Here is a 57,671-nt window from a genome sequence, read left to right on the forward strand (position 1 = left end):
ACGCGGAGCGTCACGGGAGGCATGCCCACGCGGAGCGATGGGCACGATCAGTGTTTGACAGACTTGTGTATAACGATGAGTGCTCCGCGTGGGTATGCAGCTCGTGACGCTCTGCGTCACATTCCAGCGTGGCGGACGATCATGGACACGGCGATCAATTACTTCAGCGTTACGCTGCCTTTCATCATCGCGATGTGGCCAGGGAACGTGCAGAAGAATTCATAGCTTTCAGCAGGATCGAGCTTCGAGACATCGAAGGTCACCGAGTCCTTCTCACCCGCGCCGATGATTTTGGTGTGGGCGATTACGCGTGGGTCGCCTTGTTTTACGTAGTTCTCGTCGATTCCAACGCTCATGCCGTCAGTGGTCACGCCTTGAGCGTCGGCCTTCTTGCTCAACACCCAGTTATGCCCCATGACGTTCTTCGGCAGCTCGCCGGAGTGCGTAAGGTTGACCGTAAAGCTCTTGCAGCTCTTGTCGATCTCGATCGCTTTCTTGTCGTACATCATCTGATCGGTCGAGTCGATGGTGGTGGAACACTCGGCCGCCAGCAGTTGACCACTGGCCAGCGTCAACAGGGAAATCGCTACAAGCTTGCGGATCATTTGAATCTCCAGGGCAGGTACTTCAGATTTAAAAGCGACGATTGAAAACAGAGCGTCGAACGGCGGCGGGGTTCCAATGGCGAGCGAAAGGCGCACGAACTATCGGTGCCATCGAAACAATCAAACAGCCAGACACGGAGCGCCACTCTACCATCGGCACATCGACCTCCCCATGGAAAGACCTTCATGCAACTCAATAGTCTGTTTCGCAGTCTGCTCGCCGCTTACGCCTGTGGCGCAAGCGCCAGTTGTCCGCACGATGCGTACGACCGGGCCCGGCATAGCGTCTGAATGGGTCGATGCCGCCGAGTAATAAACGTTTGGCGGACACCGGGAATTAAGCGCGGCTCAGGCGACCGGCATGACCGTGACCCGCACTTCGGGGTCATGCGTGCCGCCACCCAGAATGACACCGCGCAATGGCGATACATCGGAGAAGTCGCGTCCCCACGCCAGACTGATGTGTTCCAGTGCGGGCTGCACGTTGTTGGTCGGGTCGAAATCGACCCAGCCCGACGCAGGACAGAACACCGACACCCAGGCATGCGAGGCGTCCGCACCGATCAGGCGAGGCTGTCCGGGGGGTGGCTGGGTCAGCAGATAGCCGCTGACATAACGCGCCGCCAGCCCACGGGAACGCAGACAGGCAAGCATCAGGTGCGCGAAGTCCTGACAGACGCCGCGCCTGCGTTCCAGCACTTCCACCAACGGCGTCGCCACCTGGGTAGCTTCGCTGTCGAAGGTGAACTCGTCGAATATCTTTTCCATCAGTGCCTGCACACCGAGCAGCAACGGCCGCCCCGGCGGAAAGCAATCCTGCGAGAACTCGACGAACGAGCGCTTCAAGTGCACGTAGGGCGATTCGAAGCGGTAGCGACAGGCTTCCAGCACATCAGCGCTCATCGGCTTGGCGCTGTAGGTCAGCGCGCTACGCGTGACTTCCCATTCCGGCGACAGGTTGAAGTCCAGATACGGCCGTTCCAGCACCTCGATCTGCAGACGTGCATTGACCTGCAATTCGTCGTGCGGACGTTCGAAGGCCAGCCGGGTCAGCGGATTGCCGAACACGTCCAGCTCATCGCGGCGCGTGGTAGGCGTCGGAAAGATCTCCAGGCTTTGCTCGGTGCAACGCTGCCAAGGACTGCTGCGCGGCCACAGGTGTGCCAGTTGCTGGGCCAGCGACACCGGGCTGTCGTACTTGTAATGCGTGTCATGGAAAATCTGGTAAAGGGCGCTCATCAGACGGATACCGTGCGTTGGCTGACGTCATCGACGTGGGCAAAGTGACGCAAGGCCAGACGATCAGAGGCTTGACCGGCGCTTTCGCCGATGCCTTGCAAGAGGTCCGCGAGACCGTCCAGCACCGCGTCGATGCTGCTCTGACCGAACAGCGGATTTTCCAGACTGCCGAGATCGAAAGCCGCCAGACGCTGTGCCATAACCGTGAGGCTGTTGTCACGCGGCGCGTCGAAGTTGTCGCTCAAGCGGCGCAACGAGCGCTGCACCAGCTTGAGCTGAAACAGTACGGCGTGGGGGTTCTGGTCGTCGAGCAACAACAGGTCCAGCACCGGAATCAAGTGCGGCACCGCCATGTAGCGCGAGCGATACGTGATGCTGCTGTTGCCTAGTTCCAGCAGCCATTCGAGGCCTGCCTGATCCGACACAGTGGTGCCACGCAGGAACGCCGCCAGGCTCATGCTGAGAAACTTCAGGCGCTCGATACGTCGCCCGATCATCAGAAAGCTCCAGCCCTCGTCGCGGGTCATGTCATCCAGCGCAAAACCGGACAGCGCGGCCAGCGACATCACCAAACGGTTGAGGAAATCCAGTAGTTCGCCGAAGTCGGGGTCTTCGGATTCCAGGCTCATGGCTTCGCGCTGCAACTCGACCAGTGCCTGCCAGTTCTCTCTGGACAACTTGCCGCGCACTTGCGAGGCCGCCCACTGCAGACGCTGCAGGTTGGCGCGCAGGCTGAACGGCCATTCATCGCCCAGCAACGCCGTCAGCAGACGATGTTGCAGCGTTTCGTCTTCTTCGGCCTCGGGCAGTACGCCAAGACTTTCGGCCAGCGTCACGGCAGCCTGCAAGGCTTGCGGATCATCATCGTCGACATAGCGGGTGAACATGATGCGCAGCAGACGCGCGCTGTCGTCGCAGCGCTCGCAGTAACGCCCGAACCAGAACAGGTTTTCCACAACCCGGGACGGCAGATAGGGATCACGCCGGATCAGGTCGTAGACGCCCAATGCACGCTGGCCTTTCAAAGGCTCGCCGGCATGCACGCCACTGTAGGAGCGCTCACCCAGCACCCAGGTGTCCTTGCTGGCACCGCCACGCTGCATCGAAACCACGTCCGCATCGGCATCGGCTGCCACGCGCGTCAGACCGCCCGGCAAAACACGATAACCATCAAGGCCCGCGACAGCGTACACCCGCATGCCGATAGCACGCGGCTGCAAGGCTTCGCCATCGGCCTGCAGAACGGGCGCGTGAGACAGCTGCGCCAGTTCCTGCGCGACGTAGGCATAAGGCCTGGCCTGCATGCGCGCGGCCAGCGCCTTGCGTTGTTCATCGTCCAGGTCGCGGCCGAATACGGGTACGAAATGCTGCGACGGAAACGCAGGTTTGATCAGGAGCTCAGGAAGCTTTTCGAGTGCCTGCGCCAGCACGGGCGGCTCGCCGCACCACCAGGTCGCCACGGACGGCAGGATCAGTTCCTCGCCGAACAGGTACTCGCAGATTTTCGGCAGAAAGCCCAGCAGCCCCGGCGATTCCAGCACACCACTGCCCAAGGCGTTGGCCACCAGCACATTGCCCTGACGCACGGCTTCCAGCAGCCCCGGCACGCCCAGTGCCGAGTCTGTACGCAGCTCCAGCGGATCGCAGAAGTCATCGTCCAGACGGCGCATGATGGCGTGCACCCGGCGCAGACCGCTAAGGGTTTTCAGAAACACCGTGGCGTCACGCACCGTCAGGTCGCCGCCCTCGACCAGCGGATAACCCAGCTGCCGCGCCAGATACAGATGTTCGAAATAGCTTTCGTTGAAACGCCCCGGCGTCAGCAACACGATCAGCGGCGCTTCATTGCTGGTAGGCGCCTGGCGCGCCAGCGTCTGCTGCAAGGCACCGAAGAAACCGGATAGATGCCGCACCTGCAGATCACGGTAGGTTTCCGGCAAGGCACGAGCGACGATCTGGCGGTTTTCCAACGCATAACCTGCACCGGAAGGCGCCTGGGTCCGGTCAGCCGTCACCCACCAGCGACCATCGGGCGTGCGCGCCAGGTCAACGGCGTACATGTGCAGGAACGTACCCTCGGGCGGCTTGACGCCCTGGCACGGCCACAGAAAGTTGTTATGCCCGAAGACCAGCTCGGCAGGCAGCAGCCCTTGGGCGATCAGGGTCTGCGGGCCATACAGATCGGCAAGCACCGCATTGAGCAGCCGTCCGCGCTGAGCGATACCGGCCGCCACATGCGCCCACTCGTCAGCCGGAATGATGTGCGGCAGCAGGTCCAGTTCCCACGGACGATCAGCGCCCTTGGGATCGGCATAGACGTTGTAAGTCACGCCGTTTTCCTGAATCTGCCGGGTCAGCAGTGCCTGACGCTGGGTCAGCTGCGCAGGCGAGCTGCGTCGCATGTGCTCGTAGAGACGCCGCCAATGAGGACGAACTGTCCCGTCGGCATCGAGCATCTCGTGGTAGGTACCCTCGGACAGCGGGTATCGGTCAAGCAAGTCGGGCATGGAAGGCTCGGCAGGGCAGCAAAAAGGACTTCAGATGAAGCGGTCAGGTGTCACGTCCGTGCGCACCCGACTCACTGTTGACGCAGACTCAGTGCAGGCGCATATCCAGCGTCATCGGCAGTTCGTCGTTAATGTTGAGCGACGGGACCTCCAATTTGCCCGGTGTATGGCCAATGCGGAAGAAACGCGACATGCGGCGGCTTTCCGCTTCGTTGGCGTTGACCGGCAGGGTTTCATAGTTGCGCCCGCCCGGATGGGCGACATGATACTCGCAGCCGCCCAGTGAGCGGTGCATCCAGGTGTCGAGCAGGTCGAAGACCAATGGCGCATGCACACCGATGGTCGGTTGCAGGCAGTTGGCCGGCTGCCAGGCGCGATAACGCACGCCCGCGACAAACTCGCCCGCCTGACCGGTTGGCTGCAGCGGCATGGGAATGCCATTACAGGTCAACATGTAGCGCTGCGGCGGCAGGCCGGTGAGATGCACTTGCAGGCGCTCCAGTGACGAATCCACGTAACGCACTGCACCACCGCCCGAACCCTCTTCACCCAGCACATGCCAAGGCTCCAGCGCCTGACGCAATTCAAGCTGGATACCATTGACGGCGTAATCACCGACTTTCGGGAAACGGAACTCCAGGTGCGCCGCGAACCAGTCGGCACGCACCGGATAACCGGCACTGTTGAGGTCGGCCACGACGTCAGCGAAATCCTGCTCGATGAAGTGCGGCAACATGAAGCGGTCATGCAATTGCGTGCCCCAGCGGGCCAGCTTGGCGGGCGCATAAGGCTCGCGCCAGAAGCGCGCCACCAAAGCGCGCAGCAGTAACTGCTGAGCCAGGCTCATGCGCGCATGCGGCGGCATCTCGAAAGCACGCAGCTCCAGCAAACCCAGACGCCCGGTTGCACCGTCAGGCGAGTACAGCTTGTCGATGCAGAACTCGGCACGGTGTGTGTTGCCGGTCACGTCAATCAGCAGGTTGCGCAGCAAACGGTCCACGACCCACGGCGCCACTTCTTCACCAGGCTCGGGCATTTGTGAGAAGGCGATTTCCATCTCGTACAGCGAGTCGTTACGCGCTTCGTCGATGCGTGGGGCCTGTGAGGTCGGCCCGATGAACAGACCGGAAAACAGGTACGACAGCGACGGGTGATTGTGCCAATAGCTGATCAGGCTGCGCAGCAGATCGGGACGGCGCAGGAACGGCGAGTCGGCAGGTGTTGCACCACCCATGACGAAGTGGTTGCCGCCGCCGGTGCCGGTGTGGCGCCCGTCGATCATGAATTTTTCGGTGGTCAGCCGCGTCAGGCGCGCCTGCTCGTAAAGAAACTCGGTGCGCTCCACAAGCTGATCCCAACTGGCGGACGGCTGCACGTTCACTTCGATCACGCCCGGATCCGGGGTAATGCGGAAGTTGCACAGACGCGGGTCGCTCGGCGGCTCGTAGCCTTCCAGCAACACCGGACACTTCAACTCTTCGGCCGTCGCTTCGATCACCGCGACCAGTTCGAGGTATTCCTCAAGCTTCTGCAGCGGCGGCATGAACAGGTACAGACGCCCGTCACGGGCTTCGGCACACAGGGCTGTGCGGGTCAGCCAGTCGGCAGACTCATCAAGCTTGGGCGCGCGCTCGGCATCGGTGTCGGAGGACTTGAGTTGTGCGATCAGCGAGTCGCTGTCATCCAGCTCCGGGAAGGCCTGGTTATGGTCAGTCGGATGGATGAACGGGTATTCCGCCGCCTTGACCCACGGCTGCGAAGCCAGCGGCAGACGATAGCCCAGCGCCGAATCGCCCGGCACCAGACGGCAATGATCGTCACGCAGGTACCAGCGTCCGCTCTGCCAACTGTCGCCATCAGCCGTGCGCGCCAGTGGCAGCACCTGACCGATGACCTTGTCCAGGCCCTGCGCGAAGACCTTGCGCAGACGGGCACGCTCCATCTCGTCGCCGAGCCTTGAATCCTCGGCAGTGACGTTCACCGGCAGCGCGCCTTCGCGCCACAGGTAGTAATAATTGTCTTCGTAGGCCGGAAACACGAAGCGGGTCGGCAGCTTCAGCCGCTCGGCGACGCTGGCCAGAAAGCGCCCTGCCAGTTCGCCCGTGACGCCGTAGTCTTCAGTCTCGCTGGCGATCAACGCGTCGTTGTGCCAGACCGGCTGGCCGTCCTTGCGCCAGAAGCAGTTCAGCGACCAGCGCGGCAGTTGCTCGCCCGGATACCACTTGCCCTGTCCGAAGTGCACGATGCCCAGCGGTGCGTAATGCGCCCGCATGCGCTGGAACAGCTCGGCTGACAGCTCACGTTTTTTCGGGCCGAGCGCGGCGGTGTTCCATTCCGCGCCGTCACGATCATCAATGGAGACGAAGGTCGGCTCACCGCCCATGGTCAGGCGCACGTCGTCGCGTTGCAGGTCAGCATCGATTTGATGACCCAGGGCCTGAATGTCCTGCCATTGCTCTTCCGTGTAAGGCTTGGTAACGCGTGGCGCTTCCCAGATCCGCTCGACCGACATTTCATGGCTGAACTGCGTTTCGCACGGTTCGACCAGCCCGCTGATCGGCGCGGCAGAAGACGGTTCCGGGCTGCACGCCAACGGAATATGCCCTTCGCCCGCAAACAGACCGGAGGTCGCGTCCAGACCGACCCAGCCAGCACCCCGCAGATAAACCTCGCACCAGGCGTGCAGGTCAGTGAAGTCGACGTCAGTGCCGGACGGACCGTCCAGTGCGGCGACGTCGGCCTTGAGCTGAATCAGATAACCCGACACAAAACGCGCCGCCATGCCCAAGTGGCGCAGCAACTGCACCAGCAACCACGCCGAGTCGCGGCAGGAGCCTGAGGCGTTTTCCAGCGTGTACTCGGGTGTTTGTACGCCCGGTTCCATGCGGATGAGGTATGCGACGTCCTGACTCAGGCGCTGGTTGAGCCCGACCAGAAAATCGATAGCCGGTATCGGTTCACGGCTGATGCTGTCCAGATACGCCTGGAACCTGGGCGTCAGCGGCAGTTTCTCCAGATACGGCGCCAGCTCACGCTGCTCTTCACTGGCGTACAGGAACGGGATGTTTTCGGCGTAGGGTTCGAGGAAGAAATCGAACGGATTGAAGACCGCCATCTCGGCGACCAGATCGACCTCGACACGAAACTCGTCGGTTTTCTCGGGGAAGACCAGGCGTGCCAGGTAGTTGCCCTGCGGGTCCTGCTGCCAGTTGATGAAGTGGTTTTCAGGCTGCACTTTCAGCGAGTAGGACAGCACACGCGTGCGGCTATGGGCCGCCGGGCGCAGGCGAACAATCTGCGGACCCAGTTCGACGGCGCGTTCGTAGCGGTAATGCGTGACGTGGTGCAAGGCAATATGAATCGACACGGCGTGCCTCCTGCGAGCCTGAACGGTAAATGATCCGCGCAAGACTTATGCCATCCGGCCAAAGTCCTGCGCCTGCGACGCTGGCAATACGCGCCTGAGCGGACAAGGCACCAAAATCGCGCCAGCCGACGCCGAGCGTGCAAGGGTCGCACGATAATGTGGCAGACAGTGTGGCAGAGGGATGAGACGGGAGGTGAAGTATCTGATTGACGCGAGGAAGCTGCGGGGAAAGCTGCCTGATCCGAGTAATCAGTGCCGGTGGGACGCGGAGCGTCCCGGAAGGCCCGGCGACACTGATCGTTCCCACGCTCCAGCGTGGTAACGCCTCTCAGGACGCTCTGCGTCCGGCCGTGATGTGACGCAGAACGTCACGGGATGCACGCCCATGCAGAGCATGGGCACGATCAGTGTCGAGGCAGGCCTGTGTATAAGCTCCGCATCCGCTTGTAGTGACCTAGCGCGGCACCACAGGCTTGCGGGGTGGCTTGCCGCCTTTGCCCTTCCCGCCCTTGGCCGCTTCCATACGTTCCTTGGCAGCCTGCTTGTTGCGAGCCATGGCGGCGGCCTTGGCTTCCTCGCGCTTGTCCCATGGCTTGCTGCCGTCACTGCCGCGTGGCGGCAGGCCGGTGTGCTGGGTCTGGATCAGCGTGGTCTTGGCCGCCTTGGCAACCTTGTGACTGCCGGCAGGTGTCGAGTTCTTGCGACGCGCACTCTGGTAGCTGTCGGTTGCAGGCTGATGCAGCGGAATCAGTTGATCCTTGCCCGAGCCGATCAGGTCGGAGCGGCCCATGCGTTCCAGTGCTTCACGCAGCATCGGCCAGCCTTTCGGATCGTGGTAGCGCAGGAACGCCTTGTGCAGACGACGCTGCGCCTCGCTCTTGACGATGGTGACCGCGTCGCTCTTGTACGTGACCTTGCGCAGCGGGTTCTTGCCCGAGTGGTACATGGCCGTGGCGGTGGCCATTGGCGACGGATAGAACGCCTGCACCTGGTCGGCACGGAAGCCGTTGCCCTTGAGCCACAGCGCCAGGTTCATCATGTCTTCATCGGTGGTGCCCGGGTGGGCCGCGATGAAGTAAGGAATCAGGTACTGCTCCTTGCCCGCTTCCTTGGTGTACTTCTCGAACATGCGCTTGAACTTGTCATAGCTGCCAATGCCCGGCTTCATCATCTGATTGAGCGGACCTTCCTCGGTGTGTTCCGGGGCGATCTTCAGGTAACCGCCGACGTGGTGCGTCACTAGCTCCTTGACATATTCCGGCGACTCGACAGCGAGGTCGTAACGCAGACCCGAAGCGATCAGGATCTTCTTCACGCCCGGCAAGGCACGCGCACTGCGATACAGCTGAATCAGCGAGGAGTGATCGGTGTTCAGATTCGGACAGATGCCAGGGAACACGCAGGACGGCTTGCGGCAAGCGGATTCGATTTCCGGGCTCTTGCAGGCGATGCGGTACATGTTCGCGGTCGGCCCGCCGAGGTCGGAGATGACGCCGGTGAAGCCAGGCACCTTGTCGCGGATCTCTTCGATTTCGCGAATGATCGACTCTTCGGAACGGTTCTGAATGATGCGGCCTTCGTGCTCGGTAATGGAGCAGAAGGTGCAGCCGCCGAAGCAGCCACGCATGATGTTCACCGAGAAGCGGATCATGTCGTAGGCCGGAATTTTTTCCTTACCGTACGCAGGATGCGGAACACGTGCGTAGGGCATGCCGAACACGTAGTCCATTTCTTCGGTGGTCATCGGAATGGGCGGCGGGTTGAACCAGACGTCTACATCGCCATGCTTCTGGACCAGCGCACGGGCGTTGCCCGGGTTGGTTTCCAGGTGCAGCACGCGGTTGGCGTGGGCATACAGAACGGCGTCGTTACGCACTTTCTCCACCGACGGCAGACGAATGACTGTCTTGTCACGGGTCATGCGCGGGCTGGCGAGAATCTGCACAACCTTCGGCTCGTTCGGGTCTTCAACCGGGCCTTTTTCCTGCTCGATGGCGCAGGCTTCAGTGTCCTGGGTGTTGACGTACGGGTTGATGATCTTGTCGACCTTGCCCGGACGGTCGATGCGCGTGGAGTCGACTTCGTACCAGCCTTGCGGCGTGTCACGACGAATGAACGCGGTGCCGCGCACGTCAGTGATGTCTTCAACCTTCTGACCATAGGACAGGCGCTGGGCGACTTCGACAATCGCACGCTCGGCGTTGCCGTACAGCAGAATGTCGGCGCAGGCGTCGATCAGGATCGAGTTGCGGACCTTGTCCTGCCAGTAGTCATAGTGCGCGATACGACGCAGCGAGGCTTCGATACCGCCGAGCACGATAGGCACGTGCTTGTAGGCTTCTTTGCAGCGCTGGCTGTAGACCAGGCTCGCGCGGTCCGGACGTTTGCCCGCCATGCCACCGGGGGTATAGGCGTCATCGGAGCGAATTTTCTTGTCCGCGGTGTAGCGGTTGATCATCGAGTCCATGTTGCCGGCAGCGACACCGAAGAACAGGTTCGGCTCGCCGAGCTTCATGAAGTCGTCTTTGGACTGCCAGTTGGGCTGGGCAATGATGCCCACGCGAAAGCCTTGGGACTCGAGCAGACGCCCGATGATCGCCATGCCGAACGACGGGTGATCCACGTACGCATCACCGGTCACGATGATGATGTCGCAGGAATCCCAGCCAAGCAGATCCATCTCTTCCCGACTCATGGGCAGGAAGGGTGCTGGTCCGAAACATTCGGCCCAGTACTTGGGATAGTCAAATAACGGCTTGGCTGCTTGCATGTTCAGGACCTACGTTCGCACGTTGGAAAAATCGCGGGCGCGGAATATAGCACATTTTTTGATCAAGTCCGACTGCGGCGGTCGGAATTGAATGGAGCGATGCAACTCCATGATGTTCGCGAATCGGGACGCGGAGCGCCTTCGACGGCATAACCACGCAGAGCGCTTAGCGTCTCTCAAAAATCTTGCGGCAGCCAACGGACTGTGGGAGGCGGCTTGCCGGCGATGCGCTCTTTGACGCGACACATCAGCGACTGAACTGACGCAATCGCGGGCAAGCGCGCTCCTACGGTCCGTGTTTGCTACGCGACAGCGCTACTTCGAAGACGTGGTGACGCCTCCCACAGGTTTCACATCCAGTCAGACACTCTCGGCCTGGCTACTTTTGCGCGTCTGAGCGCAGAACGCAGGACCGGTCGGGCAATCAATCGTCGTCGAAATTGTAACTGCCCGGCGCGAGGTTTTCGAAGCGGGTGTATTTACCGATGAACGCCAGGCGCGTGGTACCGATGGGACCATTACGCTGTTTACCGATGATGATCTCGGCAATGCCCTTGTGCTCGGTCTCCGGGTGATACACCTCGTCCCGGTACACGAACATGATGACGTCGGCGTCCTGCTCGATCGCTCCGGATTCCCGGAGGTCGGAGTTGATCGGGCGCTTGTTCGGGCGTTGTTCCAGAGATCGGTTGAGCTGCGACAGGGCGATGACCGGGCAGTTGAATTCCTTGGCCAGCGCTTTCAACGAGCGGGAAATCTCGGAAATCTCGTTGGTGCGGTTATCACCGCTCGATCCCGGAATCTGCATCAACTGCAGGTAGTCGATCATGATCATTGCCACGTCGCCATGCTCGCGCACTACACGACGGGTACGGGCGCGCATTTCCGAAGGGCTGATACCCGCCGTGTCATCGATGAACAGCTTACGGTCATTGAGCAGGTTGACGGCCGACGTCAGGCGCGGCCAGTCGTCGTCATCCAGTTGACCGGCACGCACCTTGGTCTGGTCGATACGACCCAGCGACGACAGCATACGCATGATCAGCGATTCGCCTGGCATCTCGAGGGAGTAGACCAGCACGACCTTGTCGCTGCGCAACACGGCGTTCTCGACGAGGTTCATCGCGAAGGTGGTCTTACCCATCGACGGACGACCGGCAACGATGATCAGGTCGGACGGCTGCAAGCCGCTGGTCTTTTCATCCAGATCGGTATAACCGGTGGACAGGCCGGTGATCGCGTTATCACTGTTGAACAGGGTATCGATACGGTCGATGGCCTTGGTCAGCAGGTCATTGACGCTGACCGGACCGCCGGTCTTGGGCCGCGCTTCGGCAATCTGGAAGATCTGCCGTTCGGCCTCGTCAAGAATCTCTTCGGCGGTGCGACCTTCGGGGTTGAACGCACTGTCGGCAATTTCGGTGCTGATGCCGATCAATTGCCGCAAGGTTGCCCGCGCACGAACTATTTGCGCATAGGCCTTGATGTTGGCAACCGACGGAGTGTTCTTCGCCAGCTCACTGAGGTAGCCAAGGCCGCCAACCTGTGAGGTCTGCCCTTCCTTGTCCAGCTGCTCGGCCAGCGTCACCACGTCGATCGGGCTGTTCTGGTCGGCCAGACGAGCGATAGCCCTGAAGATCAGGCGGTGGTCATGTCGATAGAAATCGCCATCCGAGACTTGATCGAGCACCCGCTCCCAGGCGTTGTTGTCCAGCATCAGACCACCGAGTACAGCCTGTTCGGCCTCGATGGAATGCGGCGGCACCTTGAGGGCAGCGGTTTGCAGATCGTATTGCTCAGGGCTGGAGATTTCGTTCATGGCCACTTGAATTCGAGGTTTACAGAATAGGGATGCCACAAAGACAAAGGGCACGACCTGTGAACAGGATCGTGCCCGATGTTAATCCTCTGACGGCGATGCCGCCAGACGATTACGTACTGCTTAAGCAGCCACTACGACAACGCGTACGGTCGCTTCTACGTCGCTGTGCAGGTGCACGGCTACGTCGAATTCGCCAACGTTGCGGATAGTGCCGTTCGGCAGACGAACTTCGCTTTTTGCAACTTCAACGCCAGAGGCGGTCAGTGCATCAGCGATGTCGTGGGTGCCGATCGAACCGAACAGCTTGCCTTCGTCACCAGCGGTGGCAGTGATAGTCACTTCCAGCTCAGCCAGTTGGGCAGCGCGAGTTTCGGCAGATGCTTTCTTGTCTGCAGCCAGTTTTTCCAGCTCGGCACGACGCTCTTCAAACGCAGCCAGGTTGGCAGCGGTTGCAGCGGTGGCTTTGCCGTAAGGCAGCAGGTAGTTACGACCGTAACCGGCCTTAACGTTTACTTTGTCGCCCAGGTTGCCCAGGTTGGCGACTTTTTCCAGAAGGATCAGTTGCATGTGGAAATCCTCTTAACTTTTAACCTTCACCGTTCGCAGGACCATTGCCGGAATCTTTCGATACCCGGCGACCGCGAAAATCAATCAGGCTGTCGACAATGGCAATTACCACGAGCAACGGATAGATCAGCTGCATGAACACCAGCAGCGTGATGTACATCCCTACCAGCCAGAACCTGGACAGGCGCTTTTCAGCGACCAGTCCGTGTATCAATGCCAGCCCTGCAAATACCAGCGGTACGCTGCAGAGCGGTGTAAGCATTGCCATCTGCGGACCGAAATTCGGTCCCACCAGCATGCACACCAACAGCACCAACGACGGTACCAGCGGGAGTCTCACGGCGCGAAATTCACGCCCGAAACCACCAGGGTTGTACAACAACGCTTGCCAGTAGCGCCCAAGAATCAGGCTCAGCACACTGACGATTTGCAGCAAGGCCGCTATCAGGCCAATCAGGACGGGGGCAATCAGTGCTCCCAGACGCGCGCGTTCTTCTACGTTCATTTGCTCGTAGAGCCCAGAGAGCATCGCCGGCAGGTGTTTCTGCAACTCCTGCGACATCGCTTCAATGGGTTCGCCAAAAACCGCACCCAGAACCACTGCATACACCACACCCAACGCTACGCTGACCAGCAGCACGCGGACCCAGGACTCGCTGGCACGCAACACCATTGCCAAGCTCAGCGAACCAGCCAGCACCATGGCTACACGTGGTTCGCCGAAATACCACCAGACCAAGGCCGGCAGCAGAGCCCAGGACAGGACACCAACGGCATCACTGAACCCGCGCCGCAGAAGCACAAGGCATCCTGCGGCAGCACTCAACCAGAAAAACAGCGGCAATGCCGCACATCCCGCCACTACGAGAGTGGCCTGCATACGGCCGCGCATGATGAATTCAGCCAGGGCACGCATGCTTTCTATCCCTTGTTACGTTTTGTCGACTACCTGGTCTCAGCGGCCGTGGCTGTCGGTGTAGGCCAGCAGGGCCAGGAAGCGGGCGCGCTTGATAGCGGTGGCCAGCTGACGCTGATAACGTGCTTTGGTACCAGTGATACGGCTTGGAACGATTTTGCCGGTCTCGGATACGTAGGCTTTCAGAGTGTTGAGATCTTTGTAATCGATCTCTTTGACGTCTTCAGCGGTGAAGCGGCAGAATTTACGACGACGGAAGAAACGTGCCATGTAATTGGCTCCTCAAAAGGTCCGTGGATTACTCGTCAGCGTTATCGCTAACGTCGCTGTTGTCGCCGTCATCGCCATCGGCGCTGTCGGAGTGCTCAGGACGGTCACGACGCTCACGGCGCTCACTGCGGTTTTCTTCAGCCTTGAGCATCTCGGACTGGCCAGTTACGGCTTCGTCGCGACGGATGACCAGGTTACGGATCACAGCATCGTTGTAACGGAAGTTGTCTTCCAGCTCGGCCAGAGCCTTGCCAGAGCACTCAACGTTCAGCATCACGTAGTGAGCCTTGTGAACATTGTTGATTGCGTAAGCCAGTTGACGACGGCCCCAATCTTCCAGACGGTGGATTTTGCCGCCGTCTTCTTCGATCAGCTTGGTGTAACGCTCTACCATGCCGCCGACTTGCTCGCTTTGATCCGGGTGGACCAAAAAGATAATTTCGTAATGACGCATGAATGCTCCTTACGGGTTGTAGCCTGCCGCCGAAAGCGGTCAGACAAGGAGTGAATGACACTGTTGGTCTTGCTCAGGAACAGGCACATGCGCGCCTGCCATGACAGCAAGGGGCGCAATTGTAGAGAAGGGTCGTGTGGGGCGCAAGGCAATTGGTGATTATTTGAACAGATCACCAGTGCCTGGGCGGAGCAGATGATCGTGTCCACGCTCAGGCGCGGACACGATCAATCAAAAGCTGATTATCAGCCTTTCTTGCCGGTCGCCTTGGCGCTGCGCTGACGCAGCGCTTCGAACAGACAAACGCCTGTCGCCACGGATACGTTCAGGCTGCTGACGCTACCGGCCATGGGCAGGCGCACCAGATAATCGCAGTGCTCGCGGGTCAGGCGACGCATGCCCTTGCCTTCGGCGCCCATGATGATGATCGTCGGGCCAGTCAGGTCCTGCTGATACAACTCCTGCTCAGCCTCCCCCGCCGTACCCACAACCCACAGGCCGCGCTGCTGCAGCTTTTCCAGCGTACGCGCCAGGTTGGTCACAGCCACCAGCGGAATCACTTCCGCCGCGCCACAGGCTACTTTTCGTACAGCCGGTGTCAGCGTTGCCGACTTGTCCTTGGGCACGATCACTGCCAGCGCACCCGCCGCATCGGCGGTACGCAGGCAGGCACCCAGGTTGTGCGGATCGGTCACGCCGTCGAGCACCAGCAACAAAGGCGGGCCTTCGGTGCGGTCCAGCAGCTCATCAAGCATTGCTTCGCCCCAGACCTGGCTCGGGCTGACATCGGCCACAACGCCCTGATGCACACCCTCAACCCAGGCATCCATTTCGCGGCGTTCGGCCTGGCCGATGGTGACGCGATTCTGACCCGCCAGCTCGACGAGCACCTGAACGCGCGGATCGCTGCGACCCTCCGCGAGCCAGATGTGCTTGACCCGCTTCGGGTGATGACGAAGCAACGCTTCCACGGCATGAACGCCGTAGATTTTTTCCAGCTGACTCATGACTTGGCCTTGGGTTTACGAACGCTACCGCCCTTGGACGATGACGCGGAGCCCGTTTTCGACGAGCCACCTTTACGATGTTTACTGGTCTTGCCTGAGGAAGGTGCAGAGCCCGAATCAGGCCTTTCAGACTTTCCCGACGACGCCTTGCTACCACCCTTCGCTTCAGCCAGAAGGGCTTTTTTCATTTCACGGCTCTTGCGCACTTCTGCGTTTTTCGCCGCAGCATCGCTCGGGCGATAGGCCTCGACCGGCGCTTCCTTGGTAGCCGCTGTACGACGCCCGGATTTGGCCGGAGCCTTTTCCTTTTCGGCGGCAGCAGCAGGCGCTGCAGTTTCCTGGCCACGGCGCTTGCGGCCCGGCGAAGAAGTGGTCGCGGCAGACTTCTCGGAGATTTCGAAGTCGATTTTGCGCTCATCCAGATCGACGCGCATGACCTTCACTTCTACCGTGTCGCCCAGGCGGAAATTACGCCCGGTGCGTTCGCCGGCAAGACGATGGTGCAGCGGATCGAAGTGGTAGTAGTCACCTGGCAAGGCAGTGACGTGCACCAGACCTTCGACATAGATATCGGTCAGCTCGACGAACAGACCAAAGCCGGTGACGGCCGTGATCACACCCGGGAACGACTCGCCGACGCGGTCTTTCATGTACTCGCACTTGAGCCAGTTCACCACGTCGCGAGTGGCTTCGTCGGCACGGCGCTCGCTCATTGAGCACTGCTCGCCCATTTGCTCCAGCAACGCTTCGTCGTACGGATAAATGCGCGCTTTCGGAATGGTTGCCGCACCGGCACGACGCACGTGCGGCGTGTCCTGCTTGGAACGGATCACACTACGAATCGCACGGTGAGTCAGCAGGTCCGGGTAACGACGGATCGGCGAGGTGAAGTGCGTGTAGGCTTCATAGTTGAGACCGAAGTGGCCGTTGTTGTCCGAGCTGTACACAGCCTGGCTCAACGAACGCAGCATCACGGTCTGGATCAGATGGTAGTCCGGACGATCGCGAACGGTTTCAAGCAGCGCCTGATAATCCTTCGGGGTCGGACCATCCTTGCCCTTGTGCAATGACAGACCCAGCTCACCCAGGAAAGCACGGAGCTTTTCCAGACGCTCTGGCGGCGGGCCATCGTGCACGCGATACAGCGCAGGGATTTCGTGCTTCTTCAGGAATTCAGCGGTGGCCACGTTGGCCGCCAGCATGCACTCCTCGATCAGCTTGTGAGCATCGTTGCGCGTGGTCGGACGAATCTCGGCAATCTTGCGCTCGGAACCGAAGATGATCCGGGTTTCCTGCGTTTCGAAGTCGATGGCGCCACGCACATGACGTGCGCCCAGCAGCACTTTGTACAGCGCATAAAGCTGCTTGAGGTGCGGAACGACATCGCCGTATTCGCCACGCAGACTCTTGGCCTCTGCCGTTTTCGGCTGCTCCAGAATCGTGCTGACCTTGTTGTAGGTCAGGCGCGCATGGGAATGGATGACGGCTTCGTAGAACACGTAATCCGTCATCTCGCCGGTCTTGGAGATGGTCATCTCGCAGACCATGGCCAGACGATCGACGTGCGGGTTCAGCGAGCACAGGCCGTTGGACAACTGCTCAGGCAGCATCGGCACAACACGCTCGGGGAAGTACACCGAGTTGCCGCGCACCTGGGATTCGGCATCCAGGGCAGAGCCAATCTTCACGTAGCTCGATACGTCGGCAATCGCCACGTAGAGCTTCCAGCCACCGGAGAACAGACGCAGCTTGCCCGGCTTGGCTTCGCAATAGACGGCATCGTCGAAGTCGCGTGCATCTTCACCGTCGATGGTCACGAACGGCAGGTGACGCAGATCGACGCGGTGTTCCTTGTCCTTGTCCTCGACTTCCGGCTTGAGTTTCGCCGCTTCCTTGAGCACGGCTTCAGGCCATACATGAGGAATGTCGTAGGTGCGCAGCGCGACGTCGATTTCCATGCCCGGCGCCATATAGTTGCCGACCACTTCAACCACATCGCCTTGCGGCTGGAAGCGCGGCGTTGGCCAATGGGTGATTTTCACCTCGACGAACTGCCCGATCTTCGCGCCGTTGTTGCGACCCGGTGTCACCAGCACTTCCTGCTGGATTTTCGGATTGTCCGGAATGACGAAACCAATGCCGCTCTCTTCGAAGTAGCGACCCACGATGGATTCGTGACCACGGGAAATGACCTCGACAATCACGCCTTCACGGCGCCCGCGACGGTCCAGACCGGAAACGCGAGCCAAGGCACGGTCGCCGTCGAACACCAGACGCATCTGCGCCGGGCTCATGAACAGGTCATCGGAACCGTCATCAGGGACCAGAAAGCCGAAGCCGTCGCGATGGCCGGAGATGCGGCCGAGGATCAAGTCGAGCTTGTCCACTGGCGCATAAGTGCCACGACGTGTGTAGATCAATTGAGCGTCGCGCTCCATCGCACGAAGGCGACGGCGCAGAGCCTCGAACTGGTCTTCAGTGGTCAGGCCGAACTCTTCGACCAGTTGCTCGCGACTGGCCGGCGAACCACGCTCGGCAAGGTGCTGAAGGATCAGCTCACGGCTGGGAATAGGGTTTTCGTATTTTTCCGCTTCACGAGCGGCCTCGGGATCGAGGGACTGCCAATCGGCCATTAGATAGTTTTCACCTTGTATATATAGGGGTTAGTTTGGCATAGACCTTATGAAACGGGAAATTTCACGCTCAATCAGCTCACTGAAAACGCTTGAAACTGCCCTGAAAGACCCGATTCACGCCGCTGGCGAAATTTTTGGAGTTTTTTTCATCGATGGGCTTTACAGCCCAAAAGACGCTCCGTATAGTGCGCGCCATCGACAGGCCAAGGCCTCAAGATACTGCCCAGATGGTGAAATTGGTAGACACGCCAGCTTCAGGTGCTGGTGACCGCAAGGTCGTGGAAGTTCGAGTCTTCTTCTGGGCACCAATTCAAGGCAACAGCCTACAACAGGTTGATGTCACACAAGAACCCGCGAAAGCGGGTTTTTGCATTCCGGGGTTTTGATTATTAAATCAAAACAGGGGTTTACAGAGTAAAACGATCGCCGTATAGTGCGCCCCATCAGCAACGGCGACGTCGCTGATACTGCCCAGATGGTGAAATTGGTAGACACGCCAGCTTCAGGTGCTGGTGACCGCAAGGTCGTGGAAGTTCGAGTCTTCTTCTGGGCACCAATTCAAAAAAACCGAGCCAATGGCTCGGTTTTTTGCTTTTCGGGCAATGATTTCTTCACGCCTGACGTTGGCGACTCCAATCGATCGCTAGATTAGAGCGCTCGACTTTTCCTCGCCATCCTCATCCTCATCCTCATACTGAGCTTGAAATACGATTACCGAGCCGTACGCCGTCATGAGATCGGCACTGGATCTGTCAACAATGCGCGCTACATCCTCCAACGGCAGATAAAGCGTCCGGTAGGTTTGATCCTGATCCGTATCACTTGCCCAGAGAATGGGTGGAGAAACATCACTGAAATCCATCGGCCTGCCTGGATCAGTGCATACACGCCGCAAATCACTCAGCGCCGGAATCGTCAACCCATCCTCTTTTGCCCAGGCCTCGCACTCTTCGTAAGTATCCCGGTCCAGCATATAAAGCTCAGGAAAACCTTCGACGTAAATACTCACGTCCACCTTCGCACCCGTCGCATCATGTATCGATACGACGGCATCACCATTGCTCACTGCCTTGACGACGCCCAGCTCACTTACATGAACAACGCTCGGATCGTCTGACTTAAAGCGATAAGGCTTTGTACCCCCTATTGGCTTGAGCTGAGCCGCCTCGCCCACAGGCGTACTGCCCTGAGGCGGGTAAGCAGCAGTCAACGTCATGTTCAGGGGCAGGATGCTCAATTGGGCAGGAGCAACGGGCGTCGGCTGCCTGACAGTCAAGGTCAGCACGGGGAATTTGTCAGCGTATTTTTCACTGAAGTCGCCATCGTACGTCACGCTTGCGTAAACATTGATCTTGCTGCCGTCCTTGACGCTGCCGAATCTGTGATACGGAATTTTTGCTTTCAATCCCTGGGAAACTTCTTGCGCAGTGACTCTTCTGGCGATCCACAAATAAACCTTCCAGGGCGCATCGTTTTTATCCACACCCTCAAGCGAAAACCATATTCTTTGTTTTGCCTGGATGAACGGCCATGCTTTCAACGAGAAGGTGATATGGGTGGATATCTCGGACAAGTCCAACAATCCCCCGGAAGCCTGATCAGCCACAGGAGTACTCAAGTGGTCGTAGCCGAGCATTTCCACTTCGATAACTGATGGCTCGGACTCCATTGGCTTGGCAACACCGTTGCGCGATACCTGGTAATAAACCCAGACATCCGCACCCATACTCCAGCCGATAGCTGAAGACGGGATGGTAAATATCAGCGGCTTACTCACATCACTGACAACTTGCTCCGGCAATTCCGGCGTCCCCGCCCCCTCCATTCCTACCCAGAAAAGTCTGACCCGATCTCCGATGGCTATTGTGGGGTAAGGCCGGACAACCACTGTCTCACCATCAAGAACATCCATAGGATCAAGAACGTCGTATTCAGCGTGGCTGATCTCTGGCGCGGGAAGAGCCCCCGAAGCCGCAATGACACCCACACTGAACATCACTTCCCGAGACCGGATTTTCTGCTCGGCAGTTCCTGTCCACTTGCGAGTGATCACATAGTAAACGCTGACCTTTTTATTGAGCGCTGCCTTTGCAACCTCGGCAGGAGCCAGAAATGAAAGATCAGTGTCAACGTTGCTGGCGTCGACCAGAACAGTCCCTATCGGCGAAGGCGTTTCGCTACCTGTCTGCCAGAAGGCCGTCACGCTGTCTCCCTCCTGAGTATCGGAAAAAGGAACAGTCACGCCAACTCCCGCATCGACCAGCGAAGGATCAACGGCACCTGCACTGAGACCACTGACTTTGGGGGCCACAGAGATTGCAGAGCCCGCAGTACGCTGCTCCTGCTCGCTTCCGACAAAAAACCGGTAATCGCCGGACCTGTAGGTCGCCTTGCTACCCCCCTCCGAACCTCGCTCGATCGTATAGAAAAGAGTGACGATTTTGCCGCGATTGAACTGTATGACCTCATCCACATAAACATCGAATGACAAGTCACCGTCCACATTGAGCTGCGTCACTGTCGCCTTATCCCTGAACGGCCTCTTTCGCGAGGAGTCATTCCAGTAAAGCGTGATTCTGTCTCCCACTCTCGTACCCGCAGACGGGATGTGCACATCGATTGACTGAGCAATAAGGCCCGGATCCAGGCGACCGTCTTTGACTTCATTGATAAAGGGCGGCAATCCGGCCAGGCTCGGCCCGATACTGATCACTTTTACCGGAGAACTCTGCCAGACGCCCTTTCTTGCGACCTGGTAAGAGAGAACGATGACTCCTCCGATCAAAGGCTTGATCTGCTCCTCCAGAAAGGTGATGGTCAGCGGACGCCGTGCAAGATTGGACTCACTGATCGGACGATCCCTGTCCGTGAAGACAATTTCGTTCTGATCGACATCCCGCCCTGTCATGGACAATCTGACGATGTCGTCAAGCTCCATTGGGTAGTCGATCGCAACCGTGATGTATTTCAACTCACCCCGCGAGCTGAGGTTGTCCGGGTCTACCGTATCGCTGATCGCCTCCAGAACCACTGGACCAGGCAATGCGACACTGCTTTGCTCAGGCGTGGTCGCAGCGTCCTCGTCGGACACGGGCAAGCCGCGGATCAAAAACTCCAAGGGGCTGGAGACACGCAGCTTGCCGCCCGGACTTTGCGCACTGCACGTGAGAGCCAGTTTTTTTCCTGCGTAAGCCTTCACCTCATCGGCAGAAATATAAAACGTGCGGTAGTCCCCGGAATAAGTCCCCCGTGGATCGTGGATATACCTGAACCTTGCGGTGAATGAGTCACTCCAGATAACGCCTGAACCTCCTCCCGCTGAAAGCTCAAGCGTAACCTTATCTCCGGAAACAAAAGGAAGATGATCGTAAGCAGATGATGTACCCGCAGTGACGCTGACGCGCAACGGACCACCCGCCATGTTGTAAATCGCCCCCGACACTCCGGCAGGGGTAGCCTTGGCATCCAGATCCACTTCAACCCCGACGCTCTTGAGCACGACATCAGGCAATTCACCTATGAACGGCGGAAACGGCTTACTTAGAAGCGCAGGTTTTTTGCTGGTTTTTTTCTTGGTGACCATTGAAAGTTCTCCATAGTTTCAGCGCTTGGCGCTGGATCCCCGCCCCTTCAGCGACGATCTCCATAGAGCATTAACCTTTCAAGGCCCCTTGTTGGCTACTCACAGAACTCATAGTTGCCCCAAAATGAAAAGGTGCTACAACACCTGCCGCGCAGGCTGGAGCTAAGCCCTGAACTGCCCAAGACTCGCCTTCAGACGCACCGAAAGCTTGTCCAGCGTTCGGCCGCTTGCCGTCGTCTCCACCACCGCCTGGGCGGCTTTCTCGGCCTGTGCATGAATCACTTCAACACGTCCTTTCACCGCATGGGCGCCCTGCGCCTGATGTTCCGCTGCTCGCGTGGCCAGACCAATTGCTGCATGCACCTGCTCGACCGAGGCCTGCACGGTTTGCTGCAGCCTTGCGCTGTCACGCAGCACGGCCAGCCCCTCCTTCGCCTGACGCCCGGCCAGACCGATGGTTGCGACCGCCTCTTTGGCACCGGCCTGCAACTTGGTGATGTGCTCCTGAATATCACCGGTTGAACTCTGGGTCTTGCTGGCCAGGGCGCGGACTTCGTCAGCCACCACGGCAAAGCCGCGGCCGGTCTCGCCTGCGCGCGCTGCCTCGATGGCTGCGTTGAGGGCCAACAGGTTGGTCTGCTCGGCGATGCCATGAATCACTTCAAGCACCACCTCGATCTGCTCGCTCTGCCGCGCCAGACGCTCGATCACCTGAGCACCTGTCTCCACCTGACCGGCCAGCGCTTCTATGAGCCCGCCAACCTGATTGGACGTACGCGTGTTTTCATCGGTGGCCTGCTTGATGTCGATGACCTGACGCAACGCTTCCTGCATGGCCTGGCTTTCCGCCTGAGCCTCATCAGCCATTTGTTCAAGCGCTTGCAGGCTGGCCGCCACTTCGTCCCGCTGCAACGCAGCAGCCGCATCGGCGCCCGCGTTTCGCTGGCTCATGGCGCCGATCTCGACACCGGTCAGTTGCGCCACCTCGCCTGCTTCTCGAACGATGGGCTGAAGCTTGTCGATGAAACGATTGACCGCAGCCGACATGTCGCCGATCTCGTCGTTGCTGTCGAGCTTCACACGGCGCGTCAGGTCGCCCTCACCTGCTGCCAGGTCATTGAGCGCCGCGATCAGCAGATGCAGCTTGCTGACCACACGACGGCCCAGCACCACTGCCAACAGAAGCAGTACGCCGAGACCGATGACGGCAAGTCCGACGGCGATATTCCAGCGCAAGGTTTGAGCAGCGTCCTGAACGGCAGAACGGGTATTGCTGGCCATTGCAGTTGCTGCTGCTTGCGCGGACTCCAGACGAGTGCGCAGCGCCGCAGAACTGTCCTTTGAAGCACCCGCCAGGCTTTCTGATACCAACTGCTCGCCGCTGGTGATCAACGTGGCGAAACGCTTGTCCAGCGCAGCCAGGTTTTCCTCGACCGTCGCCGTCGAGACGCCCATGCGCACCTTGCCGATCTCGACACCGTTAGGACTGATGGAGGCTTCGACGTAATACACCGACGGATCGTTTTTCGCAGCGTTGAGAATCTTGTCCATCGCCCGCTCGCCCTCCCCCTTGGCGAGAAGCGCCTTGACCAGGGGATTGTCGCGGTTCATGTAGCGCGTCAGGTGCTCGCCAGCCGCATCGTCATACACCACGAACAGCACATTGGGATTGCGCTGCGCACGACGGGCAAATTCGGAAAGTGTCGGTGTGTCGTTATCCCACATGGCACGCGGCGCAACCGCAGCCAGCAGTTCTGCCATATCAGTGGCGGATTCCTTGAGGTCTTTTTCCAGCGTAGCGCGCAGTTGCGCCTGCTCTTCTTTCAGACGCGTGGACAGGCCGGTACTGAGACGCTGACGGGTACTGCTAGAAAGCGCATCCAGACTGGATGTCACTTCACTACTCGCCCGCTCCAGCTCGGAAGAGACATGTTGCGAATCTACCCCCAGACGATTGGCCAGATCCGCTTCAAGCGCGGTGACCGTGCTCCGGGTGAGCGCAACCGCGACCACCACCTGCACCAAAAGGGCGATGCCCAGTGCAATGAACACCGGGCGCAGCAAACGACTTTGCAACAGAGATAACACAGCCGACACAGGAGAATCCCTCCAACCTGAGCGCCATTAAAATAGTGGCACTTTTCTGTCGTTTGTATAGCAAGGGCCGTGCCGCGATGCAATTCACATTTCGCCCGTCCCGAGAGGATCGGACGCGGAGCGTCCTGAGCGGCATTCCCACGCAGAGCGTGAGGAACGATCAGTGGTGCCGTGCCCATGCTCTGAATGAGCTACAAAAAAGGGCCGCACATGGCGGCCCTTCTTTTTGCAGCTGACGACGTGTTACGCGAAAGGGTGACGCAGAACGATGGTTTCGTTGCGATCAGGACCGGTCGAGATGATGTCGATAGGTGCGCCTACCAGCTCTTCGACACGCTTGATGTAAGCGCGCGCATTGGCGGGCAACTGCTCCAGCGTCTGAGCGCCCAGCGTGGATTCGCTCCAGCCTGGCATCTGCTCGTAGACCGGCTCCAGACCCAGGTAGCTGTCGGCATCGGTCGGCGCGTCGATCACCGCGCCGTTTTCGTTCTTGTAACCCACACAGATGTTGATGGTTTCAAGACCGTCGAGCACGTCCAGCTTGGTCAGGCACAGGCCCGAGATGCTGTTGATTTCGATAGCACGACGCAGGATGACGGCGTCGAACCAGCCGCAACGACGGGCACGACCGGTGGTAGCACCGAACTCATGGCCACGTTTGGCCAGAAAAGCGCCCACGTCATCGAACAGCTCGGTAGGGAAAGGACCCGAACCGACGCGTGTGGTGTAAGCCTTGGTGATACCCAGAATGTAATCCAGGTACATCGGACCGAAACCCGAACCGGTAGCAATGCCGCCAGCCGTGGTGTTGGAGCTGGTGACGTACGGGTAAGTACCGTGGTCGATGTCCAGCAACGAACCCTGAGCACCTTCGAACATGATGTCCTTGCCGTCGCGACGCATCTCATGCAGCGTGGCGGTGACGTCGAGCATCAAGGGTTCGAGCATGTCGGCGTATTCCATGCACTCGTCGAGTGTCTTCTGGAAATCGATCGCAGGCTCTTTGTAGTAATTGACCAGCACGAAGTTGTGGTAATCCAGCAACTCGCCCAGCTTGGACGCGAAACGCTCACGGTGGAACAGGTCGCCGATGCGCAGACCGCGACGTGCAACCTTGTCTTCGTAAGCCGGGCCGATCCCGCGACCGGTCGTACCGATCTTGAATTCGCCACGAGCCTTCTCACGCGCCTGATCCAGCGCAACGTGATACGACAGGATCAGCGGGCAGGAAGGGCTGATGCGCAGACGCTCGCGCACCGGAATGCCTTTCTCTTCCAGCTTGATGATTTCACGCAGCAGTGCGTCGGGAGCAACCACCACACCGTTACCGATCAGGCACTGCACGCCTTCGCGCAGTACACCGGACGGAATCAGGTGCAATACGGTTTTCTCACCGTCGATCACCAGGGTGTGACCCGCGTTGTGGCCACCCTGATAGCGAACTACGGCGGTAGCATGTTCGGTCAGCAGATCAACGATCTTGCCTTTGCCCTCATCACCCCACTGGGTGCCCAGGACTACGACATTCTTACCCATAACACTCGTCCTCATTCACGCAAACTTGGTGCCGGCGGCGGCCGGCAGGAATACTCAAGAAGCCAGCGGCATTACCTGCCAGTGCTCGCCATGCTGAATCAATTGCCGGTCACAGTCGGCTTCACGTGCCGCGCTTACCTGCTGCCCAGGCAACGCCTGGACCACACGTTGACCTTCGCTGCGCAACTGGCAAACCTGCTGCCAGAGTGCTGCATCCGTGCTGTCCGGCATCCAGATGCCACCGGACGGTAATACGATTTCTGCCTGCCCCAGCGTGACCAGGGTTTTCAGGTCAGTGGAAAAGCCGGTGGCCGGACGCGCACGGCCGAAGTCGGCGCCGATGTCGTCGTAGCGACCGCCCTGGGCAATCGACTGCCCGACGCCCGGCACGAAGACCGCGAACACGACGCCGGTATGGTAGTGATAGCCACGCAGCTCACCGAGATCGAAATACAACGGCAACTGCGGGAAGCGCGCTGCGAGGCGGTCGGCGATGCTCACCAGATCGTCCAGCGCAGCGAGCACGGGTTCCGGCGCACCGGCCAGACGATCACGGGCCGCAGCCAGGACTTCATGACCACCACAAAGGTCGACCAGCGCACGCAGCATCGACGCCAGCTCCTGCGGCAGATTGGCCGTCAGGGCGATCACTTCATCGATGGCCTTGCGTTGCAGCGCATCGAACAGCTGTTGCTCGACTTCGCCCGACAGACCGGCAGCACGCGCCAGCCCACGGTAGATACCGACATGCCCAAGATCCATATGCACATCCGGCACATCGGCCAGTTGCAGCATGGCGAGCATGAGGCTGATCACTTCAACGTCACTGCTCGGGCTTGCATCGCCGTACAGCTCGGCACCGAGCTGGATCGGGCTGCGCGAAGACGACAGCGCGCGCGGCTGGGCATGCAGAACACTGCCCGCATAGCACAGACGGCTCGGGCCTTCACGCTTGAGGGTGTGTGCATCGATGCGCGCAACCTGCGGCGTGATGTCGGCACGGAAGCCCATCTGCCGACCCGATTGCGGATCGATGACCTTGAAGGTGCGCAGATCCAGATCCGAGCCTGCGCCAGTCAGCAGAGACTCCAGATACTCGATATGCGGGGTGACGACGAACTCATAGCCCCAGCTCTGAAACAGATCCAACACCTGACGACGCGCTACTTCAATGCGCGCCGCTTCCGGTGGCAGTACTTCTTCGATGCCATCTGGTAGCAGCCAGCGGTCAACCGTTGCCATTACGCCATTCCCCTGTGATCCGGGCGGCCAGCCTTGAGGCCAGCCTTGAGTGAAGCAGAAAGTGGTGCGCTGTATGACGGGCACGACAAACGCCCGAGACAGGCCTTGCAGACCACTTTCCTCGAAAAATCTTGCCGATCGCCACGCGGGCTTCAGCCAATCAATCGTGCAGACGCAAAAAAGCCGGGAATTTCCCGGCTGCCGCATGATACACACGTTTTACCGAACGATCACCCCACCGGACGGTTTTGCCGCCCGGCGGGGTAATTTATTACAGCCAGATATTACGGCTTGGCTTTTTCCAGATAGCGGAAGAACTCGCTGTTCGGGTCAAGCACCAGCATGTCACTCTTGTTCGCGAAGCTTTCACGGTAGGCACGCAGGCTGCGATAGAACGCATAGAACTCCTGATCCTGACCGTAGGCCTTGGAGTAGATCGCCGCTGCCTGGGCATCACCATCACCGCGCGCTTCTTCAGACTCGCGATAGGCTTCGGCCAGCAGCACACGACGCTGACGATCGGCGTCGGCACGGATGCCCTCAGCCAGCTCGTTACCCTTGGCACGGTGCTCACGGGCTTCACGCTCACGCTCGGTGCTCATGCGCTCGAAAACACTGCGGTTCACTTCCTTGGGCAGGTCGATGGCCTTGACGCGAACGTCGACCACTTCGATACCCAGCTCTTTCTCGGCCATGCGGTTCAGGGAACCGGTGATGTCCGCCATCAGTGCGTCACGCTCACCCGACACGACTTCGTGCAGGGTACGCTTGCCGAACTGGTCACGAAGACCCGATTCCAGACGGCGCGACAGACGCTCGTCGGCAATCTGCTTAAGACCGGAAGTCGCCGTGTAGAAACGCTCGGCATCCTTCACGCGCCATTTGGCATAGGCATCGACCATCACGGCTTTCTTCTCCAGCGTCAGAAAACGCTGGGTCGGAGCATCGAGGGTCAGCAGACGGCCGTCGAACTTGCGCACCTGGTTCACGTAAGGAACCTTCACGTGAAGGCCCGGCTGTACATCAGCCTGCACCACGCGACCGAATTGCAGCAGAACTGCGCGTTCGGTCTGGGACACGATGTAGAAGCTGTTCCAGGCAATGACTGCCAGTACTACACCAACAATTAGGGTGATCAGCGATTTATTGCTCATCAGCGACTCTCCCTGGTACGTACATCGCGCTGCTGAGTATCGGCCGCTCGCACGCCGGCATCAGTTCCAGTCGCGGATGAACCAACGGTACTCGAGGTGTTACCGGTACCGCTGCGACTGTTTTCCATCATCTTGTCGAGCGGCAGATACAGCAGATTGTTCTGCCCTTTATCACCGGTCACGAGCACCTTGCTGGTATTGCTGAAGACTTCCTGCATGGTGTCCAGGTACAGACGCTGACGGGTCACTTCAGGTGCCTTGCGGTATTCGGCGACCAGCTTGGTAAAGCGGTCAGCCTCACCCTTGGCACGGGAAACCACTTCGTCGCGATAACCGTTGGCGTCTTCAAGAATACGCTGGGCCTGACCACGGGCTTCCGGGATCACACCGTTGGCGTAGCTTTCCGCCTGGTTGCGTGCACGCTGCTCGTCTTCACGGGCACGGATCACGTCATCGAACGCTTCCTGCACTTCACGCGGCGCAGCAGCACTCTGCACGTTGACCTGAGTCACGGTGATACCGGTGCGGTAGGTATCGAGGAAACGCTGCAGGCGCTCCTTGATCTCGCTCGCCATCAGTTCACGGCCTTCGGTCAGCACCTGATCCATCGCCGTGGAACCCACAACATGGCGCAACGCACTTTCAGTGGCGTGCTGCAGGCTGATTTCAGGCTGATCGACGTTCAGGACGAAATCCTGAAGATTGCTGATCTTGTATTGCACGGTCAGCGGCACTTCGACGATGTTCTCGTCTTCGGTGAGCATCTGGCCCTGCTTGCTGTAGGCACGCTCGCGAGTGACGTTTTCCATGTACTTGCGATCGAACGGCGGGAAATAGATGTTCAGACCCGGACCCACGGTTTCGTGGTACTGGCCGAAACGCAGTACAACCGCCTGTTCCTGTTCGTCGACGACATAAATCGCGCTGTAAAGCCAGAAAGCGACGAGCACGACCAGGCCGATGCCGAGCAGACCGAAGCCGCCGCCCTTGCCCGAACTGCCGCCACTGCCGCCATCACCACTGCGTTTCTTACCGCCGCCGAACAGCCCATTCAGGCTTTCCTGCAGCTTACGGAAGGCCTCGTCGAGATCAGGTGGCCCCTTGCGGTCGCCGCCACGGCGTTTACCACCCCAGGGATCTTGATTATTCGAGTTGCCACCCGGCTCATTCCAAGCCATAGCGCTCTCCATCTGATAAAGCAAAGACGCACCATCGGCGCGCCGCCCCATGCTACAGAATGCCCGCGAAAGCCGTACAACGGCTTTCCCGTGCTTTTATTGCAAAGTGTGTTGCTCGATGAACTCCAGCGGCTGCAATCCTTCGCGAGTCACCAGACGATTGAGTTCAACGCGCGGTATACGCACTGCCAGAAGACTTGAGCCTTCCTCGTCGTGCGTCTCGCTCTGCACGGCACCCAATTCGAAGAACTGGGCGCGCAGCCGGGCAAGACGCTGAGGCAGACACAGGGTGCCGACGAACAGGTCGTCACCCAGCAGTTCGGCCACGGCCTGCTTGAGCAGGTCCAGCCCACGACCATCCCGGGCAGACACCCAGACACGTTGCGGCTTGCCATCGGCATCACGCTGTATCTGAGGCTCTACGCCTTCAAGCAGATCGAGTTTGTTATAGACCTCAAGTATCGGCAAGCCCTCGGCACCGATCTCGCCGAGCACGGCAATGACCTGCTCGATCTGCGACATGCGGTCCGGCTCGTGGGAGTCGATCACATGCAGCAGTAAATCGGAGTTGCTCGATTCTTCAAGCGTGGCGCGGAAGGCTTCGACCAGTTTGTGCGGCAGGTGGCGAATGAAGCCCACTGTATCGGCCAGCACGATGGGGCCCAGGTCGTCGAGTTGCAGACGACGCAACGTCGGGTCCAGCGTGGCGAACAGCTGATCGGCTGCGAACACGTCGGAATCGGTCACGGCGTTGAACAGTGTGGATTTGCCGGCGTTGGTGTAGCCCACCAGCGAAACCGAAGGGATGTCGGCGCGACGACGGCCGCGACGGGCCTGATCACGCTGACTGCGAACCTTCTCGAGACGGCCCTTGATCTGGCGCAGACGAACCCGAAGCAGACGACGGTCCGTTTCGAGCTGGGTTTCACCCGGCCCACGCAGGCCGATACCACCCTTCTGACGCTCAAGGTGAGTCCAGCCTCGCACCAGACGGGTACTCATGTGCTCAAGCTGGGCCAGTTCGACCTGCAGCTTGCCTTCATGGGTCCGTGCGCGCTGGGCGAAGATATCCAGAATCAGACCGGTGCGATCAAGCACGCGACACTCGAAAACACGTTCGAGGTTACGTTCCTGACTGGGCGTGAGGGTGTGATTGAAGATCACGATGTCGGCCTGCTCGGCCTTGACCTGGTCGCGAAGCTCCTCGACCTTGCCAGAGCCAATCAGGTATTTGGCGGATGGCCGATGACGCGGCACGTTGATAAACGCGACGGTATCGGCGCCAGCCGACATGGCCAACTCCTGAAACTCCTGCGGATCTTCGCGCGCCTCAGGGTCCTGACCATCCAGGTGAACGAGAATCGCACGTTCACCACCGCTGTGGCGCTCAAAGAACAAGGCAGACTCCTATCAGGCGTTACCTGGCTCGGCATCGGCGCCGTCAGCGTCGGTGGCGCTGGGCAGACGAATCGGACGAACCGGTACGACGGTGGAAATAGCGTGTTTGTAAACCATCTGGCTGACAGTGTTTTTCAGCAAAATGACGAACTGGTCGAAAGACTCGATCGTGCCCTGCAGCTTGATACCGTTGACCAGGTAGATCGATACCCCGACCTTCTCTTTACGCAAGGTATTCAAGTAAGGGTCTTGTAGCGAATGCCCTTTTGACATGTGCCGCACTCCTTTAAGGATCAATAAATAATAAATCGAATTCGATTGGCTTACCGGCCACCCCCCAAGGATAGACGGCTATTGCAAGGACTCAGCCCAATATGGAGACCGATCCCAGGTATTTCAAGGCGCGTGGCAGATTGTCGCTGGCCAGGCTGTCCAACCAGTGCAAATTCTCCCAGCTGCGAAGCCAGGTAAATTGCCGTTTGGCCAGTTGGCGCGTTGCAATGATGCCGCGCTCCTGCATTTCATCCCGTGTCAGCTTTCCATCCAGGTGATCCCAGACCTGGCGATAACCGACGGCTCGTATCGATGGCAGACCTGAATGCAGGTCGCCTCGTGAGCGCAATGCCAGTACTTCGTCCAGAAACCCCTGGTCCAGCATTTGCAAAAAACGTAGTGCGATGCGGTCATGCAGTACCTTGCGATCAGCCGGAGCTATCGCAAGATTCGCGACAGTATAGGGCAATTGCTGACGCCCCGATGCCGCTGCTTCGGTACTTTGCGCAGTTTGTTGCTCGCGATGTGCGGTCATGCTCGTTCCGCTGACGCGATAAACCTCCAGTGCACGGATCAATCGCTGCGGATCGTTGGGGTGAATACGTGCCGCCGACACCGGGTCGACCACCGCCAATTGATCGTGCAGCCACTGCCAGCCACGGGCCAGCGCATCGGCTTCGAGCTGCGCCCGAACCTGTGCATCCGCCGCCGGCATATCCGCCAGTCCGTCCAATAGAGCCTTGAAATACAACATAGTGCCGCCCACCAGCAAAGGAATATTTCCCCGGGCGGTGATTTCAGCCATGGCGGCCAGTGCGTCAGTACGAAAATCAGCCGCCGAATAGCTCTGCGACGGGTCGCGTATGTCGATCAGGCGGTGCGGAAATTCGGCCAGTTGCGCCTTGGAAGGCTTGGCCGTACCGATGTCCATGTCGCGATAGACCAGCGCCGAATCGACGCTGATTAGCTCACACGGCATGACCTTGGTGAGTTCGATTGCAAGATCGGTCTTGCCCGCTGCGGTTGGCCCCATGAGAAAGATGGCCGGAGGTAAAGCATTCATTCATTGTCCGCGCAGGAATAATTTATCCAGATCGTTGAGCCCCATCTGGGTCCAGGTAGGACGACCGTGGTTGCATTGCCCGCTGCGCTCGGTGTTTTCCATGTCGCGCAACAAGCCGTTCATTTCCGGGATCGCCAGACGACGGTTAGCCCGGATTGCGCCATGACAGGCCATGGTGCCCAGCAGCTCGTTCATGTGCGCTTGCACCCGGTCACTGGTGCCATATTCCATCAGGTCCGCGAGCACATCGCTGACCAGCCGGTTGGCCTCGGCCTGCTTGAGCAAGGCGGGGATCTGTCGGATGGCCAGCGTCTCGGGGCCAAGACGCTGCAATTCGAAACCCAGGCGCTGGAAGGTCGCCAGATGTTCTTCAGCGCAGTCCGCTTCGCGCTGACTGACCGCGATGGACTCGGGCACCAGCAGCGGCTGTCCGCTAAGGCCTTCATTGGCCATGGCGATTTTCAGGCGCTCGTACATGATCCGTTCATGGGCGGCGTGCATGTCCACCAGCACCAGCCCGTGGGCGTTTTCAGCCAGGATGTAGATGCCTTTGAGCTGCGCGAGCGCATAACCCAGCGGTGGAATATCAGCAGGCGACTCTGGCAACGACGTCGGCGTGGTGCCCGGCAGCGGCGCGAAAAACTCGCGGTAGGCACTTTGCACTTCGGCGACTGGCGCACCCGGCGAAGCAGGTCGCGGCGAGTATTGATACTGATAGCCGCCGCCCGAGCCAGAGCCTGCGGGACGTGCATAGGTCTCGCCCTGCGGCTGTTCGAGCACGTTATTGGCCAGACGCATCTCGCCCTGCGGCCCGAACTCGCCCGCTTCGGGGCCGGTCGGACGCACAATCGCTGTCACAGGTGCACTGCCGGACAACTGATCTTCAGGCCGAACGTCACCCAGCGCACGGTGCAGCGTGCCGTACAGGAAATCGTGCACGGTGCGACCATCACGGAAGCGTACTTCGTGCTTGGTCGGGTGAACGTTGACGTCTACAGCCGCCGGATCGACTTCGAAAAACAGCACGAAGGTCGGGTGACGGCCATTGAACAACACATCGCGATACGCCTGACGCACCGCATGGGCGACGAGTTTGTCGCGCACCGCTCGGCCATTGACGAAGAAATACTGCAGGTCAGCCTGACTGCGCGAGAACGTCGGCAACCCGACCCAGCCCCACAGATGCAGACCGTTGCGCTCGATCTCGATCGGCAGCGCCTGCTCGAGGAAGCCTGGGCCGCAGATGGCCGACACGCGACGCGCTCTGGCGGTGTCGTCATGGGCTTCGTGCAGGCTGAGAATGGTCTTGCCGTTGTGGCGCAAATGGAAGGCCACGTCGAAACGAGCGAGCGCCATGCGCTTGATCACTTCCTGCAGATGATCGAATTCAGTCTTTTCAGCCTTGAGAAACTTGCGGCGAGCAGGCGTGTTGAAAAACAGATCACGCACTTCCACGGACGTACCGACCGGGTGCGCAGCAGGCTGCAAGCGAGGCGCCATGTCGCGACCTTCGGTCTCGACCTGCCAGGCCTGACCAGCGTCACGGGTGCGAGACGTCAGGGTGAGACGTGCCACCGAACTGATCGATGCAAGGGCCTCACCGCGAAAGCCCAGGCTCATCACGCGCTCAAGGTCTTCCAGATCACGGATCTTGCTCGTCGCATGGCGCGCCAGCGCCAAGGGCAGGTCATCCGAAGAGATACCGCTGCCATCGTCGCGCACTTTCAGCAGCTTGATACCGGCCTGCTCGACATCGACGTCAATACGTCGCGCACCGGAATCGAGGCTGTTTTCCAGCAATTCCTTGATCACCGACGCAGGGCGCTCGACCACCTCGCCCGCCGCAATCTGGTTCGCCAGTCGCGGACTGAGCAGTTCGATGCGAGCGGCGTTCAGGATGGCCTGTTCGACTTGCGGCTCAATGCCTTCGAGCAGAAGGTCGCTGCTGGCGGCTTCTTCATTCATGGCTGTGTTGCAACCTCGGAGCTCGGAATGCGCAGGTCCTGACCGATTTTCAACTCATCGGACTTCAGGCCATTGGCGCTGCGCAATGTGGCGATGTTCATGTCGTAACGTGCGGCCAGCATGGCCAGCGTTTCGCCTGAGCGTACGACATGGTTGCGCGGGCCCTGGGCCAGCTTTCCGTTGTCACGCAACCAGGCGATGTAAGTGCCCTGTGGCGGGTTCTGCTGGAAGAACTGCTTCACGCCGGAGTTGATCGAGCGCGCCAGTGCCTGTTGATGCGAGGCCGAGGACAGCTTGTTGGCTTCGTTGGCATTGGAAATAAAGCCGGTTTCCACCAGGATCGACGGAATGTCCGGCGATTTGAGCACCATGAAGCCTGCCTGCTCGACACGGGACTTGTGCAGCGAAGTCACCCGGCCGATGTTGCTCAGGACTTTCTGGCCGACGTTCAGGCTCGACGACAGCGATGCCGTCATGGACAGGTCGAGCAGCACGCCTGCCAGCATGCGGTCCTTGTCATCGAGACTCACGGCACCGGCACCACCAATCAGGTCGGAACGGTTTTCACTGTCCGCCAGCCAGCGTGCGGTTTCGGACGTTGCACCACGATCAGACAGGGCAAACACCGACGCCCCGAAGGCCGCCGTCGAAGGCGCAGCATCGGCGTGAATGGAAACGAACAGGTCGGCGCCTTTGGCACGGGCAATCTCGGTGCGTTTGCGCAACGGGATGAAGTAATCACCGGTTCGTGTCAGCTCCGCGCGGTAGCCCTTCTCGGCATTGATCTGCCGTTGCAGTTCACGTGCAATCGACAACACCACGTTTTTCTCTTTCTCACCGCCTCTGCCGGAAGCACCCGGGTCTTCACCACCATGACCGGCGTCGATCACGACCACGATATCGCGCTTGCCGTTGGGCACCGGCGTCAGCTTGACTTCAGGCTTGGACGGGCTGATCGGCACCGCTGGCGCAGTGTTCGCTGGGGTGTCTGCAATCGTCGGCACTGGCGTCGGGTTGGCGTCGGCTGCGTTGTCGAACAGATCAACCACAAGGCGGTTGCCGTACTGCTGATTCGGCGCCAGCGTGAAGCTCTTCGGCGTCACGGCCTTTTTGAGGTCGATGACCACGCGCAGATCCGTCGCAGTGCGCTGCGCAGAACGCATGCTGGTGATCGGCGTGTTAGCAGTCGACACATTGAGCGGTCCGCCCAATGTCGCGCCATTGATGTCGATCACCAGACGGTCAGGTGAAGTCAGGGTAAATACGCTGTGCTGGACAGGTCCTGAAAGGTCGAATACCAACCGAGTGTTATCCGGCGCTCGCCATAAGCGGACACTTCGTACTTGCGTAGCGGCCAGCGCTTCGACAGCCAAGGCCATCAACAGCAGACCTACTACAGTAACCAGCGCGCGCATGCGCATACCTAACCCCATATCTATTTGAATTCCAAAGCCAAAGTGGCACACCAGCGTTCGCCACGCGAACCCGTGGGGCTCAATATCACGGAACGACCTTCTCCGTGCGGGCTAATGGTAATGGTCAGGTCAGGCTTTGGCAAAAAGCCTGCACCACGCTGGGGCCACTCAATGAGACAAAGTGAGTCACCGTCGAAGTAATCACGCACGCCCATGAACTCCAGTTCTTCTGGATCGACCAGACGATACAAGTCGAAGTGGAAAACCTTGATCGTCCCAATTTCGTAGGGTTCAACGAGGGTGAAGGTCGGGCTCTTCACAGCCCCTTCGTGCCCGAATCCACGTATCAGGCCTCGCGAAAGCGTGGTCTTGCCCGCGCCCAGATCCCCGTCCAGAAAAATGACGCCTACACCCTCGGAGACCTGCGCGAGGCGTGCACCGAAAGCCATCATGGCCTCTTCGCCAATCACATGCAGCGTTAAATCAGACACGGTTTCAGCTCCTCCAGTAACTGACGAATGGCGGGAATAATATCGCTGGCTGCCATGCCACGCCCCGATGCACCGATTTTCTGACCGGCACTGGCATGCAGCCACACCGCCAGACAGGCCGCATCGAACGCACTTATGTGTTGAGCCATCAGCGCACCGGTCAGCCCGGCCAGCACATCGCCAAGGCCCGCAGTGGCCATGGCAGGGTGACCGCGATCACACAGCGCCAGTCGCCCATCGACATCAGCGATCAGGCTGCCTGAACCCTTGAGCACGCAGACGGCATTGAATTTACGCGCCAGCGCGTGAGCTGCAGCGGCGCGGTCGTTCTGCACCTCCTGAGTACTGATACCCAGCAGGCGCGCCGCTTCACCGGGATGCGGGGTGATCACGCTGTTCTTCGGCAGGACCACCTGCCCGGTTGCCAGTTGATTGAGCGCATCGGCATCCCAGACCTGCGGCCGATCTGCGTTGGCTGCCGCAGACAGCAGGCTGCGCCCCCAACTGTCCTGACCCAGACCAGGCCCGACAACCAGTACGCTGGCTGCCTCGATCAACGTCATGAGCTGGTTGGCCGAGTGGATGCCAGCGCTCATGATCTCGGGCATGCGCGTCAGCGCGGCGGGCACATGTTCGGTGCGGGTCGCCAGCGTGACCATGCCTGCCCCGCTGCGTAACGCGCTTTCGGCGCTCAACAATGCCGCGCCGCCGAAACCGTGATCGCCACCGATGACCAACACGCGACCATACATACCTTTATGAGCCGTGCGCGGTCGAGGCGCCAGAAAAGGCAGGCTGGTTTTGTCGAGTCGTTTTGCGGTCACCGGCGCCTGGGCGACGATGGCCTTGTCGGCCTGTAGATCATCAAAGATCAGTTGCCCGATCAGGTCGGGGGCATCGCCGGTCAGCATGCCCATTTTCAGGCCGATAAATGTCACGGTGAGGTCTGCTCGGACGGCGACACCCAGGCAATGCCCGGTATCGGCACACAGCCCCGAGGGAATATCCACCGCCGCCACCGGCAAGCCGCTGGCATTGATCGCCTCGATAGCTGAACGATAAGGATCGCGCACATCACCCTGCAGACCTGTTCCCAGGAGAGCATCCACCACGATGCCTGCCATGGCCTGATTGGCCCAGGGCTGGATATTGACGCCCGACGCAGCGGCGTAGGCCAGTGCAGCGTCGCCCTGCAACGCAGCAGGATCACCAACGGCCAGTACACGCACCTGCCAGCCGGTCTTGTGGGCCAGCGAGGCCACCAGATAACCGTCGCCGGCGTTGTTGCCATGCCCGGCCAGCACCGTCAGTTCGCTCGCTTCGGGCCAGCGCCTGCGGATCGCCCGCCAGGTTGCGTGCGCGGCACGTTGCATCAATTCGAAGCCTGGCGTGCCTGCGGCAATCAGCCGGGCATCGAGGTCACGCACCTGCGCAGCGCTGTACAGCGCGTCGGGTAATTCGGGTTTCGTGTCTAACATGCGTCTCTAGGCTCCGATGTCTGGCAGAATTATACGCACCTTGTCTCTGGTTTCTCTCTGCGCATGTCCGCTATTACCGCTGAACTTCCCACCGCTGACGACCTTGTCACCCTTGCGCAATCGATCAAGGCGTGGGGCCGTGAGCTCGGCTTTCAGGAAGTCGGCATCTCCGGGCTCGATCTGGCAGAGCACGAGCAGCATCTGCAGCGCTGGCTCGAAGCGGGCTATCACGGCGAAATGGACTATATGGCAGCCCATGGCAGCAAACGTTCCCACCCTGAAGAGCTGGTGCCGGGAACGCTGAGGGTAGTATCGCTGCGTATGGACTATCTGCCAGGCGACACGGAAATGGCTCAGCGCCTGACCGAGCCTGAAAAAGCCTACGTGTCCCGCTACGCCCTGGGACGCGACTATCACAAGCTGATCCGCAAACGCCTGCAGCAACTGGCAGAGCGCATCCAGCAAGCCATTGGACCCTTTGGCTTCAGGGCCTTCGTCGACAGCGCGCCGGTGCTGGAAAAGGCGATCGCCGAACAGGCCGGGCTGGGCTGGATCGGCAAGAACACGCTGGTGCTCAATCGCAAGGCCGGCAGTTTTTTCTTTCTCGGCGAGCTGTTTGTGGACATCCCGCTGCCGGTCGATCCGCCACACGCCACCGAACATTGCGGGCGCTGCACGGCGTGTCTCGACATCTGTCCCACAGCAGCCTTTGTCGGTCCTTACGTGCTGGATGCGCGCCGCTGCATCTCCTACCTGACCATCGAGCTGAAGACCTCCATCCCCGAAGAGCTGCGACCTTTGATTGGGAATCGGGTATTCGGCTGTGATGACTGCCAGATCGTCTGCCCCTGGAACCGCTTCGCCCGCCCTACCGACCAGAGCGACTTTCAGCCGCGCCACAACCTGGACAATGCGGGGTTGGCCGAGCTGTTTCTGTGGGATGAGGATAAATTCCTGAGCAGCACCGAGGGCTCGCCCTTGCGACGTGCCGGGTATGAACGCTGGCTGAGAAATCTGGCGGTCGGACTGGGCAACGCGCCTTCGACCATTCCCGTGATAGAAGCGCTGGAAGCCCGGCGTGATTATCCATCCGAGATGGTCAGAGAGCATGTGGCGTGGGCGCTGGGCAGGCATGGGCGTTCCTGACGCATGTGCGATCAGTAAAGCCCCCGCACCCACGCGCGTTAGAGCGCCCATCAGATCAAGGCTCATCCTTGTAGACGAACTTGGGCATTTCCCAGTGGAAACGGATCGCCAGCAGGCGCAGCAGCAGGCCGCCTAACAGGGTGATCAGCACGCTTTGTTCGGACGGTAACTCCAGATAACCGCACAGCAGGAAGCACCACGCGGCGAGGAACGAGACGCTGGCGTACAGCTCGCGACGGAAGATCAGCGGAATATCGTTGCAGAAGATGTCCCGCAGGATGCCGCCGAACACACCGGTAATCACCCCGCACACCGACGCGATCAGCATGCCGTGCCCGGCTTCCAGCGCGGTCATGCAGCCAATCAATGTGAAGGCCACCAGCCCGAGCGCATCGAGTACCAGAAACAGCGAGCGCAGATGCCGCATCAGCGGAGCGATAAAAATGGTCACCAGCGCCGCAATGCTGGTCAGCACCAGGTATTCCGGGTGTTTGACCCAGGTCAGCGGGTAATGGCCGATCAACACATCACGTACCGAACCGCCACCCAACGCCGTGACGCAGGCGATCAGCACCACGCCGAACCAGTCCATGCCGCGTCGCCCGGCAGACAGTGCGCCGGTCATGGCTTCAGCAGTGATCGCAATCAGGTAAAGCATCAGCAACATGGTGACGACTCGGCGACAAGGGCGCGCAGTTTAACCAGCGCCGTTGTGCGCCGAAAGGCTTATGCACTGAAAGAGTGCAGCGAACATGCATTCGCTGCAGGGACCTCACGTGTTACTTGATGAAGTGCTCGCGGTAAAAGCGCAGTTCGGCAATCGACTCGCGAATGTCGTCCAGCGCCAGGTGCGTACTGCCCTTCTGGAACTTGAGGTTCGGCGACCAGCGCGCGGCCAGTTCCTTGAGCGTAGAGACATCAAGATTGCGGTAGTGAAAGTAGTGTTCCAGGGTCGGCATATGGCGGTACAGGAAGCGACGGTCCTGGCAGATGCTGTTGCCACAGATCGGCGAACTGCGCTCAGGCACCCATTGCATGATGAAGGCCAGAGTCTGCGCCTCGGCATCCGCCATCGTCACCGTGCTTTCACGCACGCGCTGGGTCAGGCCCGAGCCGCCGTGCTGACGGGTGTTCCACTCGTCCATTCGCGCCAGCGTCTCATCGCTCTGATGAATCGCGAGTACCGGACCTTCGGCCAGGGTGTTCAGCTCACTATCGGTGATGATCGTGGCCATTTCGATGATGACATCGGTGTCAGGGTCCAGACCGGTCATTTCCAGGTCGATCCAGATAAGGTTCTGCTTGTTCTGCATATGACGACTCCTCAGCGTAGGCGCGCAGTTTAGCTTACCCGGCCGTGCTAGACTGCCGCCCGATTCAACGTACTGCCTATTCATCTGCTACATCACATCGGAACACCCATGGCCAAACGCCAACTCAATCGTCGTCAGAACTGGCGCATCGAAAAGATTCAGGGCGAACGTGCTGCCCGCGCTGCGAAACGCGAGTCTGTCGCGCTCGAAACACTCGAAGGCGGTGACCTCGGCCCGGAACAGACCGGTCTGGTGATCGCCCACTTCGGCGTTCAGGTCGAAGTCGAGGCCCAGGAAGGCGAACAGATAGGCCAGGTGTTCCGCTGTCACTTGCGTGCCAACCTGCCCGCACTGGTGACCGGTGATCGCGTGGTCTGGCGCGCCGGCAATCAGGGCATCGGCGTCATCGTCGCCCAACTGCCCCGCACCACCGAACTGTGCCGTCCGGATTCACGGGGCCAGCTCAAGCCGGTAGCAGCCAACGTCGACCTGATCGTCATTGTCTTCGCCCCGATGCCCGAGCCGCATGCCAACCTGATCGACCGTTATCTGGTCGCCGCCGAGCATGCCGGGATTCATCCGCTGCTGCTGCTCAACAAGGCTGACCTGATCGACGAGCAGAACGCTCCTGCGCTCAACGCCTTGCTGGCGGTCTACCGCACGCTGGGTTACCCGGTGCTGGAAGTGTCTGCGCATCACGGCGACGGCATGCAGCAGTTGCAGGCGCGCCTGGATGGCCATATCAGCGTGTTCGTGGGTCAGTCCGGCGTGGGCAAGTCCTCGCTGGTCAACAGCCTGCTGCCTGAAGTCGGGACGCGTGTCGGCCCGTTGTCGGAGCTTTCCGGTCAGGGCACGCACACCACAACCACTGCGCGACTGTTCCACTTTCCGCGTGGCGGCGACCTCATCGACTCGCCCGGCATCCGTGAATTCGGACTGGGGCATGTCAGCCGCGCCGACGTGGAAGCGGGCTTCATCGAGTTCAACGACCTGATCGGCACATGCCGTTTCCGCGACTGCAAGCACGACCGCGAACCGGGCTGCGCTTTGCTCAAGGCCCTCGAAGACGGACGCGTTCAGCAGCAACGCATGAACAGCTATCGCTCGATCATCGCCAGCCTGCCGGAAGACAGCTACTGATACCTGTCTGCACCGACGTTCTGCCGAAAACAAGAATGCCGCGATGATCGCGGCATTTTTGTAGATGTCAGGACTCAGTTCTGGGTCGGCTCGACCTTCAGCGTGCCCTGATCGAAGATGTTCAGCTTCTGCCGAATCTCATGGGGCTGGGCATAGGCCTGCGGATCGACCGGCGCTGGCGCCGTCGAAGCGCCAGGCACTGCACCCGGTGCTGCCGGAGCAGCAGGCACCTGCGGGGCACCACCAGAGTTTTGAGCACCTTCAATACGTTCCTGGGCCTTCTTGGTCAGCACAACGATATCGATACGACGGTTCACGGGGTTGGTCGGGTTCTCACGGTCATAAAGCGCCGATGAGGCATAACCGACCACGCGGGCCACCTGCGGATCCGGATAACTGCCTGCAACCAGAGCACGGCGCGCAGCGTTGGCCCGGTTGGCCGACAGTTCCCAGTTGCCGAATCCGCCATTGCCTACGAACGGCGTGGCATCGGTATGACCGCTGATGCTGATCTTGTTGGGCACGCTTTTGATGGTGTCAGCCATCGCCAGCAGAATGTCCTCGAAGTAAGGCTTCAAGCGCGCACTGCCGGAATCGAACATCGGGCGGTTGTCAGCATCCATGATCTGGATGCGCAGACCGTCCTGCGTGATCTCGAACAGAATCTGGTCCTTGAACTTCTGCAGTTGCGGGTTCTCTTCGACCTTGTTCTGCAATTCCTGCAGAAGCATTTCGAGACGTTCCTGCTCGACCTCTTCAGCCTTGGATTCCGAGGTGTCGGACTCGATCGGCACCGTATCCGGCGAAGGCGTGGTCTTCACTTCAGGGTTGAGCGTCTGGTTGGGCGACATTTCCGGCGAGCCGCCCAGGTCGATCACATAGGGCGAACCGCTGTCGGAGAACCCGACCGGATCTTTGAAGTAACCGGCCACGGCAATCAACTGCTCGGGCGTGGCGGACGACATCAGCCACAGCACCAGGAAGAACGCCATCATTGCCGTCGCGAAGTCGGCAAAGGCGATTTTCCAGGCGCCGCCGTGATGCCCTCCACCGAAGCGCTTGACGCGCTTGATGATTATCGGCTGATTATTTTCCATGGCTTAGCGACCGCGAACCGCTTGTTCCAGCTCACTGAAGCTGGGGCGATGCAGCGGATACAGAACCTTGCGGCCGAACTCGACGGCCAGCGAAGGCGGCATGCCGGAGGCCGAGGCCACCAGAGAAGCCTTGATGCATTCGTAGACGTTCATTTCTTCCTTGGCATCGTGAGCCAGGGAAGTGGCCAGCGGACCGAAGAAACCATAAGCCGCGAGAATACCGAAGAAGGTACCCACCAGTGCCGCACCTACGTGCATACCGATGGCCGCCTTGTCGCCCGAACCCAGGGACGCCATGGTCACCACGATCCCCAGTACCGCCGCGACGATACCGAAACCGGGCATGCCGTCGGCAATACCGGTGATGGCGTGCGACGGATGCTCGAGCTCTTCCTTCATGCTCAGCAGCTCCATGTCGAACAGGCCTTCCAGTTCGTGAGGAGCCATGTTGCCCGAGGACATGATGCGCAGGTAATCGCAGATGTACGCCGTCATGCGTTCATCTTTCAATACACCTGGGTATTTGGCGAAGATGGGGCTTGCGGCAGGCTCTTCGATATCCCCTTCAATCGCCATCATGCCTTCGCGACGGCTCTTGTTGAGGATCTCGTAAACCAGCCCCAGCACCTCAAGGTAATAGGCGTGGGTGAAGCGTGTGCCGAACATTTTCAGCGACTTCTTGAACACGTGCATGGTCATGTGGCCAGGGTTGGCCTGCAGAAATGCACCCAGCGCAGCACCGCCGATGATCAACACCTCGTAGGGCTGAAACAGGGCCATGATCTTGCCGTGAGACAGGACGTATCCGCCGAGGACACTCGCGAAAACGACAATGATGCCGATAATTTTAGCCATAGGAGAAAATACTTTACTGAGTCGGGTTCAGGGACAGTCCGGAAGTTCTTGAAACTCTTCTTCTCCTTATCGGCCTAACTGGGCCAGACTATAGGCAGTTCTTGCTAAAAAACCAGTTCCGCCCGGAATCGCGGGATCGAAAAAGGCTGTCGCGCCCCAGAACGCTGGCAGCCTCCCAGCTCGAAAATCAGCTGCACAGGGCATCGAATGTCGACAACGCATGTTCCACATCCGCCGGCTCCAAAGACGCTTGAATCCTGGGTCAGACTGCTCGACGGCGTCGATCTGCCCGTGCCTGCGGCCAACCACGACCGGGTTCGTGCGGCACTCAATGACAGTCGCCGCTCGTTGCGTGAAATTGCGGAAATGATGCAGGAAAGTCCTGCGCTGGTGCTCAGCGTGATGCGCGAGGCCAATCACCATACGCACGGCATCACTGAACAGGCCGAGAGCCTGGAAATCGCGATCAACCGACTGGGTCTGGCACGCACGGAGGTGCTGCTGGGTCGCTTGCCCGCCAAGCCGCCGGAAGAAATTCCGGCCGCTTTCCGTCAGTTGATCCTGATCAGTCAGCACGCCACACAACAGGCCAACGGGCTGTTCGCCAGCCGTCTGGCGCGACTGTGGCAGGACATTCATCTGGGCAGCCTGTTGTTTCTGGCACCGCTTTGGCCGATGGCGCTTGCCTATCCAAAGCTGCTCGAGGAACTGGAACTGCGGGTCATTCACAAAGGCCATTCCAGCATTGCCGTCGAGAAGGAACTGTTCGGCGTCAACCTGCTGGAACTGGCGCTGGCGCTCGCCGAGTTCTGGCGCCTGCCGGTCTGGGTGACCCGTGGCTATAAACTGCTGCTCAACGAGCGGCGTGATCTGGTCAAGGTGCTGCGAATCGCGCGCGAAGATCAGGATCCGCTGCTGCAACAGCAGCTGATGGATGCCGACCCCAACCTGCGCCGCTGGCTCAACCAGCCCGCCAACACGGTACTGCTGGGCAACGGACTGGCGCTGGCTGCGCAGCATGCGTGGAACAGCCCGCATTGCCTGCGCTGGGAGCGGCTCACCAGCCTGTACCTGCAGCAGCCTCTGGGTGACGTGCAACAGCAGGCCCACCAGAATGCGGCCAGCAGCGCACGCCATCACAACGAAAAGGACTTGTGGCATCCGGCCGAATCACTGATCTGGCCGTGGGATGCGCGCCGCGTAAGGCGAGACAACGAACCAGCGCCGCCGCCCTCGGCCGACGCTCTGCAGCTCTGGCGCAAGCAATGCGCCGAACTGCTGCAGGACCCTACGCCGTTCATCAATGCCATGCACTTGACCACGTCCGCACGCGAAGCGCTTGTGGCCTGCGGCATGCAGCGGGTCATGCTGTTGATGATGGACAAGACCGGAACAGCGCTGCGCGTGCATCAGTCTGCAGGACTGGCGCCCGAGGCTGCAGCGATGCAGCTGTTCGTGAAGGAAAGCACCGTGCTGCAACGGCTCCTGACCCAGCCGACACAGTTGCGCATGACACCTGCCAACATCGCCCAGTTTTCTGCCCTGCTGCCTGCGCCGCTCAAAACGCTGTTCAGCGGTCAGCATTGGCTGATTCGCTCCCTGAGCAGCAACGGCAAAGTCATGATGCTGGTGGTCGCTGATCAGGGCGGCGGTGCACTGTCGGAAATTTCCGTTCAGGCATTCGGAAAAACCGCGCAATGCATTGAACGCGCGCTGGGCATCTTTAGTCATCGCAAAGCCTGAGGCCTGGCGTACAATTCGCATCTTTCTTTTCATCGGAGGCTGCAAATGTCCGTATTCGCTGGCTTACCGTTGGTCATCGAGCCCAACGATCTGCTTGAGCGCCTTGATGCCCCGGAACTGATTCTGGTGGATCTGACCAGCAGCGCTCGCTACGACGCAGGGCATATCCCTGGCGCTCGCTTCGTTGATCCCAAGCGCACTCAACTCGGCCAGCCACCTGCGCCCGGCCTGCTACCCGCGCACTCCGATCTGGAAAAGCTGTTCGGCGAACTGGGCCACAACCCCGATGCCGTCTATGTTGTCTATGACGACGAAGGCGGCGGTTGGGCCGGGCGCTTCATCTGGTTGCTGGACGTGATCGGCCACCATCGCTATCACTATGTGGACGGCGGCCTGCTGGCCTGGGAAGCCCAGTCACTGCCGCTGACCCGGGACGTTCCGCCAATGGCGGGCGGCCCGGTTGCGTTAAAGCTGCACGACGAGCCGACGGCGACCCGCGAATACCTGCAAAGCCGACTGGGCGCTGCCGATCTGGCCATCTGGGATGCACGCGGACCTACCGAATACTCGGGTGAGAAAGTGCTGGCGGCCAAGGCCGGGCATGTACCGGGCGCCGTCAACTTCGAATGGACGGCTGGCATGGACAAGGCACGCCAACTGCGCATTCGCGATGACATGCCACAGATTCTGCAGGACCTGGGCATCACAGCCGACAAGGAAGTGATCACCCACTGCCAGACTCATCACCGCTCCGGCTTCACCTATCTGGTGGCCAAGGCGCTGGGCTATCCCCGGGTCAAGGCGTATGCCGGCTCATGGGGCGAATGGGGCAACCACCCGGACACGCCTGTCGAAAAATGACCAGGGCCGTGCTCATCTTTTCGAGCACCGCCCGTTTCCTTATCAAGTTCAGGAATACCCATGAAAGATCGTTTGTTTATCCTCAGCCAGTACCTGTTGCCGCATCATCTGTTGTCCCGTATTGCCGGTCTGGTTGCCGAATGCCGCGTGACCTGGTTCAAGAACGCCTTCACCGCCTGGTTCGTTCGCCGCTATCAGGTCGACATGTCGCAGGCACTGGTCGAAGACCTGACCGCTTACGAGCACTTCAATGCCTTCTTCACTCGCGCATTGAAAGCCGATGCCCGCCCGCTGGACAACACGCCGGGCGCGGTGCTTTCGCCTGCCGACGGCACCATCAGCCAGTTGGGTTCGATCGATCACGGCCGCATCTTCCAGGCCAAGGGTCACAGCTTCAGCGTGCTTGAACTGTTGGGCGGCGATCCAAAACTGTCCGCGCCGTTCATGGGCGGCGAGTTCGCCACTGTTTATCTGTCGCCGAAGGATTACCATCGCGTGCACATGCCTCTGGCCGGCACGCTGCGTGAAATGGTTTATGTGCCTGGCCGTATTTTCTCGGTCAACCAGACCACGGCCGAAAACGTTCCAGAGCTGTTTGCCCGCAACGAGCGCGTTGTCTGCCTGTTCGATACCGAGCGCGGCCCGATGGCTGTCGTACTGGTCGGCGCCATGATCGTTGCATCGGTTGAAACGGTCTGGGCCGGGCTGGTCACGCCACCCAAGCGCGAACTGAAGACATTCAGCTACGACGAAGCCGCACGTGCACCGATCCATCTGGAAAAAGGCGCCGAGATGGGTCGCTTCAAGCTGGGTTCCACAGCCATCGTGCTGTTCGGACCGAACCAGGTGAAGTGGGCCGAGCAGTTGAGCGCCCTCTCCAAGGTTCAGATGGGGCAGGCGCTCGGCGCTGCGAAGCAAACCACCGAGGCTTGATGGCGTCAGGCCATAATAGCTGCGTGGTTGCACCGATACTGGTAGAGTCACAGCATCGGTGCGTAAGGATACGTTGCACTTTTTCAGTGGCACCGGGTCCACATCCTCCTACCGAAGGATGTGGCTCATTGCCAGCATGGAGTCGCCGTCCGGGCCAGAGAGTCGTTGGAGTTCACCTGTCACATGAGTAATTTGAGCCTTCCTCTGTTGTTGCGTGCCCCCACGCCAACGCAGTCGAGCCTGTCATTCAGTGAACCCACGCCCCGCGACCTCAAACGCTGGATCTCCCGACTGCCCAAGGCAAACCTCGGTGAAATGGCCCGTCAGTTGTATCAGGGGCTCAGCGAGCTCAACCAACTGATCACCCCAAGCGACAATCGCCTGCAGATGCTGGAATTGTTGCGCCCCGAAGTCTATTTCGTCTGCAAGCACCTCGAACGGCACTTTCTCAATCAGGCCATCGTGCTCGATGAGCGCCCGCGCAAGGTCGCCAATCTTTGTCAGGCGCTGCAAAACCATCTGGCAACCGGCTACAAGCAGGTCATCCAGCAGATCGCCCCGCGCTACAGCAAGGACCAGAGCGCGATGCTGGCCATGGCGTTGCAGCGGGCTCTGCATGGCCTGAATGGTCCCCTGATTCGTGCCAATCAACTGTATTGCCCGGTGCAGGAAGGCCTCTGGCTCGAACTTCACCAGCTCTACCAGATTGCCCGTCAGTTCCAGTTGCATCGCACCCAGGTAGACGAACCTCTGGCGCATCACACCCGCACGCTCAGCGCAGAGCAGACCTACGTGATCGCGCTGTTGATGGGGTGTTCGCGCTGCAATCAGATGCGCCAGTTGAACATCGGCAAGCTGGCCGACGCGCTTGAAGCGTGGAGCGCACTGGTGACACTGCAGGTGCCCGCCGACGAGCACAGCCTGCTGGCTCTGGACCCTGCCAGCGACAAGCCACCGCTTTATCGGACGCTGTTTACCGAAGAGCAGATGCCCAGGATGCTGGGGATTCAGCCGCTGGCGCTGGCGGATGCAATCAATCATTACCTTGCTCTGCCAGCCGATCAGCGCGGTCCTGCCAAGCTGCTCATTCCCACCGGCGTCAACACCGACCTGCTGCAACATTTGGCAGCAGCCTGGGGTGATGTGGCCGAGCGGACCTTCCAGCGCACGGTGGGCCAGGGCACGCTGAAACTGTGCATCGGTATGAGCGCGGTCCATTACTACGTTGCCGGGCAGAAGTCGTTCAGCGAACTGCTGCAACTGAATGCGACCAGCCATATTGCCGATTTCGCGCTCAAGGTGGTCAACGAGAACGACGACGATCCCTGGTCGTCGGCGTTCGATACCCAGCGCGGCAATACCTCATCGGTTCTGCTGCCCTACGAAGAAATCGAATACCAGAAGTCGGACGCCGATGGCGACTCCGCCTCCAACGCACAGCGCACCTTTGCGACGTTTGATGTGAACATCGTCAACCACAGCCCTGGCGGTTACTGCCTGGCGTGGCAGAAGGACGTGCCGCAGCAGTTACAGGCCGGCGAGCTGGTGGGCATTCAGGATGACTCCGGGCAAGGCTGGAGCATCGCCATCGTGCGCTGGGTAAGGCAGGTGCGCAGCGGCGGCACGCAGATGGGCATCGAGTTGATCGCGCCCTTTGCCCAGCCATGCGGCATGCAACTGATCCGCGAATCGCAGAACAGCCAGTACCTGCGCACCCTTATGCTGCCGGAAGTACGGGCGATGGACAAACCGGCGACCGTGCTTGCACCTCGCCTGCCGTTTCAGGACGACAGCAAGGTCATGATCAACGTCAATGGCGAAGAGCGGCGCGCGACACTGAGCAATCGCCGCATCAGCAGCGCCAGCTACAACCAGTTCGAATATCAGATCTACGACGCGCCCAAGGCAGCCGAGAGCGAAAAACCCAAACCGGGGCAGGAGTTCGATTCGCTGTGGGGCTCGCTGTAACGGCCGCGATCTCTTACGCGATCACGGCCGTACATTGCGATTTCAGCGGCTGGCTTCGCGGTCGCGAAAACCCAACAGATACAGAACGCCATCCAGACCCAGCGTCGAGATCGCCTGTTTGGCCGACTGCTTGACCAGAGGCTTGGCGCGGAAAGCCACGCCCAGCCCGGCAATCGCCAGCATCGGCAGGTCGTTGGCACCGTCGCCCACGGCAATCGTCTGCTCAAGACTCAAGCCTTCCTTGTGGGCCAGCTCACGCAGCAGGTCCGCCTTGCGTTTGGCATCGACGATCGGCTCGACGGCCACACCCGTGACCTTGCCATCTTCCACTGCCAGTTCGTTGGCAAACACATAATCGATGCCCAGCTTCGCCTGAAGCTGCTTGGCAAAGTAGGTGAAGCCGCCCGAGAGAATTGCAGTCTTGTAACCCAGACGCTTGAGTTCCGCGAACAGGGTTTCGGCACCTTCAGTGAGACGCAGTGAAGCACCAATCTCGTCCAGCACGCCGACGTCCAGCCCCTTGAGCAACGCGAGACGCTCCTTGAAGCTGGCACTGAAATCCAGTTCGCCGCGCATGGCGCGCTCGGTGATTTCGGACACCTGTTCGCCTACACCCGCTGCCTTGGCCAGTTCGTCGATCACTTCGGCTTCGATCAGGGTCGAGTCCATGTCGAAGACCGCCAGCCGACGATTGCGACGGAACAGCGAATCCTGCTGGAACGCGATATCGACGTTCAGGTCCTGCGCGACGGCGAGAAACTCCGCCTGCATGGCCTTCATATCACCGGGTTCGCCACGAACGGAGAACTCGATGCAGCCTTTGCCCTTGTCGGCTGGCGTATCGAGGGGCATGCGGCCGGACAGGCGATCGATCTGGTCGATGTTCAATCCGTATTTGGCCGTGATGGAACTCACGCATTGCAATTGCTCGGCCGTCACCTTGCGGGTCAGCAGCGTCACGATATGACGCGCCTTGCCCTGACCTTCGACCCAGTGCTGGTAATCCTCTTCGGACACCGCCGTGAAGCGCACCTGCTGGTCCAGCTTGTAGGCCGTGAACAGGATGTCCTTGAGCACGGAAGAACCTTGCTCGGTACCCGGAATTTCAACCAGCATGCCGAACGACAGTGTGTCGTGGATCACCGCCTGACCAATATCGAGAATGTTCACGCCACCCTGGGCGAGGACGCCGGTGATGGCCGCAGTGAGACCGGGACGGTCTACACCGGTGATGTTAATCAGGACGATTTCGCGCAAGGCGCACCCCCGCAGTGGAAAAAAACCGCATTCTAACCACTTTCAGTGACCACCGGGCACAGGCAGCGCTTTGCCGCTACAAGGTCGGTCGTTATACTGCCCGGCAACTTCACCGAAAGAGCCGTGCTCTGTGAACCGGCCCACGCCCGTTAAAACCGATAATTTCTTCCTGCTCATCTTTCGTGCCCTGCGTCACCGCCGTGTACCGATCGCTTTGCGCATTGCCAGCCATAACGTGATCCTGGTCGCGTTGGCGTTGGTGATCTACGCCGGTGTCATGGGCCTGCAGTTCAAGCAGGCCATGCATGAACAGGCCGACGCACTGGGGCAGGCCCTGACGACCCAGACCGCCACCTCGGCTACCGAGCTGTTGGTGTCCAACGACATCCTCAGTCTCAACGTGCTGCTGGGCAATCTGGTCAAAAACCCGCTGGTGGCGCATGCCGCGATCTACAGCGTGGATAACCGCATCCTTGCCGAAGCCGGCCAGCGCCCGAAAAACGGGCTTCTGGGTGAAGCCCAGGGCCTGTACGAGATCAAGATCACGTTCCAGGACGTGATGGCGGGCCACCTGCGCATCAGCCTCGACATGTCGCAATTCCAGCAGCCGATGACCATCAGCCTGCAAAGCATGGGCATCCTGGCGGGCATTCTGCTGGCGCTGGCGCTGGCTTTGAGTCTGCGTCTGGGTCGCCACATTTCTACGCCATTGATGCAGATGCGTATCTGGCTGCGCGATATCGATCCCTACACGCCGGCAACCGATCGCCAGGATGAAATCGGTGATCTGGCGCGTCAGTTGCGCACGTCCTTCGCCCCGCCCGTTCCAGAGCCTGAACCCGTGCCGGAACCCGAGTACGAAGAGGAAGACGAAGGCGACGATCCTTATCTGGAGCCGGACGAAAAACCGGGTCCCTCTTTCTCTGCGCGCGATACCGCACCTGTGGCCAAGCCTCGACTGCCTGCGCCACCGGTTCAACGCCGTATCGTTGCCGAGGAAGATGAGGATGACGACGGCGATGATCCGTTTGCCGAGCTGCGCGACACATCCGACAGCGCAGGCTCAGCGCCCGCTGCCCGCCCGGTTGCCGCTCCGGTGGTGTCGAGCGAACCTCAGCACAGCGCCGTTCTGGCGGTACAGCTGGGCGCGCAGGACCAATTGCGTCGCCTGCCTCGTGCCCGTCTGACTGAACTGCTGCAGCGCTACCGCGACTGCCTTGATCAAGCCGCCTCGCTGTACGAGAGCGAACTGCACACCCTGAACGATGGCAGCACGCTGATGCTGTTCCACAGCCAGGAAAGCGGCGACGACTACCTGACCAATGCCATCTGCTGCGGCGAACTGCTGCGTGCGCTGAGTCATGCCCTGCAGATCGAGGTGGCCGACAGCGGCATCACGTTGCAGCTGCAACTGGGCCTGACGCTGGGTGAAGGCCTGGGCGGTCTGAGTCAGATCGACCTGTTGCTGACTGAAACCGCGCAGGACGCACTGGCGCTGTCGCAACACAGCCGCAACCTGCTGCTGGTTGAGCGCAAGATCAACGACGATCCTCTGATCCGTCAACGCGCCCGCATCCGCCCTATCGCAAGCCCGGAAGGTGCCTGCTGTGTAGAACGCTTGATGGAACCCTACCCGTCCATGCTGGAGCGTCAACTGGCGCGCATGCACGAGACGAACAAGGTCTGAAGGACTCCTGCTGATCGCGCTCACGCTCCGCGCTCAGCGTTATACACAAGTCTGCGTCAACACTGATCGCACAGACTGGGGATTCAGTTAGCCGAGCGCATGACGTGGATAACGCTCCCGAATGTGGCACACATCTGCGCCACACTCGAGAGCGGACGCGGAGCGTCCTGAGAGGCATTCCCACGCAGAGCGCTCATCGTTATACACAAATCGACCTGAAGGATGCGGTATCTGAAAGTGGGAGCGGACTTGTCCGCGAATACTGCATTTCATACGCTGCATCTTCATCGAATGTACCAGCTTTCGCGGACAAGTCCGCTCCCACGGTCGAAATAGTGCTCGCTCCAGATGCTCATCGCGACTTGTGTATAACGATGAGCGCAGAGCGTGGGAACGATCACAAGGTCTGACGCATACACACCGATCGCTGATCGCGCTCAAGATAACGCCCAATAAAAAGCCCGCATCGCTGCGGGCTTTTTGTTGGCTGCACCTTTAGAAGCGGAACACTTCAAGGTCAGTGCGTATCGGTGAAGCCATTGGAATTCTAGGCTTGTCGGCCTCTTTGGCGCGGGCCACCGGGGCTTTCTTAGGTTCTTCGAGCGGCTGCCAGGAGATCGGCTTGATGGCGGTGCTGACCTGATCGGCCAGACGCTGAAGCAGCATGCCTTGCGCCTTGACCTGATCGGCCGAGCTGCCCGCATGGACCTGCTCAAGGTGCACCAGACGGCTGTCGCGCACGTGTCCCTTGCGGTCCAGCAAACGCCATTGCGCATCCAGCACCGCAGGCTGCTTTGCACCGGAATCAAGGCGGGTAATCGACAACACCACCTGAACATCAGGCGAGAAGTTGGCGACTGCCGGGGCCAGCACGACGCGCTGACTGTCCAGTTTCCAGGCCAGTTGACGCAGCAATAATTGATCGATATCCGACGACAGATTTCCCGCCCAGCGCCCATCGGGCGAAGCGGTCAGGGTGCCGTCAGGCTGTCGTTGCAGAAGGGTTTCGCGTTGCAGGTAGTCGGCCACCGAAACAGGGCCCAGCAAGACTGCCAGACCACTACTCTGTTTCGGCTGACCAGGCTCACCGCTGTCGAGTTGATAAAGCGCGGTCGGCTGGTGCACGCTGCAGCCAGCCAGACCCAGGACGCCGGTCATCAACAGGACAAGGGGAAGGCGTAGAAAATTCATCATCCCATCCAGGTGGCTGCCCCTCGGGAAGCCACAGTATAAGTACTTTCCAGACCCATGCAGGCACTGCGCCACGCTTGCGCCCCAAGACCCCATATCATCCGTGAATATTCGCCATGACTCCAGCGATTATGCATCGTACTTCATGGCAAAACGAAGAACACCCGCGTCAGATCAATGTTTTCAGCCATTTTCCACCAACAGGGCATCGACTCGCTGGAAGCCGCGCGGGAGTTTATTGCCGCGACGGCCGCGCTCGCCCTTGTAATGTTCCAGATCCTCGGGCTTGAGCGACAGCGTGCGTTTGCCTGCCTGAAGCACCAGCGTAGCGCCCTGTGCGATGACTGCAAGATCGGTGACGTATTCTTCACGACTCGCCACCCGCTCGCCGGGAATGCCGATGATCTTGTTGCCCTTGCCCTTGCCCAGTTGCGGCAGGTCGCTGATCTTGAACACCAGCAGGCGGCCTTCAGTCGTCACCGCTGCCAGCCAGTTCTGCTCGCGGTCAGTCACCGGCCGCGGCAGGATGACTTTCGCGCCATTCGGCAGGCTCAGCAACGCCTTGCCCGCCTTGTTCTTGGCCTGCAGATCCTCACCCTTCACGACGAACCCGTATCCGGCGTCGGAGGCGATCACGTACAGCGACTCATCGTCAGGCAGCAGCACGCATTCAAACGTCGCACCCGGCGGAGGCTGCAGCTTGCCGGTCAACGGCTCGCCCTGTCCGCGCGCAGATGGCAAGGTATGTGCGGCGACCGAGTAACTGCGCCCGGTCGAGTCGATGAACACCGCAAACTGATTGGAGCGCCCAATGGCTGACGTCTTGAAGCCATCGCCCGCCTTATAGGAAAGCCCGGTTGCATCGATGTCATGCCCCTTGGCGCAACGCACCCAGCCCTTCTCGGAAAGCACCACGGTGACTGGCTCGGTCGGCATCAATTCGTTTTCGGACAGCGCCTTGGCTTCAGCACGCGCCACGATAGGCGAGCGACGATCATCGCCATAGGTTTCCGCGTCAGCAATCAGCTCGGCACGCACCAGCTTGCGCAGCTTGGACTCACTACCCAGCAATGCCTGAAGCTTGGCCTGCTCCTTGCGCAACGCATCCTGCTCGCTGCGCAGCTTCATCTCTTCCAGGCGCGCCAATTGACGCAAACGGGTATCGAGAATGTAGTCGGCCTGAATTTCCGACAGATCGAAGCGTGCAATCAGCTCGGCCTTGGGATGTTCGGCCGTACGGATGATGTGAATGACTTCATCGAGGTTCAGGTAAGCCGTCAGCAAACCATCCAACAGGTGCAGACGATGCTCGACCTTGTCCAGACGGAACTGCAGACGACGGCGCACCGTTCCGATACGGAAGGTCAGCCACTCGCTGAGCAGCGTCTTGAGATTCTTGAGCTGCGGCTTGCCGTCCAGACCGATGATGTTGATGTTGACCCGGTAGCTGGATTCCAGCTCGGTGGTCGCGAACAGGTGCTGCATCAACTCGTCGAGCTCGACGCGATTGGAGCGTGGAATGATCACGATGCGACACGGGTTCTCGTGGTCCGACTCGTCACGCAGGTCGGCCACCATCGGTAGTTTCTTGGCCTGCATCTGGGCAGCGATCTGCTCCAGCACCTTGGCACCGGAGACCTGATGCGGCAGCGAGGTGACCACGATGTCGCCGTCCTCGATGCGGTACACCGCACGCATGCGTACCGAACCGCGACCGGTTTCATAGATCTTCAACAGGTCGGCGCGAGGCGTGATGATTTCCGCTTCGGTCGGGTAATCCGGCCCCAGGATGTGCTCGCACAGCTCCTGAATGGTCGCCTTTGGCTCGTCCAGCAAGTGAACACAGGCGCTGGCGACTTCGCGCAGGTTATGCGGCGGTACGTCGGTTGCCATGCCCACGGCGATACCCGTGGTGCCATTGAGCAGAATGTTCGGCAAACGTGCAGGCAGGACTGCCGGTTCGTCCAGCGTGCCGTCAAAGTTCGGAACCCAGTCCGCCGTGCCCTGCCCCAGTTCGCTGAGCAGCACCTCGGAATAACGCGACAGGCGCGCCTCGGTGTAACGCATGGCCGCGAAGGACTTGGGATCGTCCGGCGCACCCCAGTTGCCCTGACCGTCCACCAGCGTGTAGCGATAGCTGAACGGTTGAGCCATCAGCACCATGGCTTCGTAGCAGGCCGAATCGCCGTGCGGGTGAAATTTACCGAGCACGTCACCGACGGTACGCGCCGACTTCTTGTGCTTGGCATCTGCACCCAGGCCCAGCTCGCTCATGGCGTAGATGATACGGCGCTGTACAGGCTTCAGGCCGTCGCCGATATGCGGCAGGGCACGGTCCATGATCACGTACATGGAATAGTTGAGGTAGGCCTGTTCGGTGAAGTCAGCCAGCGAGCGGCGTTCTACGCCATCCAGGCTGAGGTCAAGGGAGTCGCTCATGCGGGCCTCATCATTGTGTTGACTGGCGCAGCAGCAAGTTGCCGCCGCGCTGTGTGAATTCGAGTTGTTTCATTGCGCTCATGCCCAGCAGCACCTGATCACCTTCCAGACCCGGCGCAACAAGGGCGCGCACGTTGGTCAGGACAATGTCGCCCAGTTGCAGCCGGTCGAGCGAGGTCCGAAAACCCTGACTGTTGCCGTTGGCCGTGCTGACCGTCACCGGCATGCCGCGTTTCAGGCCCAGGCTGTCGGCCATATCACCGGGGATGGCGACGTCCGTCGCCCCGGTGTCGATCATGAACTCTACCGTCCGGCCATTGATCTGGCCGGTACTGACGAAATGCCCCTGACGATTGCCCGCCAACTGCACTTCGATATAACCGTCACCATGCTGCGAGGCGACCACGGTATTGGGGTTCTGCTGCTTGTCTTCCCAGGCACCGAAAAAGCGTGTGGCCAGAAAGATACCGGCCGCCCAGGCCAGAATCATCAGGACCTTGCCCGCGCGCCTGCCGGGAACCGCCTGGTTCATTGACCTTCACTCCAGCCCGCCGCAGGTGCAGCGAAACGCCACACAATCGGGCGTTCTTCGCCATCGGCGCGGGCACCGGAATTGTTGTCGATGCCGATCCAGGCACCGGTCTCATCCACCACCAGCGCCTCGGTCAGACCATAAGGCTGATCATAGCGACGCGACGGTAGCATGGCTTCCTTGGAAAACGACCAGCAACGCTCGATCTGCCCGGTTTCCAGCTCCCGGCGACAGATGCGATACACCGAACGCTCCAGGGTGAACAGCTTGCCGTTGTACAGCGAGATATCGGAAAAATCCGTCGAGACCTTCTTGCGATTCTGTTCCGGCGGCAGCGTATCTTTCCCCGCTTCGGCCAGCAGCACGCAGCTTTGTCCACAGGTCCACTGATCCTTGTCACGCTGCACCACCAGCAGCCCGCGCTTCTCGCGTTCGGCCGCCAGCCAGATCCGGTCGCCCGCAGCGTTTACCGCAATGCCCTCGAAGATCGCATTGAAGTGCTGCAACATCCCGTTGGCGCGCGCCTGTTCAACCAGCGCCGCAGGCAATGGCAGCCAGACCGGAGCACCTTCCACCGGCACTTTCAGCACCGTGCCGTAGGCCTCACTGACCAGATAACGATTGCCCGCCGCATCGCAGCTGATGCCTTCGAAATCCATGCTGCCACCGCGCACTATCGACGACAGATTCGCCAGCGAGCGCAGACTCAGCGGCAGATAGCTCTCAGGTTTCGGCATATCGATGACATGCGGTTCGGCCTTCCAGGTGCGATCTGACACATCAAGGCTGTAAAGCAGGTTGTCGTCACGGTCGGAAACCGTCCACAACCGGCCATTGCACGAGGCAAGGCCCGAAAGATTGCCGCCGACCATACCGTCTACCGGATGCTCGGATTGCAGTTTCAGGGCCTCAAGCGGCGCCGCAAAAACCGGCGCGACCACAAGGGACAGGGCAGCGAGCCAGGCTCGTATCAAATCATGACCTCGGCGAGGTTGCCTTTCGATTCGAGCCAGCTTTTGCGATCACCGGCGCGCTTCTTGGCCAGCAGCATGTCCATCATTTCCGAGGTCGCCGCGTAATCATCCAGCGTGAGTTGCACCAGACGCCGGGTGTTCGGGTCCATGGTGGTTTCACGCAGCTGTGGCGGGTTCATTTCGCCCAGGCCCTTGAATCGGGTGACCTGCGGCTTGCCGCGCTTCTTCTCGGCCACCAGACGATCAAGAATCCCGTCGCGCTCGCTTTCGTCCAGCGCGTAGTAGATTTCCTTGCCCAGGTCGATGCGATACAGCGGCGGCATGGCCACGTACACATGGCCTGCGTCGACCAGCGGACGGAAGTGCTGAACGAACAGCGCACACAGCAGCGTTGCGATGTGCAGACCGTCCGAGTCGGCGTCGGCCAGGATGCAGATCTTGCCGTAGCGCAACTGGCTGATATCCGCCGCGCCCGGATCGACACCGATGGCGACCGCGATGTTGTGCACTTCCTGACTGGCAAGCACTTCGCCGCCGTCCACTTCCCAGGTGTTCAGAATCTTGCCGCGCAAGGGCAGGATTGCCTGGAATTCCTTGTCGCGCGCCTGCTTGGCCGAACCGCCCGCAGAGTCACCCTCGACCAGAAACAGCTCGGAGCGCGCCGGATCCTGCCCGGCACAATCGGCCAGCTTGCCCGGCAATGCCGGACCTTGGGTGATGCGCTTGCGCTCTACCTTCTTGCTGGCCTTCAGGCGGCGACCGGCGTTGTTGATCGCCAGATCGGCCAGTTGCAGGCCCAGCTCGGAGTGGGTATTGAGCCACAGGCTGAATGCGTCCTTTACCACGCCAGAGACGAACGCCGCCGCTTCACGTGAGGACAGACGCTCTTTGGTCTGGCCGGAGAACTGCGGTTCCTGCATCTTCATCGACAGCACGAACGCGATGCGCTCCCAGACGTCTTCCGGCGCCAGCTTCACGCCACGCGGCAGCAGGTTGCGGAATTCGCAGAACTCGCGCATCGCATCCAGCAGCCCTTGGCGCAGACCGTTGACGTGGGTGCCGCCCTGCGCGGTCGGGATCAGGTTGACGTAGCTTTCCTGAACGCTGTCGCCGCCTTCCGGCAACCAGAGCAAAGCCCAGTCGACCGCCTCCTTGTTGCCCGCAAAGCTGCCGCAGAACGGCTCATCCGGCAGACGCAGAAACTCGGTGACCGAGTCCTGCAGATAGGAGCGCAGGCCGTCTTCGTAATGCCACTCGACTTTTTCGCCGGTGGATTTGTCTTCGAAGCTGACCAGCAGGCCCGGGCACAGCACAGCCTTGGCCTTGAGCACATGCTTGAGGCGGCTGACGGAAAACTTCGGGGTGTCGAAATACTTGGGATCGGGCGCGAAATACACGCTGGTGCCGGTGTTGCGCTTGCCAACCGTACCGATGACCGCCAGCTCCGTGGCCTTGAAGCCATCGGCGAAGGTCATTTCGTATTCGTTGCCATCACGCTTGAC

The 57,671-nt window shown here is 60.0% G+C and carries 42 protein-coding genes, 2 tRNA genes and 1 pseudogene (1 of these 45 running past the window's edge); 9 read left to right on the forward strand and 36 right to left on the reverse strand.

Annotated elements, in window-relative coordinates; translation table 11 throughout:
- Positions 1-158: 158 nt before the first annotated feature.
- From azu to rnr, 12 genes are all read right to left on the reverse strand, one after another.
- Positions 159-605 carry an azurin gene (azu, locus tag QRN20_RS02565; protein ID WP_122408013.1) on the reverse strand — a complete coding sequence of 149 codons (447 nt, stop codon included), beginning with the start codon at positions 603-605 and terminating at the stop codon, positions 159-161.
- A 348-nt stretch (positions 606-953) separates the two neighbouring features.
- Positions 954-1,844: a transglutaminase family protein gene (locus tag QRN20_RS02570; protein ID WP_029242996.1), complete on the reverse strand. Its 891-nt coding sequence runs from the start codon at positions 1,842-1,844 to the stop codon at positions 954-956.
- Positions 1,844-4,351, reverse strand: coding sequence for a circularly permuted type 2 ATP-grasp protein (locus tag QRN20_RS02575; RefSeq protein WP_122501226.1), 2,508 nt, complete (start codon positions 4,349-4,351; stop codon positions 1,844-1,846). The genes QRN20_RS02570 and QRN20_RS02575 overlap by 1 nt, the downstream gene beginning before the upstream one ends.
- Before the next feature lie 88 nt (positions 4,352-4,439).
- Entirely contained in the window at positions 4,440-7,718 is a 3,279-nt protein-coding gene (locus QRN20_RS02580) for a transglutaminase family protein (protein WP_285359983.1), read from the reverse strand.
- A 454-nt stretch (positions 7,719-8,172) separates the two neighbouring features.
- The gene (locus QRN20_RS02585; RefSeq protein ID WP_043305339.1) at positions 8,173-10,488 is read right to left on the reverse strand and encodes a YgiQ family radical SAM protein; all 2,316 of its coding nucleotides are present in this window, start codon (positions 10,486-10,488) and stop codon (positions 8,173-8,175) included.
- A 424-nt stretch (positions 10,489-10,912) separates the two neighbouring features.
- Positions 10,913-12,307 (reverse strand): replicative DNA helicase, encoded by a 1,395-nt coding sequence (dnaB, locus tag QRN20_RS02590; RefSeq protein WP_004883590.1) that lies wholly within the window; start codon positions 12,305-12,307, stop codon positions 10,913-10,915.
- Positions 12,308-12,430: 123 nt separating this feature from the next.
- Positions 12,431-12,877, reverse strand: coding sequence for a 50S ribosomal protein L9 (gene rplI, locus QRN20_RS02595; protein ID WP_004883587.1), 447 nt, complete (start codon positions 12,875-12,877; stop codon positions 12,431-12,433).
- A 19-nt stretch (positions 12,878-12,896) separates the two neighbouring features.
- Positions 12,897-13,793 carry a YybS family protein gene (locus QRN20_RS02600; protein WP_025996904.1) on the reverse strand — a complete coding sequence of 299 codons (897 nt, stop codon included), beginning with the start codon at positions 13,791-13,793 and terminating at the stop codon, positions 12,897-12,899.
- Positions 13,794-13,832: 39 nt separating this feature from the next.
- Complete coding sequence (rpsR, locus tag QRN20_RS02605) at positions 13,833-14,063, reverse strand: 30S ribosomal protein S18 (protein ID WP_002551829.1); 231 nt, start codon at positions 14,061-14,063, stop codon at positions 13,833-13,835.
- A gap of 28 nt (positions 14,064-14,091) precedes the next feature.
- Positions 14,092-14,517 carry a 30S ribosomal protein S6 gene (gene rpsF, locus QRN20_RS02610; RefSeq protein ID WP_004883583.1) on the reverse strand — a complete coding sequence of 142 codons (426 nt, stop codon included), beginning with the start codon at positions 14,515-14,517 and terminating at the stop codon, positions 14,092-14,094.
- Between the two features lie 245 nt (positions 14,518-14,762).
- Positions 14,763-15,524, reverse strand: a complete 762-nt coding sequence (rlmB, locus tag QRN20_RS02615) for a 23S rRNA (guanosine(2251)-2'-O)-methyltransferase RlmB (protein WP_004883581.1) — start codon at positions 15,522-15,524, stop codon at positions 14,763-14,765.
- Positions 15,521-18,157, reverse strand: a complete 2,637-nt coding sequence (gene rnr / locus QRN20_RS02620) for a ribonuclease R (RefSeq protein WP_004883578.1) — start codon at positions 18,155-18,157, stop codon at positions 15,521-15,523. The genes rlmB and rnr overlap by 4 nt, the downstream gene beginning before the upstream one ends.
- 224 nt (positions 18,158-18,381) lie before the next feature.
- Between rnr and QRN20_RS02625 the strand changes: the two genes are divergently transcribed.
- Together QRN20_RS02625 and QRN20_RS02630 are read left to right on the forward strand one after the other, a co-directional pair.
- Positions 18,382-18,468: transfer RNA gene (locus QRN20_RS02625), tRNA-Leu, on the forward strand.
- 161 nt (positions 18,469-18,629) lie between these two features.
- Positions 18,630-18,716 (forward strand) — tRNA-Leu (locus tag QRN20_RS02630).
- 87 nt (positions 18,717-18,803) lie between these two features.
- On the opposite strand, the gene QRN20_RS02635 is transcribed toward QRN20_RS02630, so the two are convergent.
- From QRN20_RS02635 to QRN20_RS02695, 14 genes and pseudogenes are all read right to left on the reverse strand, one after another.
- Complete coding sequence (locus tag QRN20_RS02635; RefSeq protein ID WP_285359984.1) at positions 18,804-21,743, reverse strand: hypothetical protein; 2,940 nt, start codon at positions 21,741-21,743, stop codon at positions 18,804-18,806.
- Between the two features lie 162 nt (positions 21,744-21,905).
- A complete protein-coding gene (locus QRN20_RS26745; RefSeq protein ID WP_371306699.1) occupies positions 21,906-22,790 on the reverse strand; it encodes a methyl-accepting chemotaxis protein in 885 nt (294 codons plus the stop codon).
- A gap of 21 nt (positions 22,791-22,811) precedes the next feature.
- Positions 22,812-23,504 (reverse strand): annotated as a pseudogene (locus tag QRN20_RS26750) (methyl-accepting chemotaxis protein); the annotation flags it as partial.
- A gap of 579 nt (positions 23,505-24,083) precedes the next feature.
- Positions 24,084-25,376: an adenylosuccinate synthase gene (locus QRN20_RS02645; protein ID WP_025996901.1), complete on the reverse strand. Its 1,293-nt coding sequence runs from the start codon at positions 25,374-25,376 to the stop codon at positions 24,084-24,086.
- Positions 25,377-25,430: 54 nt separating this feature from the next.
- Positions 25,431-26,618 (reverse strand): ATP phosphoribosyltransferase regulatory subunit, encoded by a 1,188-nt coding sequence (locus QRN20_RS02650; protein WP_025996900.1) that lies wholly within the window; start codon positions 26,616-26,618, stop codon positions 25,431-25,433.
- A 284-nt stretch (positions 26,619-26,902) separates the two neighbouring features.
- On the reverse strand, positions 26,903-27,772 hold the full coding sequence (hflC, locus tag QRN20_RS02655) for a protease modulator HflC (protein WP_004883571.1): 870 nt from the start codon (positions 27,770-27,772) through the stop codon (positions 26,903-26,905).
- On the reverse strand, positions 27,772-28,950 hold the full coding sequence (gene hflK, locus QRN20_RS02660) for an FtsH protease activity modulator HflK (RefSeq protein ID WP_122501222.1): 1,179 nt from the start codon (positions 28,948-28,950) through the stop codon (positions 27,772-27,774). Before hflK ends, hflC begins: the two co-directional genes overlap by 1 nt.
- Before the next feature lie 96 nt (positions 28,951-29,046).
- Positions 29,047-30,348, reverse strand: coding sequence for a ribosome rescue GTPase HflX (hflX, locus tag QRN20_RS02665; protein WP_004883568.1), 1,302 nt, complete (start codon positions 30,346-30,348; stop codon positions 29,047-29,049).
- 12 nt (positions 30,349-30,360) lie between these two features.
- Positions 30,361-30,621 (reverse strand): RNA chaperone Hfq, encoded by a 261-nt coding sequence (hfq, locus tag QRN20_RS02670; RefSeq protein WP_002551819.1) that lies wholly within the window; start codon positions 30,619-30,621, stop codon positions 30,361-30,363.
- Positions 30,622-30,712: 91 nt separating this feature from the next.
- Positions 30,713-31,684, reverse strand: coding sequence for a tRNA (adenosine(37)-N6)-dimethylallyltransferase MiaA (miaA, locus tag QRN20_RS02675; protein WP_043305006.1), 972 nt, complete (start codon positions 31,682-31,684; stop codon positions 30,713-30,715).
- Positions 31,685-33,583 (reverse strand): DNA mismatch repair endonuclease MutL, encoded by a 1,899-nt coding sequence (gene mutL, locus QRN20_RS02680; protein ID WP_163003935.1) that lies wholly within the window; start codon positions 33,581-33,583, stop codon positions 31,685-31,687. It abuts the gene before it with no gap.
- A gap of 62 nt (positions 33,584-33,645) precedes the next feature.
- Positions 33,646-35,070 carry an N-acetylmuramoyl-L-alanine amidase gene (locus QRN20_RS02685; protein WP_025996896.1) on the reverse strand — a complete coding sequence of 475 codons (1,425 nt, stop codon included), beginning with the start codon at positions 35,068-35,070 and terminating at the stop codon, positions 33,646-33,648.
- Positions 35,071-35,084: 14 nt separating this feature from the next.
- Positions 35,085-35,555, reverse strand: a complete 471-nt coding sequence (tsaE, locus tag QRN20_RS02690; protein WP_058431404.1) for a tRNA (adenosine(37)-N6)-threonylcarbamoyltransferase complex ATPase subunit type 1 TsaE — start codon at positions 35,553-35,555, stop codon at positions 35,085-35,087.
- On the reverse strand, positions 35,543-37,033 hold the full coding sequence (locus QRN20_RS02695; protein WP_122509752.1) for an NAD(P)H-hydrate dehydratase: 1,491 nt from the start codon (positions 37,031-37,033) through the stop codon (positions 35,543-35,545). The genes tsaE and QRN20_RS02695 overlap by 13 nt, the downstream gene beginning before the upstream one ends.
- 63 nt (positions 37,034-37,096) lie before the next feature.
- Here QRN20_RS02695 and queG point away from each other — a divergent pair, with 63 nt between their 5' ends.
- Positions 37,097-38,179, forward strand: coding sequence for a tRNA epoxyqueuosine(34) reductase QueG (gene queG, locus QRN20_RS02700; protein WP_025996893.1), 1,083 nt, complete (start codon positions 37,097-37,099; stop codon positions 38,177-38,179).
- Positions 38,180-38,234: 55 nt separating this feature from the next.
- On the opposite strand, the gene QRN20_RS02705 is transcribed toward queG, so the two are convergent.
- Together QRN20_RS02705 and orn are read right to left on the reverse strand one after the other, a co-directional pair.
- On the reverse strand, positions 38,235-38,846 hold the full coding sequence (locus QRN20_RS02705) for a trimeric intracellular cation channel family protein (RefSeq protein WP_122606955.1): 612 nt from the start codon (positions 38,844-38,846) through the stop codon (positions 38,235-38,237).
- A 112-nt stretch (positions 38,847-38,958) separates the two neighbouring features.
- Positions 38,959-39,492, reverse strand: a complete 534-nt coding sequence (gene orn, locus QRN20_RS02710) for an oligoribonuclease (RefSeq protein WP_004883550.1) — start codon at positions 39,490-39,492, stop codon at positions 38,959-38,961.
- A 108-nt stretch (positions 39,493-39,600) separates the two neighbouring features.
- Between orn and rsgA the strand changes: the two genes are divergently transcribed.
- Positions 39,601-40,632 carry a small ribosomal subunit biogenesis GTPase RsgA gene (gene rsgA / locus QRN20_RS02715; RefSeq protein WP_025996892.1) on the forward strand — a complete coding sequence of 344 codons (1,032 nt, stop codon included), beginning with the start codon at positions 39,601-39,603 and terminating at the stop codon, positions 40,630-40,632.
- Positions 40,633-40,706: 74 nt separating this feature from the next.
- Here the strand turns inward: rsgA and motB are convergent, their stop codons facing one another.
- On the reverse strand, positions 40,707-41,729 hold the full coding sequence (motB, locus tag QRN20_RS02720) for a flagellar motor protein MotB (protein WP_088236050.1): 1,023 nt from the start codon (positions 41,727-41,729) through the stop codon (positions 40,707-40,709).
- Between the two features lie 3 nt (positions 41,730-41,732).
- On the reverse strand, positions 41,733-42,584 hold the full coding sequence (gene motA / locus QRN20_RS02725) for a flagellar motor stator protein MotA (protein ID WP_004883544.1): 852 nt from the start codon (positions 42,582-42,584) through the stop codon (positions 41,733-41,735).
- A 207-nt stretch (positions 42,585-42,791) separates the two neighbouring features.
- Between motA and QRN20_RS02730 the strand changes: the two genes are divergently transcribed.
- The 4 genes from QRN20_RS02730 (at position 42,792) to QRN20_RS02745 (ending at position 48,089) form a co-directional block, all read left to right on the forward strand.
- On the forward strand, positions 42,792-44,327 hold the full coding sequence (locus tag QRN20_RS02730) for an HDOD domain-containing protein (RefSeq protein ID WP_285359985.1): 1,536 nt from the start codon (positions 42,792-42,794) through the stop codon (positions 44,325-44,327).
- 45 nt (positions 44,328-44,372) lie between these two features.
- Entirely contained in the window at positions 44,373-45,188 is an 816-nt protein-coding gene (gene rhdA, locus QRN20_RS02735) for a thiosulfate sulfurtransferase (RefSeq protein ID WP_058431399.1), read from the forward strand.
- A 54-nt stretch (positions 45,189-45,242) separates the two neighbouring features.
- On the forward strand, positions 45,243-46,121 hold the full coding sequence (gene asd / locus QRN20_RS02740; protein ID WP_161987309.1) for an archaetidylserine decarboxylase: 879 nt from the start codon (positions 45,243-45,245) through the stop codon (positions 46,119-46,121).
- A gap of 183 nt (positions 46,122-46,304) precedes the next feature.
- Positions 46,305-48,089, forward strand: a complete 1,785-nt coding sequence (locus tag QRN20_RS02745) for a cyclic-di-GMP receptor FimW-related protein (protein WP_122606957.1) — start codon at positions 46,305-46,307, stop codon at positions 48,087-48,089.
- 42 nt (positions 48,090-48,131) lie between these two features.
- On the opposite strand, the gene serB is transcribed toward QRN20_RS02745, so the two are convergent.
- Positions 48,132-49,346 (reverse strand): phosphoserine phosphatase SerB, encoded by a 1,215-nt coding sequence (gene serB / locus QRN20_RS02750; RefSeq protein WP_029243012.1) that lies wholly within the window; start codon positions 49,344-49,346, stop codon positions 48,132-48,134.
- Positions 49,347-49,476: 130 nt separating this feature from the next.
- Here serB and QRN20_RS02755 point away from each other — a divergent pair, with 130 nt between their 5' ends.
- Positions 49,477-51,033 carry a HAMP domain-containing protein gene (locus QRN20_RS02755; RefSeq protein WP_029243013.1) on the forward strand — a complete coding sequence of 519 codons (1,557 nt, stop codon included), beginning with the start codon at positions 49,477-49,479 and terminating at the stop codon, positions 51,031-51,033.
- 495 nt (positions 51,034-51,528) lie between these two features.
- Here QRN20_RS02755 and QRN20_RS02760 read toward each other — a convergent pair whose 3' ends face one another.
- The 5 genes from QRN20_RS02760 to parE all read right to left on the reverse strand — a co-directional run.
- Complete coding sequence (locus QRN20_RS02760) at positions 51,529-52,224, reverse strand: PqiC family protein (protein ID WP_025993167.1); 696 nt, start codon at positions 52,222-52,224, stop codon at positions 51,529-51,531.
- 183 nt (positions 52,225-52,407) lie between these two features.
- Positions 52,408-54,663 (reverse strand): DNA topoisomerase IV subunit A, encoded by a 2,256-nt coding sequence (parC, locus tag QRN20_RS02765; protein WP_004883528.1) that lies wholly within the window; start codon positions 54,661-54,663, stop codon positions 52,408-52,410.
- Between the two features lie 10 nt (positions 54,664-54,673).
- A complete protein-coding gene (locus QRN20_RS02770) occupies positions 54,674-55,195 on the reverse strand; it encodes a retropepsin-like aspartic protease family protein (RefSeq protein WP_058431396.1) in 522 nt (173 codons plus the stop codon).
- Positions 55,192-56,169 (reverse strand): esterase-like activity of phytase family protein, encoded by a 978-nt coding sequence (locus QRN20_RS02775; RefSeq protein ID WP_058431395.1) that lies wholly within the window; start codon positions 56,167-56,169, stop codon positions 55,192-55,194. Before QRN20_RS02775 ends, QRN20_RS02770 begins: the two co-directional genes overlap by 4 nt.
- Positions 56,166-57,671, reverse strand: the 3' portion of a protein-coding gene (gene parE, locus QRN20_RS02780) for a DNA topoisomerase IV subunit B (RefSeq protein ID WP_004883522.1). 399 nt of this gene lie beyond the right edge of the window; only the last 1,506 of its 1,905 coding nucleotides appear in the window; its start codon lies beyond the right edge, outside the window; its stop codon occupies positions 56,166-56,168. The genes QRN20_RS02775 and parE overlap by 4 nt, the downstream gene beginning before the upstream one ends.

It is taken from the genome of Pseudomonas sp. fls2-241-TYG-175 (assembly GCF_030209155.1).
GTDB classification, from domain to species: Bacteria; Pseudomonadota; Gammaproteobacteria; order Pseudomonadales; family Pseudomonadaceae; genus Aquipseudomonas; species Aquipseudomonas viridiflava.

Excerpts from the sequence above, each read along its gene's own strand:
- azu (WP_122408013.1), bottom strand. The coding sequence starts at position 605 with ATGATCCGCAAGCTTGTAGCGATTTCCCTGTTGACGCTGGCCAGTGGT.
- QRN20_RS02570 (WP_029242996.1), bottom strand. The coding sequence starts at position 1,844 with ATGAGCGCCCTTTACCAGATTTTCCATGACACGCATTACAAGTACGAC.
- QRN20_RS02575 (WP_122501226.1), bottom strand. The coding sequence starts at position 4,351 with ATGCCCGACTTGCTTGACCGATACCCGCTGTCCGAGGGTACCTACCAC.
- QRN20_RS02585 (WP_043305339.1), bottom strand. The coding sequence starts at position 10,488 with ATGCAAGCAGCCAAGCCGTTATTTGACTATCCCAAGTACTGGGCCGAA.
- dnaB (WP_004883590.1), bottom strand. The coding sequence starts at position 12,307 with ATGAACGAAATCTCCAGCCCTGAGCAATACGATCTGCAAACCGCTGCC.
- rplI (WP_004883587.1), bottom strand. The coding sequence starts at position 12,877 with ATGCAACTGATCCTTCTGGAAAAAGTCGCCAACCTGGGCAACCTGGGC.
- QRN20_RS02600 (WP_025996904.1), bottom strand. The coding sequence starts at position 13,793 with ATGCGTGCCCTGGCTGAATTCATCATGCGCGGCCGTATGCAGGCCACT.
- rpsR (WP_002551829.1), bottom strand. The coding sequence starts at position 14,063 with ATGGCACGTTTCTTCCGTCGTCGTAAATTCTGCCGCTTCACCGCTGAA.
- rpsF (WP_004883583.1), bottom strand. The coding sequence starts at position 14,517 with ATGCGTCATTACGAAATTATCTTTTTGGTCCACCCGGATCAAAGCGAG.
- rlmB (WP_004883581.1), bottom strand. The coding sequence starts at position 15,524 with ATGAGTCAGCTGGAAAAAATCTACGGCGTTCATGCCGTGGAAGCGTTG.
- rnr (WP_004883578.1), bottom strand. The coding sequence starts at position 18,157 with ATGGCCGATTGGCAGTCCCTCGATCCCGAGGCCGCTCGTGAAGCGGAA.
- QRN20_RS02635 (WP_285359984.1), bottom strand. The coding sequence starts at position 21,743 with ATGGTCACCAAGAAAAAAACCAGCAAAAAACCTGCGCTTCTAAGTAAG.
- QRN20_RS26745 (WP_371306699.1), bottom strand. The coding sequence starts at position 22,790 with ATGTCGGCTGCGGTCAATCGTTTCATCGACAAGCTTCAGCCCATCGTT.
- QRN20_RS02645 (WP_025996901.1), bottom strand. The coding sequence starts at position 25,376 with ATGGGTAAGAATGTCGTAGTCCTGGGCACCCAGTGGGGTGATGAGGGC.
- QRN20_RS02650 (WP_025996900.1), bottom strand. The coding sequence starts at position 26,618 with ATGGCAACGGTTGACCGCTGGCTGCTACCAGATGGCATCGAAGAAGTA.
- hflC (WP_004883571.1), bottom strand. The coding sequence starts at position 27,772 with ATGAGCAATAAATCGCTGATCACCCTAATTGTTGGTGTAGTACTGGCA.
- hflK (WP_122501222.1), bottom strand. The coding sequence starts at position 28,950 with ATGGCTTGGAATGAGCCGGGTGGCAACTCGAATAATCAAGATCCCTGG.
- hfq (WP_002551819.1), bottom strand. The coding sequence starts at position 30,621 with ATGTCAAAAGGGCATTCGCTACAAGACCCTTACTTGAATACCTTGCGT.
- miaA (WP_043305006.1), bottom strand. The coding sequence starts at position 31,684 with ATGAATGCTTTACCTCCGGCCATCTTTCTCATGGGGCCAACCGCAGCG.
- QRN20_RS02685 (WP_025996896.1), bottom strand. The coding sequence starts at position 35,070 with ATGCGCATGCGCGCGCTGGTTACTGTAGTAGGTCTGCTGTTGATGGCC.
- QRN20_RS02695 (WP_122509752.1), bottom strand. The coding sequence starts at position 37,033 with ATGTTAGACACGAAACCCGAATTACCCGACGCGCTGTACAGCGCTGCG.
- queG (WP_025996893.1), top strand. The coding sequence starts at position 37,097 with ATGTCCGCTATTACCGCTGAACTTCCCACCGCTGACGACCTTGTCACC.
- QRN20_RS02705 (WP_122606955.1), bottom strand. The coding sequence starts at position 38,846 with ATGTTGCTGATGCTTTACCTGATTGCGATCACTGCTGAAGCCATGACC.
- orn (WP_004883550.1), bottom strand. The coding sequence starts at position 39,492 with ATGCAGAACAAGCAGAACCTTATCTGGATCGACCTGGAAATGACCGGT.
- rsgA (WP_025996892.1), top strand. The coding sequence starts at position 39,601 with ATGGCCAAACGCCAACTCAATCGTCGTCAGAACTGGCGCATCGAAAAG.
- motB (WP_088236050.1), bottom strand. The coding sequence starts at position 41,729 with ATGGAAAATAATCAGCCGATAATCATCAAGCGCGTCAAGCGCTTCGGT.
- motA (WP_004883544.1), bottom strand. The coding sequence starts at position 42,584 with ATGGCTAAAATTATCGGCATCATTGTCGTTTTCGCGAGTGTCCTCGGC.
- QRN20_RS02730 (WP_285359985.1), top strand. The coding sequence starts at position 42,792 with ATGTCGACAACGCATGTTCCACATCCGCCGGCTCCAAAGACGCTTGAA.
- rhdA (WP_058431399.1), top strand. The coding sequence starts at position 44,373 with ATGTCCGTATTCGCTGGCTTACCGTTGGTCATCGAGCCCAACGATCTG.
- QRN20_RS02745 (WP_122606957.1), top strand. The coding sequence starts at position 46,305 with ATGAGTAATTTGAGCCTTCCTCTGTTGTTGCGTGCCCCCACGCCAACG.
- QRN20_RS02760 (WP_025993167.1), bottom strand. The coding sequence starts at position 52,224 with ATGAATTTTCTACGCCTTCCCCTTGTCCTGTTGATGACCGGCGTCCTG.
- parC (WP_004883528.1), bottom strand. The coding sequence starts at position 54,663 with ATGAGCGACTCCCTTGACCTCAGCCTGGATGGCGTAGAACGCCGCTCG.
- QRN20_RS02770 (WP_058431396.1), bottom strand. The coding sequence starts at position 55,195 with ATGAACCAGGCGGTTCCCGGCAGGCGCGCGGGCAAGGTCCTGATGATT.